The 55,747-nt window shown below is 70.9% G+C and carries 52 protein-coding genes and 1 pseudogene (1 of these 53 cut by a window edge); 24 read left to right on the top strand and 29 right to left on the bottom strand.

Annotated elements, in window-relative coordinates:
* From E1285_RS00930 to E1285_RS00880, 11 genes are all read right to left on the bottom strand, one after another.
* On the bottom strand, window positions 1–169 hold the beginning of the coding sequence (locus E1285_RS00930) for an acyl-CoA dehydrogenase family protein (protein WP_132146574.1). The gene continues 992 nt to the left of window position 1, outside the view; the window shows 169 of its 1,161 coding nt (coding positions 1–169); the start codon lies at window positions 167–169; the stop codon falls past the left edge of the window.
* Window positions 170–619 (bottom strand): OB-fold domain-containing protein, encoded by a 450-nt coding sequence (locus tag E1285_RS00925; RefSeq protein ID WP_132146571.1) that lies wholly within the window; start codon window positions 617–619, stop codon window positions 170–172.
* Window positions 616–1,764, bottom strand: coding sequence for an acetyl-CoA acetyltransferase (locus tag E1285_RS00920; RefSeq protein WP_132146568.1), 1,149 nt, complete (start codon window positions 1,762–1,764; stop codon window positions 616–618). Before E1285_RS00920 ends, E1285_RS00925 begins: the two co-directional genes overlap by 4 nt.
* The gene (locus E1285_RS00915; protein WP_132146565.1) at window positions 1,761–2,213 is read right to left on the bottom strand and encodes a MaoC/PaaZ C-terminal domain-containing protein; all 453 of its coding nucleotides are present in this window, start codon (window positions 2,211–2,213) and stop codon (window positions 1,761–1,763) included. The genes E1285_RS00920 and E1285_RS00915 overlap by 4 nt, the downstream gene beginning before the upstream one ends.
* Entirely contained in the window at window positions 2,210–2,710 is a 501-nt protein-coding gene (locus E1285_RS00910; protein WP_132146562.1) for a MaoC family dehydratase N-terminal domain-containing protein, read from the bottom strand. The genes E1285_RS00915 and E1285_RS00910 overlap by 4 nt, the downstream gene beginning before the upstream one ends.
* Window positions 2,707–3,969, bottom strand: coding sequence for a RidA family protein (locus E1285_RS00905; protein ID WP_132146559.1), 1,263 nt, complete (start codon window positions 3,967–3,969; stop codon window positions 2,707–2,709). The genes E1285_RS00910 and E1285_RS00905 overlap by 4 nt, the downstream gene beginning before the upstream one ends.
* On the bottom strand, window positions 3,966–5,357 hold the full coding sequence (locus E1285_RS00900; protein WP_132146556.1) for an MmgE/PrpD family protein: 1,392 nt from the start codon (window positions 5,355–5,357) through the stop codon (window positions 3,966–3,968). The genes E1285_RS00905 and E1285_RS00900 overlap by 4 nt, the downstream gene beginning before the upstream one ends.
* Window positions 5,354–6,625 carry a CoA transferase gene (locus tag E1285_RS00895; RefSeq protein WP_132146553.1) on the bottom strand — a complete coding sequence of 424 codons (1,272 nt, stop codon included), beginning with the start codon at window positions 6,623–6,625 and terminating at the stop codon, window positions 5,354–5,356. The genes E1285_RS00900 and E1285_RS00895 overlap by 4 nt, the downstream gene beginning before the upstream one ends.
* A complete protein-coding gene (locus tag E1285_RS00890; RefSeq protein WP_132146550.1) occupies window positions 6,622–7,656 on the bottom strand; it encodes an LLM class flavin-dependent oxidoreductase in 1,035 nt (344 codons plus the stop codon). The genes E1285_RS00895 and E1285_RS00890 overlap by 4 nt, the downstream gene beginning before the upstream one ends.
* Window positions 7,653–8,189, bottom strand: a complete 537-nt coding sequence (locus E1285_RS00885; protein ID WP_132146547.1) for a MaoC family dehydratase — start codon at window positions 8,187–8,189, stop codon at window positions 7,653–7,655. Before E1285_RS00885 ends, E1285_RS00890 begins: the two co-directional genes overlap by 4 nt.
* Before the next feature lie 191 nt (window positions 8,190–8,380).
* Window positions 8,381–10,753, bottom strand: coding sequence for a pyruvate dehydrogenase (locus E1285_RS00880; protein ID WP_243722453.1), 2,373 nt, complete (start codon window positions 10,751–10,753; stop codon window positions 8,381–8,383).
* A 136-nt stretch (window positions 10,754–10,889) separates the two neighbouring features.
* Here E1285_RS00880 and E1285_RS00875 point away from each other — a divergent pair, with 136 nt between their 5' ends.
* On the top strand, window positions 10,890–11,735 hold the full coding sequence (locus E1285_RS00875) for an enoyl-CoA hydratase/isomerase family protein (RefSeq protein WP_132146544.1): 846 nt from the start codon (window positions 10,890–10,892) through the stop codon (window positions 11,733–11,735).
* Between the two features lie 119 nt (window positions 11,736–11,854).
* On the opposite strand, the gene E1285_RS00870 is transcribed toward E1285_RS00875, so the two are convergent.
* The 3 genes from E1285_RS00870 to E1285_RS48060 all read right to left on the bottom strand — a co-directional run bounded on the left by E1285_RS00870 (window position 11,855) and on the right by E1285_RS48060 (window position 15,551).
* Window positions 11,855–12,610 (bottom strand): FadR/GntR family transcriptional regulator, encoded by a 756-nt coding sequence (locus tag E1285_RS00870; RefSeq protein WP_165966406.1) that lies wholly within the window; start codon window positions 12,608–12,610, stop codon window positions 11,855–11,857.
* A gap of 161 nt (window positions 12,611–12,771) precedes the next feature.
* On the bottom strand, window positions 12,772–13,386 hold the full coding sequence (locus E1285_RS00865) for a response regulator transcription factor (protein ID WP_132146722.1): 615 nt from the start codon (window positions 13,384–13,386) through the stop codon (window positions 12,772–12,774).
* Window positions 13,387–13,427: 41 nt separating this feature from the next.
* Window positions 13,428–15,551, bottom strand: coding sequence for a histidine kinase (locus E1285_RS48060; protein ID WP_207946326.1), 2,124 nt, complete (start codon window positions 15,549–15,551; stop codon window positions 13,428–13,430).
* Window positions 15,552–15,738: 187 nt separating this feature from the next.
* Between E1285_RS48060 and E1285_RS00855 the strand changes: the two genes are divergently transcribed.
* Together E1285_RS00855 and E1285_RS00850 are read left to right on the top strand one after the other, a co-directional pair.
* Entirely contained in the window at window positions 15,739–17,370 is a 1,632-nt protein-coding gene (locus tag E1285_RS00855; RefSeq protein ID WP_207946325.1) for a carboxylesterase/lipase family protein, read from the top strand.
* A 79-nt stretch (window positions 17,371–17,449) separates the two neighbouring features.
* Window positions 17,450–19,000, top strand: coding sequence for an AMP-binding protein (locus tag E1285_RS00850; protein WP_132146538.1), 1,551 nt, complete (start codon window positions 17,450–17,452; stop codon window positions 18,998–19,000).
* A gap of 12 nt (window positions 19,001–19,012) precedes the next feature.
* Here E1285_RS00850 and E1285_RS00845 read toward each other — a convergent pair whose 3' ends face one another.
* Window positions 19,013–20,323 carry a cytochrome P450 gene (locus E1285_RS00845; RefSeq protein ID WP_132146535.1) on the bottom strand — a complete coding sequence of 437 codons (1,311 nt, stop codon included), beginning with the start codon at window positions 20,321–20,323 and terminating at the stop codon, window positions 19,013–19,015.
* Window positions 20,324–20,598: 275 nt separating this feature from the next.
* On the opposite strand from E1285_RS00845, the gene E1285_RS00840 reads away from it, so the two are divergent.
* The 4 genes from E1285_RS00840 (at window position 20,599) to E1285_RS00825 (ending at window position 24,133) form a co-directional block, all read left to right on the top strand.
* Entirely contained in the window at window positions 20,599–21,951 is a 1,353-nt protein-coding gene (locus tag E1285_RS00840) for a hemolysin family protein (RefSeq protein ID WP_347814052.1), read from the top strand.
* Window positions 21,948–22,994, top strand: coding sequence for a hemolysin family protein (locus E1285_RS00835; RefSeq protein ID WP_132146529.1), 1,047 nt, complete (start codon window positions 21,948–21,950; stop codon window positions 22,992–22,994). The genes E1285_RS00840 and E1285_RS00835 overlap by 4 nt, the downstream gene beginning before the upstream one ends.
* Before the next feature lie 49 nt (window positions 22,995–23,043).
* Window positions 23,044–23,574 (top strand): PH domain-containing protein, encoded by a 531-nt coding sequence (locus E1285_RS00830; protein WP_132146526.1) that lies wholly within the window; start codon window positions 23,044–23,046, stop codon window positions 23,572–23,574.
* A 103-nt stretch (window positions 23,575–23,677) separates the two neighbouring features.
* On the top strand, window positions 23,678–24,133 hold the full coding sequence (locus tag E1285_RS00825; protein WP_132146523.1) for a TerB family tellurite resistance protein: 456 nt from the start codon (window positions 23,678–23,680) through the stop codon (window positions 24,131–24,133).
* Window positions 24,134–24,162: 29 nt separating this feature from the next.
* Here the strand turns inward: E1285_RS00825 and E1285_RS00820 are convergent, their stop codons facing one another.
* Both E1285_RS00820 and E1285_RS00815 read right to left on the bottom strand, forming a co-directional pair.
* Complete coding sequence (locus tag E1285_RS00820; protein ID WP_132146520.1) at window positions 24,163–25,143, bottom strand: NAD(P)-dependent alcohol dehydrogenase; 981 nt, start codon at window positions 25,141–25,143, stop codon at window positions 24,163–24,165.
* 134 nt (window positions 25,144–25,277) lie between these two features.
* A complete protein-coding gene (locus tag E1285_RS00815) occupies window positions 25,278–25,982 on the bottom strand; it encodes a TetR/AcrR family transcriptional regulator C-terminal domain-containing protein (protein ID WP_132146517.1) in 705 nt (234 codons plus the stop codon).
* 285 nt (window positions 25,983–26,267) lie between these two features.
* Between E1285_RS00815 and E1285_RS00810 the strand changes: the two genes are divergently transcribed.
* Window positions 26,268–27,344, top strand: coding sequence for a hypothetical protein (locus tag E1285_RS00810; protein ID WP_132146514.1), 1,077 nt, complete (start codon window positions 26,268–26,270; stop codon window positions 27,342–27,344).
* A gap of 36 nt (window positions 27,345–27,380) precedes the next feature.
* Here E1285_RS00810 and E1285_RS00805 read toward each other — a convergent pair whose 3' ends face one another.
* The 7 genes from E1285_RS00805 to E1285_RS48370 form a co-directional block, all read right to left on the bottom strand.
* Window positions 27,381–28,379, bottom strand: coding sequence for an ArsA family ATPase (locus E1285_RS00805; protein ID WP_132146512.1), 999 nt, complete (start codon window positions 28,377–28,379; stop codon window positions 27,381–27,383).
* Window positions 28,370–28,627, bottom strand: a complete 258-nt coding sequence (locus E1285_RS00800) for a cory-CC-star protein (RefSeq protein ID WP_132146509.1) — start codon at window positions 28,625–28,627, stop codon at window positions 28,370–28,372. The genes E1285_RS00805 and E1285_RS00800 overlap by 10 nt, the downstream gene beginning before the upstream one ends.
* Window positions 28,624–30,324 carry a carbon starvation protein A gene (locus E1285_RS00795; protein ID WP_132146507.1) on the bottom strand — a complete coding sequence of 567 codons (1,701 nt, stop codon included), beginning with the start codon at window positions 30,322–30,324 and terminating at the stop codon, window positions 28,624–28,626. The genes E1285_RS00800 and E1285_RS00795 overlap by 4 nt, the downstream gene beginning before the upstream one ends.
* Window positions 30,325–30,487: 163 nt before the next feature.
* A complete protein-coding gene (locus E1285_RS00790; protein WP_132146505.1) occupies window positions 30,488–30,997 on the bottom strand; it encodes an SRPBCC domain-containing protein in 510 nt (169 codons plus the stop codon).
* Window positions 30,994–31,296, bottom strand: coding sequence for a metalloregulator ArsR/SmtB family transcription factor (locus tag E1285_RS00785; protein ID WP_132146502.1), 303 nt, complete (start codon window positions 31,294–31,296; stop codon window positions 30,994–30,996). Before E1285_RS00785 ends, E1285_RS00790 begins: the two co-directional genes overlap by 4 nt.
* A gap of 167 nt (window positions 31,297–31,463) precedes the next feature.
* Window positions 31,464–32,027: an SRPBCC domain-containing protein gene (locus E1285_RS00780; protein ID WP_243722451.1), complete on the bottom strand. Its 564-nt coding sequence runs from the start codon at window positions 32,025–32,027 to the stop codon at window positions 31,464–31,466.
* 149 nt (window positions 32,028–32,176) lie between these two features.
* On the bottom strand, window positions 32,177–32,569 hold the full coding sequence (locus E1285_RS48370) for a MarR family transcriptional regulator (protein WP_347814051.1): 393 nt from the start codon (window positions 32,567–32,569) through the stop codon (window positions 32,177–32,179).
* A gap of 325 nt (window positions 32,570–32,894) precedes the next feature.
* Between E1285_RS48370 and E1285_RS00770 the strand changes: the two genes are divergently transcribed.
* On the top strand, window positions 32,895–33,779 hold the full coding sequence (locus E1285_RS00770; RefSeq protein ID WP_132146496.1) for a hypothetical protein: 885 nt from the start codon (window positions 32,895–32,897) through the stop codon (window positions 33,777–33,779).
* A gap of 107 nt (window positions 33,780–33,886) precedes the next feature.
* On the opposite strand, the gene E1285_RS00765 is transcribed toward E1285_RS00770, so the two are convergent.
* Window positions 33,887–34,363 (bottom strand): (2Fe-2S)-binding protein, encoded by a 477-nt coding sequence (locus E1285_RS00765; RefSeq protein ID WP_132146493.1) that lies wholly within the window; start codon window positions 34,361–34,363, stop codon window positions 33,887–33,889.
* Window positions 34,364–34,374: 11 nt separating this feature from the next.
* Complete coding sequence (locus E1285_RS00760) at window positions 34,375–36,675, bottom strand: molybdopterin cofactor-binding domain-containing protein (RefSeq protein ID WP_132146489.1); 2,301 nt, start codon at window positions 36,673–36,675, stop codon at window positions 34,375–34,377.
* A 337-nt stretch (window positions 36,676–37,012) separates the two neighbouring features.
* On the opposite strand from E1285_RS00760, the gene E1285_RS00755 reads away from it, so the two are divergent.
* The 15 genes from E1285_RS00755 to E1285_RS00685 all read left to right on the top strand — a co-directional run bounded on the left by E1285_RS00755 (window position 37,013) and on the right by E1285_RS00685 (window position 51,629).
* Window positions 37,013–37,798, top strand: coding sequence for an ABC transporter permease (locus tag E1285_RS00755; protein WP_243722450.1), 786 nt, complete (start codon window positions 37,013–37,015; stop codon window positions 37,796–37,798).
* Window positions 37,798–38,664 carry an ABC transporter permease gene (locus E1285_RS00750; RefSeq protein WP_243722449.1) on the top strand — a complete coding sequence of 289 codons (867 nt, stop codon included), beginning with the start codon at window positions 37,798–37,800 and terminating at the stop codon, window positions 38,662–38,664. Before E1285_RS00755 ends, E1285_RS00750 begins: the two co-directional genes overlap by 1 nt.
* Window positions 38,661–39,689 (top strand): MlaD family protein, encoded by a 1,029-nt coding sequence (locus E1285_RS00745; protein ID WP_132146483.1) that lies wholly within the window; start codon window positions 38,661–38,663, stop codon window positions 39,687–39,689. Before E1285_RS00750 ends, E1285_RS00745 begins: the two co-directional genes overlap by 4 nt.
* Before the next feature lies 1 nt (window position 39,690).
* Window positions 39,691–40,770 carry an MCE family protein gene (locus E1285_RS00740; protein WP_132146480.1) on the top strand — a complete coding sequence of 360 codons (1,080 nt, stop codon included), beginning with the start codon at window positions 39,691–39,693 and terminating at the stop codon, window positions 40,768–40,770.
* A gap of 76 nt (window positions 40,771–40,846) precedes the next feature.
* Entirely contained in the window at window positions 40,847–41,878 is a 1,032-nt protein-coding gene (locus tag E1285_RS00735; RefSeq protein ID WP_132146477.1) for an MlaD family protein, read from the top strand.
* Window positions 41,875–42,909, top strand: coding sequence for an MCE family protein (locus tag E1285_RS00730; protein WP_132146474.1), 1,035 nt, complete (start codon window positions 41,875–41,877; stop codon window positions 42,907–42,909). The genes E1285_RS00735 and E1285_RS00730 overlap by 4 nt, the downstream gene beginning before the upstream one ends.
* Window positions 42,909–43,919 carry an MCE family protein gene (locus E1285_RS00725; RefSeq protein ID WP_132146471.1) on the top strand — a complete coding sequence of 337 codons (1,011 nt, stop codon included), beginning with the start codon at window positions 42,909–42,911 and terminating at the stop codon, window positions 43,917–43,919. Before E1285_RS00730 ends, E1285_RS00725 begins: the two co-directional genes overlap by 1 nt.
* Before the next feature lie 55 nt (window positions 43,920–43,974).
* Window positions 43,975–45,270: an MCE family protein gene (locus E1285_RS00720; RefSeq protein WP_132146468.1), complete on the top strand. Its 1,296-nt coding sequence runs from the start codon at window positions 43,975–43,977 to the stop codon at window positions 45,268–45,270.
* Window positions 45,271–45,285: 15 nt separating this feature from the next.
* Window positions 45,286–46,128, top strand: a complete 843-nt coding sequence (locus E1285_RS00715; protein ID WP_132146465.1) for a hypothetical protein — start codon at window positions 45,286–45,288, stop codon at window positions 46,126–46,128.
* A gap of 425 nt (window positions 46,129–46,553) precedes the next feature.
* The gene (locus tag E1285_RS00710) at window positions 46,554–46,904 is read left to right on the top strand and encodes a hypothetical protein (RefSeq protein ID WP_132146462.1); all 351 of its coding nucleotides are present in this window, start codon (window positions 46,554–46,556) and stop codon (window positions 46,902–46,904) included.
* Window positions 46,905–47,046: 142 nt separating this feature from the next.
* Window positions 47,047–47,850, top strand: a complete 804-nt coding sequence (gene ppk2, locus E1285_RS00705) for a polyphosphate kinase 2 (protein ID WP_132146459.1) — start codon at window positions 47,047–47,049, stop codon at window positions 47,848–47,850.
* Window positions 47,851–48,353: 503 nt separating this feature from the next.
* Window positions 48,354–48,536 (top strand): hypothetical protein, encoded by a 183-nt coding sequence (locus E1285_RS00700; RefSeq protein WP_132146456.1) that lies wholly within the window; start codon window positions 48,354–48,356, stop codon window positions 48,534–48,536.
* 44 nt (window positions 48,537–48,580) lie between these two features.
* Window positions 48,581–49,948, top strand: a complete 1,368-nt coding sequence (locus E1285_RS00695; RefSeq protein WP_132146453.1) for an N-6 DNA methylase — start codon at window positions 48,581–48,583, stop codon at window positions 49,946–49,948.
* On the top strand, window positions 49,945–51,105 hold the full coding sequence (locus E1285_RS00690; protein WP_132146450.1) for a hypothetical protein: 1,161 nt from the start codon (window positions 49,945–49,947) through the stop codon (window positions 51,103–51,105). The genes E1285_RS00695 and E1285_RS00690 overlap by 4 nt, the downstream gene beginning before the upstream one ends.
* 224 nt (window positions 51,106–51,329) lie before the next feature.
* On the top strand, window positions 51,330–51,629 hold the full coding sequence (locus E1285_RS00685; protein WP_132146447.1) for an NIPSNAP family protein: 300 nt from the start codon (window positions 51,330–51,332) through the stop codon (window positions 51,627–51,629).
* On the opposite strand, the gene E1285_RS48365 is transcribed toward E1285_RS00685, so the two are convergent.
* From E1285_RS48365 to E1285_RS00675, 3 genes and pseudogenes are all read right to left on the bottom strand, one after another.
* The gene (locus E1285_RS48365) at window positions 51,623–53,329 is read right to left on the bottom strand and encodes a WD40 repeat domain-containing protein (RefSeq protein WP_347814053.1); all 1,707 of its coding nucleotides are present in this window, start codon (window positions 53,327–53,329) and stop codon (window positions 51,623–51,625) included. The two genes, E1285_RS00685 and E1285_RS48365, sit on opposite strands and share 7 nt — an antisense overlap.
* Before the next feature lie 45 nt (window positions 53,330–53,374).
* Window positions 53,375–55,160: pseudogene (locus E1285_RS48360) on the bottom strand (WD40 repeat domain-containing protein); the annotation flags it as partial.
* A gap of 175 nt (window positions 55,161–55,335) precedes the next feature.
* On the bottom strand, window positions 55,336–55,476 hold the full coding sequence (locus E1285_RS00675) for a DUF397 domain-containing protein (protein ID WP_347814050.1): 141 nt from the start codon (window positions 55,474–55,476) through the stop codon (window positions 55,336–55,338).
* Between the last annotated feature and the right edge of the window lie 271 nt (window positions 55,477–55,747).

Here is a 55,747-nt window from a genome sequence, read left to right as displayed (position 1 = left end):
CCGGGATCGTGATCCCGAACAGCCCCATGTCCGCCATGCCCTTGACGATCTCGGTGGGGTAGCGGCCGGTCTGCTCCCAGTCGCGCGCCACCGGGATGATCTCGTTGTCCACGAAGTCGCGCAGGACCGCGCGGAACTCGCGCTGGTCCTCGTTGAGCTGGAAATCCACTTAGCTGCCTTTCTCGGTCTCAGGGGACGGCGGTGTGAACACCGGGAGCGCCCGACCGTCGTCGAGGTCGACCCAGGCGACCCGAACCCTGTCGTCGATGCGCCAGTCGTCCGGTTCCCGGTCCTGGAGGCGGGTGAGGAGGACGACCCCCTCGTCCAGCCGGACGCGGGCGATGACGTACGGGACGGTGAGGTCCGGGCGCGGGGCGCGGTAGGCGATGCTGAAGGAGTCCACGACTCCCGCGCCGCCGGCGGTGACCCAGTCCAGTTCGTCCGACCCGCAGTGCACGCAGAGCGGGCGCGGCGGATGCTGGACGCCGGGCTGCCCCTCCCGGGCGCAGCGCGCACAGGTCTGGAGGACGAGCCGGTGCTCCCTGGTCGCCTCCCACCAGGGGCCGGTGACCTCGTCAGGTGCCGGGACGTCGGGCTTGAAGCCATCGGAGCCGGTCATCCGTCCACCCCCAGGACCACCGTCGCGTGCGTCGAAAGGATTCCGCCGGTGCCGTGGGCGACGGCGAGCCGCGCGTCCGGGATCTGCCGGTCCCCGGCGTCGCCGCGCAGCTGCTTCACCGCCTCGACGAGCAGGAGGATCCCGAACTGGCCCGGGTGGCAGTAGGACAGGCCGCCGCCCGAGGTGTTGAGCGGGAAGTCGCCGCCGGGCCTGATGCGCCCGCCGGCGATCCAGTCGAGGGCCTCGCCGCGCCCGCAGAAGCCGAGCCCTTCCAGCGTCAGCGCGACCGTGATCGTGAACGAGTCGTACACCTGCACGACGTCGATGTCGGAGGGGGAGACGCCGGCGCGGGCGAACGCGTCCGCGCCGGAGCCGACCGCGCCGGTGACGGTCAGGTCGGGTGCCGCGGTCATCGAGTTGTTGGTGGTCCGCTCGCCGTACCCGAGCACCTCGACGGGCGTGCGGCGCAGGTCCCGCGCCCGTTCGAGGGACGTCAGGACGATCGCGCCGCCGCCGTCGGTGACCAGGCAGCAGTCCAGCGCGGTGAGCGGGCTGGAGATCATCGCCGAGCCGGTCACGTCGCCGGCGGTGAGCGAGCCCTTGCCGTAGCGGAACGCGGCGGGGTTCAGCAGCGCCCATTCCCGCGCCGCCACGGCGATCTCGGCGAGCTGCTCGCGCGCCTTGCCGTAGGTGTGCAGGTACCGCTGCGCCGCCATCCCGTAGTACGACAGCGGGAACAGCGGCCCGTACGGCGTCTCGAACTGCGCCTCGGGCGTGTGGTCCTCGACCACCCCGCCGAGCGAGCGGGACCGCGCCGACCGCTGGTTGGACGCGAAGCTGATCACGATCGTCTCGGCCTGGCCCGCCTGGATGGCCTGCGCGGCGCGGGCCACGAACATCTCGAACGCGGAGCCGCCCGCGTACGTCGAGTCCGTCCAGCGCGGTTCGAGGCCGAGGTAGTCGGCGAGCTGGGTCGCCGAGAACCGCGACACCCCGGTGGTGGCGAGGCCGTCGACGTCGCGCAGGCCGAGGCCCGCGTCGTCCAGCGCCCGCGAGATCGCCTGCGCCTGGAGGCCGAGGATCGACCGGTTCGTCACGCCGAGGTCGCACTCGGCGGCGCCCGCGATGGCGACACCCGTGCTCATGGCTCCCCCGCCCCGCCGGGCCCGTCGGCGGTGCCGAGCAGGACGCGGGCGCGGGCCGGCGCGACGGCGACGCGGTCGGTCTCGCCGTCGTCGCCGACGACGACCACCCGCAGGTCGAGGTCGAGGTATCCGTCGCCGGCCTCGGTGACGGTCCCCTCGCAGCGGACGGTCTCCTCGGCGAACACCAGCGCCTTGAAGTTGAAGTCCAGCGTGCGGACGAAGCACTGCGGGCCGAGCCAGTCCTGGATCTGCTCGACCAGCAGCGCGCCGAACACCTGGCCGTCCACGACCAGGCCGGGCAGGTTGGACGCCTTGACGAACTCGGTGTCGTAGTGGAGCCGGTACCAGTCCCAGGTGGCGCCCGCGTAGGCGATCATGTCCGGGAGCCCGATCCGGCGTTCCAGCGGAGGCACGGCCTGGCCGACCTCATGCACGGCCTGAGCGGTCATGAGCCCGCCTCCAGCGATACGAAAATGATCGTCTCCTCGTTCTCCGCGAGCTTCTCGCCGTCCTGCTGGGTGTAGGTCGCCCGCGACGTGATGATCAGCATCTCCGCGCCCGCCCGGTTCGTCTTGCCTGCCACGTCGGTGATCTCCCACGTGGCGGTGACGATGTCGGACGGCAGGATCCGGCGGTGGAAGACGTAGCGGTTGCCGCCGCGCACCTTCCGCGTCCCGGGGATCTCGATGCCCCAGTTGTGGCCCGCGTCGCCGTCCGGCCCGATCGGCAGGTTGGCGTACTGGTTGGTCTCGCAGATCAGGGTCGGCGGCGCGGTCACGTCGGCCAGGCCCTGCGCCCGCGCGTACTCGGGGTCGGAGTACAGCGGGTTGTGGTCGCCGATCGCGATGCCGAAGTACCGTCCGGCGGCGGCGCCCATCGGCTCGGGCGCGGTGTAGACCTTGGTCCGCCCGGCCAGCGCCCGGATCTCGTCGGTGAGCAGCGTCATGACGCCGCCCCCGTGGTGGGGTTCGACGTGGTGGGGCTCGCCGTGGTCGGGGCGCCTTCCGGGTACAGCGCGGTCGGGAAGACCTCCAGGAGGAACTCCGGACGCAGCAGGCCCTTGCAGATCGCCCCGGTCGAGGCGGGCCACGGCGGTGACAGCAGCCGCTCCCGGACGGGCGCGACCGCGCGGTAGTCGCGCAGCGCCGACTCGACGCAGAACTCGATGGTCGACAGCAGGTCCGCCGGGCCGAGGCCCGCGTGCTTCAGCAGGTGCAGGATGGCCCCGTAGGTCGCCTCGGCCTGTGCCCCGATGTCGTCCGGGTGCAGTGCCTTCTGGGTCTCCATGTCGAGCGCCGCGAACCCCGACATGAACAGCGTCCGTCCGGCCCGGACGCCCGGCGCGTAGGTCAGCGTGTCGTACCGGGACCAGCCGGGGTTGACCAGTTCGAGGGGGTGCCGGGATGCGGTGACGTCGATCGCGACGAGCGCGCCGGGACGGTGCAGCCGGCTCACCAGGATGCCGCCCGCGCCCGGGTACACGCCCGCGCCGCCGAGCCGCTCCTTCCGGACGCGGTGGGTCTTGCGGTAGACCTCCCGGGTGTCCGGCGTGGAGTAGTCGTAGGTCGTCACCGCGTTGTCGAGCGACAGGCCCGCTTTCCGGAGCAGCACGTCCGCCTGGTCGAGGCAGTAGGCGTACTGGCCGGCGAAGTCGCCGGGGCTGACGACGTCGCCCGACGCGTCGACGGGCACCATGGTCGGCAGGTGGACGGTGCCGTCGTGGCCTTCGCGGACGGGTGAGGGCACCCAGGTCCCGGCCTCGCGCCGCTCGCTCGCCGCGAGCAGCTCGGAGCCGCCGCCCCGCACGGCGTGCATCTCGACCTCCAGCAGCGCGGCGGAGCGGACGAGCCGTTCCACGACCACGGTCGTCACCGTGGGCTCGTGCGCGCCGAAGACCTCCTTGCGGATCGCCGCCGCGGCCTCGTAGTCGACCATCCCGGCGACCGTGACGTTCTCGGTCACGTGCACGACGTCATCGGGGCCGTACCCGGCCGCCTCGATGATCGTCATGACCTTCTTGTAGGCGGTGCGGGCCTGCTCGGTCATCGTGCCCGAGACCGTCATCTTCCCGACCGCCGCGTCGTGCGCGGCGGCGGTGTGCCCGGACGACCACGCGCCGCCGTCCTCGGACAGTCCGAGGCAGAACGTGAACCCCTCGTAGGGGAACCACGGGAACTCGGCGGGCTTGATCGCTTGCAGTGTCATTCCTTCTCCTGCGCGCTGGGGGTGAGCTGGGCGAGCCGCGCGGCGGCCCGCATGACGGTGGCGGCGTCCTGCTGGTCGCCGAGCGTCTCGACGGTGCGGGCGAACGCCTCGGCGTCGGTGGCCGGGACGCCCGCGTTGCCCTCGAACTTGGCGATGAGCGCCGCGCGGCCGAGCGGGCGGTCGCCGCCGCCCTCGCTGCGCGGCACCGAGCCGGCCACCTCGCGGCCGTCGTCGAGCGTGATCGTGACCTGGCCGGGCGCGTCGGCGGCGACGACGCCGGGGGAGCCGGTGACGTCCCAGCTGACGCGGGCGGCGAGCCGGGTCACCTCGGGGCGGGCGATCGAGTCCGGCTCGAAGGTCTCCAGGCTCAGGCCCCGGTCGGTGATCAGCGCGGCGACCGTCCACGGCAGCGAGAACTTCGCCGCGTACGGGCTCGCGGGGCGGGTCAGGTCGCGCGAGGTGTCGCACACGACCGGCGCCGAATCCGGGTGGACCTTGGCGTGGACGCTGATGACCTCGTCGGCGCCGAATCCCTCGCGCGCCATCGCGTCCAGGACCGCGCCGATCGTGGCGTGCGAGAGCTGGCACGCCGCGTACGGCTTGATCCCGATCCGGGTGGTCTCCCAGCGCTCGCCCAGGCCGTCCACGATGGACGCGGGCTCGGCCGGGTTCGCGGAGAGGGTGTCGAACACGCCGTGCGGGCCGTCGAAGACGGTCTCCGGCCCGGTCGCCCCGGCCGCCGCCAGCCGCGCCGCGACGATCCCGGACTGCGACGCGAACCCGGGATGGAGCTGCTTGGTCGACGCCCCGGTGCCGAGGAAGGCGAGCAGGCCGCCCGCCTGGCTGCCCGCGATGCCGAGCGCGTTCGCGGCCCGCCTCGCGTCCAGCCCGAGCAGCCGGGCGCTGACCAGCGCGGACGAGAAGACCCCGGCGACCATGGTCGCGTGCAGGCCGCGCGCGTGGAAGCCGTGCGGCGCGGCGGCCGCGACCCGGCAGGCCGTCTCGTACCCGGCGACCGCCGCCGTCAGGATCTCCCGTCCCGAGGCGCCGGTCTGCTGCCCGACGGCGAACGCGGCGGGCAGCACGACCGCGGTCGCGTGCACCAGCCCGCCCGCGTGCGTGTCGTCGAAGTCGAGCGCGTGGACGAGCGTGCCGTTCGCGAGGGCGGCGGCGGGCGCCGACAGCCGCTCCCCGCCGCCGAGCACGCCGGCCTCGGGCGGGCCGCCGAGGCCGCGCGCCACCTCGATCGCGGGCGCCGCCGCCCCCGTCCGGAGGGCGCCGAGCGCGGTGCCGAAACCGTCCAGCAGGTGCCGGGTCGCGGCGGCGCTCACCGGCCCGGGAACCTCGGCGAGGCCGAGGGCCCAGGCGGCCAGCTCCCGTGCGATCATCGCGACGCCGCCTCCGGTTCGGTGTCGGCGGCCTTCCCGTCCGGTGCGGGCTTGGCCGCGGGCGGCTCGACGTCGCCGAACGCTCCCCCGTCCCGCAGCTCGGCCACCGTGGCGTCGTCATACCCGGCGATCTCGCGGACCACCAGGTCGAAGTCCTCGTTGCGGAGCGGCGCCCGGCGGTACTCCGGCTGCTCGGAACCCACCCGGACCGGCGAGGCGAGCTGCTCCACCGTCCCGAAACGCGGGTGCTCGGTCGTGACCCGGAGCCCGCGCGCCTTGGTGTGCTCCTCCTTCATGGCCTGCTCGACGTCGTTGATCGGGCCGCAGGGGATGGACGCGGCGTACAGCTGCTCCAGCCACTCGTCCACGGTCCGCTGCCGGAAGATGTCCTCGAGGAGGGGGATCAGCGTGTCCTTGTTGCGGGCCCGGTCGGCGAACGATCCGTACCCGGACCCGGCCTCGGCCCACTCGGGGTGGCCGACGACGGACGCCAGCCGCGTCCAGAACTTCTCCTTCGCGCAGCCGACGATGAACCAGCCGTCGCTCGCCCCGAACGCCTGGAACGGCACCAGCGACGGGTGCGCCGAGTGGCTCGTGCGCTCCGGGGTGAACCCGGCGTTCAGGTGCCAGGTCGCCGGGTAGGTCAGCAGCCCGATCGCGGTGTCGTACAGGCTGACGTCGCAGTCCATCCCGACGCCGTCGCGGCGCGCCGCGTGCAGCCCGGCCAGCAGGGAGATCGCCGCGACGAACCCGCCGGAGTAGTCGACCAGCGACAGCCCCGACTTGGTGGGCGGGCCGTCCGGCTCGCCGGTCAGGTCCATCCACCCGGCGAGGCCCTGCAGCACGTAGTCGTAGCCCGGCTCCTTGCTGCGCGGCCCGTTCATCCCGAACCCGGTGAGCGAGCAGCACACGATCGCCGGGTTCAGGTGCTTCAGGTCGTCGTAGGTGATGCCGATCTTCTTAGGGACGTCGCCGCGCAGGTTGGAGTACACGACGTCGGACACCTTCACCAGGTCCTCGAAGACCCGGCGGCCCCCCTCGGTCGACAGGTCGAGGGACAGGCTGCGCTTGTTGCGGTTGAACGTCTCGAAGAACAGCGAGTCCTCGTCCTCGCCGTACGGGGGGACGTAGCGGCCGACGTCGCCGCCCGACCGGGGCTCCTCGATCTTGATCACCTCGGCGCCGAGGTCGGCGAGGTGCACGCTGCCGAACGGGCCGGCGCCGTACTGCTCGACGGCGATGATGCGGACGTCTTCGAGAGGTTTCAAGCGGAGCTCCCTGTGAGGTCTGGCAGCAGCGACAGGAGCTCGTCCTGGGCCGCGCGGGTCTCGGTGGCGCTGAGACCGTGGGTCGGCGGGCTGAGCTTCACCGAGTCGGCGAGGCCCTCGTAGGCGGCGATGCGCTCGGCGACCTCGTCGCGCCCGCCCGCCATCGTCAGCGCGTCGATCATCTCGGGGGAGACCGTCTCGGCGAGGTGCTCGGCCCCCGTGCCGTTGCGGAACGCGGCGATGACGGCCTGCTGCTGCTCCGCCAGCCCGTGGAAGGCGAAGAAGTCGGCGTAGGTGCGCACGCTGGCGTAGAAGCCGACGAGCCCGGACACGCGGCGCAGCGCGGTTGCGCGGTCGTCGGAGACCGAGCAGCAGGCGGACACGACGACGTCGACGTCCTCGCGCCGCTTGCCCTCGGCGCGGGAGATGCCGGTCTCCAGCTCGGGCATGATCTGCTCGGCGAGGTAGCGGGGGGAGCACAGCTCGTGGCTGATCCAGCCGTCGCCGATCGTCCCGGCGAGGCGGGTCATGGCCGGGCCCATCGCGGCGATGTAGACGGGGATGTCGGCGCGGCGCACCGGGAAGGGACGCTGGTAGCCGCGGATCCTCATCGGCTCCTCGTCGCCCGGCAGGTCGATCGGGTCGCCGGTCGTGCACGTCGCCCAGAACTCGCGGACGTTGCGCACGGTCTCGCGCAAGTGCGTGACGGGCTTGCCGAACGGGACGTTGTGCCAGTCCTCGTTGAGCCGCTGGACGCCCGTCCCGAGGCCGAGGATGAACCGCCCCTCGGACATGTCGTCCAGGTCCAGCGCCTCCAGCGCGGTGATCATGGGGCTGCGGGTGAACGCGAGCGCGATCCCGGTGCCGATCCGTGCCCGCTCGGTGGCGGCGGCGAGCGCGGCGGCGGTGACCGTGGCGCTGCGGTGCAGCTCGGGCACCCAGATGACCTCGGCGCCGCCGGCCTCCGCGCGGCGGGCCGCGTCGGTCAGCTCCGCGAGCGTCTCCCCCCAGGGGGCGAACGTGATCCTCATGCGCGGCCTTCCTCGGCTTCGAGGCTGAGCGGCTTCTTCGCCTCGGGGAACAGGTCGTCCAGCGGCTCGGCGCCCTGCTTGTAGACCAGGAAGCTGCGGCGGAACGTGCAGACCTCGTCGCCGTCCTGGTTGAGGGTGCGGGTGCGGATGGTGACGATGCCGGCGTGCGGGCGGCTCGACGACTCGCGCTTGTCCAGCACGAGCGACTCGCTGAACAGGGTGTCGCCGGCGAAGACCGGGTGGGACATCCTGATGTCCTCCCAGCCGAGGTTGGCGAACGCATTTTGGGTGGTGTCGATGACGCTCTGCCCGACCGCGATCGCGACGGTCAGGGTGGACACGACCAGCGGCCTGCCGAACTCGGACTTCGCGGCGTACTCGCCGTTGAAGTGCATCTGGTTCGTGTTCATCGTCAGGAGCGTGAACCAGGTGTTGTCGCTCTCGGTGACCGTGCGCCCGAGGGGATGCCGGTAGACGTCGCCCACCTGGAAGTCCTCGTAGAACCGTCCCTTCCACCCGTCCTTGAGCGTCATGGCCGTCCTCTCGCATCGCATCGCATCGTTAAAGTCAGACATATCGATACTAGGGTAAGTCCAGGGCTGGTGTCCAAGACGGATGACCTTTTGGACAGACACCAACCCTGTGCTGTACCTGCACTTTTCCTGATGCCGGACGCCCCGGCTCGGGCCGGTCCGCCCCGGCGGAATCTCGAAACATCAGAGGTTTACGACCGATCGTCCGCGAGGTGGAGCGCGGCCAGCGCGGCGTTGACGATCGCCCCGGCGCGCAGATCATGCAGCTCGTACAGGTCCCGGATGCTTCCGGACTGCCCGAACTCGTCCACTCCAAGCGGGACGGCCGCTACACCGAGTGCGGACCCGAGCCACGCCAGCGCGTGCGACGCCGCGTCCTGGACGGTCACGACGGGCGCCCGATCGGGGAACGCGGCGCGCAACCCGTCCGGGGCCGGCCGTGCCGTCGCGGTCCGCACCCCCTGCCGCAGCCCGTCCTGCCACGAACGGTAGAGCCGGCCGGCGGACGTGACGTCCACGACATGCGCGGCGACCCCCTCGTCCGCCAGCTCCCCGGCCGCCTCCAGCACTTCGGGCATGACCGCGCCCGACGCCGCGAGATGCACGACCGGCGCGCGTTCGTCCCGCAGGTCCGGGCGGTCGTGGTGGGCGTCCTTGAGCCGGTACGCCCCGGCGAGCGCCTGCGCCCGGACCGCGCCGTCGCCGAGCCGCGCCCGCGCCGCCTCGAACGGGGACTGGTCGATCGGACGGGTCGTCAGCCGGAAGTAGTAGGCGACCTCGCGGTCGTCCGATCCGGCGGGGTCCGCGGCGATCCGGCCGAGCGCGTCGCACAGCAGCCAGTCCAGGGCCGCTCCGTAGGTGGGCTCGGCGAACGTGACGCCCGGCAGCTCGATCCCCACCGACGCCGTGATGGACGACTGGTGCGCGCCGCCCTCCGGGGCGAGCGAGATCCCCGACGGCGTGCCCGCCACGACGAACCGCGACCCCGAGTACGCCCCGTACAGGAAGGCGTCCAGCCCCCGCAGGACGAACGGGTCGTAGACGGTGCCCACGGGCAGCAGCGGCTGGTCCGACATGTCCCAGGCCAGGCCGAGCTGCCCGAGCAGCAGGAACAGGTTCATCTCCGAGATGCCCAGCTCGATGTGCTGGCCGGCCGGGTTCTCCGTCCAGCGCAGCGGGCCGTCCTGCGACCAGGCCCGCCGCTGCGCGGGCGAGAACACGCCCGTCTTGTTGATGAACCCCGCGAGGTTGGTGGACGTGGCGACGTCCGGGGCCGTCGTGACCAGGTACGGAGCCACCGCCTCGTCCCGGGCCAGGTCCGTCAGCACCCGGCCGAACACCTCCTGGGTGGAGGTGGGCTTCCCCGTCCGCACACCCGTGGCCGCCGGCACCGCGACCTCCGGTGACGCGGAGCGGGGACGCCTGGCCAGATGGTCGCGGCGCGCTCCGGCCCAGATTCCCGCGGGTGAAGCCGGATCCAGCGGGTCCCATTCGGTTTCGGAGGTCAGGCCCGTCCGGGTTCTCAGCTCGTCGATCTGCTCGCCGGTGAGCAGCGCGGCATGGTTGCGGGGACCGCCCGCGAGCGGCAGCCCCCAGCCCTTCACCGTGTAGGCGAACACCACGCTCGGCCTGTCGCGGACCGCGTCGCACTCCGCGAACGCGTCCAGCACCGCCTCCACGTCGTGCCCGCCGAGGTCGGTGACCAGCGGCCCCAGCTCCGCGTCGGGCAGGTCCGCGACGAACTCGCCGACCTGGGGCGGGGCGCCGTCCAGGAACCGTTCGCGCAGGGCGGGCCCCTCCAGGGCGAAGAGCGACTGGTACTGCTCGTTGGGCATCGCGTCGATCCACGTCCGCAGGTGCTCCCCGCCCGGACGCTCGAACGCGGCCTGGAGCCGCCGCCCGTACTTGATCTCCACCACGTGCCATCCGGCCGCCGCGAACTGCCCGCGCCACTGGTGGATGCGGACGCCCGGCACCACCCGGTCGAGGGACTGCCGGTTGAAGTCCACCACCCACATCACGTTGCCCAGCCCGGCCGCCGCCGGTTCGGCCACGGCCTCCCAGACGTTGCCCTCGTCCAGTTCCGCGTCCCCGACCAGCGCGACGAACCGGGACCCGGGCCGCGCACCGAAATGGGCGTCGACGTACCGGCGGGTGAGCGAGGCGAACAGCGGCGCCGCCGCGCCGAGACCGACCGAGCCCGTCGAGAAGTCGACGGCGTCGGGGTCCTTGGTGCGGCTCGGATACGACTGGAGGCCCCCGCGGGCCCGCAGTCGCGTCAGGTACGCGCGGTCGAGCCCGCCGAGCAGGTACTGGATCGCGTGGAAGGCGGGCGAGGCGTGCGGCTTGACCGCGACCCGGTCCTCCGCGTCCAGGTGGGCGAACCACAGCGCGGTCATCGCGGTCACGAGCGAGGCGCTGGACGCCTGGTGGCCCCCGACCTTGAGGCCGTCCCCGGTGTCGCGCTCCCGGTTCGCGGCGTCCACGATGCGTGTGCCGAGCCACAGCACGCGCCGCTGGATCTCGTCGAGCACGGTCGGTGTCGGGCCCGCCTGCACGGTCACTGTCACCTGCCAGTCGCGATCGGATACTGCGATAGATATGTCCGATTTTTAACCGATTACCGCCTCGCTGTCATCCCCCCGGCGGGGGCGAGTTGGCGGTTGACGGGCGAAGCGATCCTGCGGGTACCCTCCAATTTTGAAACATCAGATATATGGCGGGGACGGTGCCGGAACCGTCCGGGAGGGGACGACCGTGCCGACGCTGGAGACCATGACCCTTGAGGTGACCGACCGGGTCGCACGTATCACCTTCACCCGCCCGGACTCGATGAACAGCCTCACCGCGCAGGCGCTCGACGACCTGGAGGCCGCGATCGACGCGGCCGAGGCCGACCGCGACGCCCGCGTCCTGGTCATCGGCGGGACGGGCCGCGCCTTCACCGCAGGCCTCGACCTCGCCGTGCTGGACCGGGCTTTCGCCGACCCGGCCGTCTGGGAGCGGCTCGGCAAGCGGATCGCGGCGCTCACCCTGCGGCTGGAGCGGCTGCCGATGCCGGTCATCGCCGCCGTCAACGGCCTCGCCCGCGCCGGCGGGTTCGAGATCCTGCTGGCCTGCGACCTTGTGGTGATGGCCGAGTCGGCACGGGTCGCCGACGCGCACGCCGCCTTCGGCCTCGTCCCCGTGGGCGGCTCGACGGCGCGGCTCCCCCGCATCATCGGCCGCCAGCGGGCCAAGGAGATATTTCTCACCGGCCGCTGGATCCCCGCCGCCGAGGCGGTCGACCTCGGCATCGCACTGAAGGCCGTCCCCGACGATCGGCTCGCGGCCGCCGTGGACGAACTCGCCAAGGACCTCAGCGGGAAGTCGCGCGCCGGGATGGCCGCGATGAAGCGCCAGCTCGCCGCGATGGAAGGACTCCCCATGGCGGAGGCCCTCGACCGGGAGCTCGAGGGGTTCGTCTCCTACGTCACGCCGCCGGACTCCGAGGCGCAGGAGGGCTTCCGCGCCCACCGCGAGAACCGTCCGCCCAGCTGGGCCTGACTCTCCCCACGGTCTCGGCCGGGTGCGGTCTCGGGGGGCCGCGCCCGGCCGTCCGGCCGCCTGACTGCCTGACCGTCCGGCCGCCTGACCGTCCGGTATAGGCGGGCGTGCGGTCGGGGTCAGCCTTCGCGGTAGGCGTCGCGGATGTGGCGGAGGTGGTCGCGCATGGCGGCGCTGGCGGCCTCGCCGTCGCCCGCTTCGAGCAGGGTGATGATGTGCTCGTGCTGGTCGTCGACCTGCGCCCAGAACTCGGCGGGCTCGTCGGCGTTCAGGAACCGCGTGCGCAGGACGTGGAAGACCGGCTGCGTCATCATCTTGAGGAGCCCGTTCCCGGTCGCCTCCATGATGATCCCGTGGAAGTGCCGGTGCTCCTGGAACTTCATGCTCCGGCCGCGGGAGCGCTTCTCGCGCTCGGTGACCGCGTGCAGCGCGTCGAGGTGCCGCTGCTCGCGCCGCTCCGCCGCGATCGCGGTCGCGGGGACCTCCAGCAGCTCGCGGGCTTCGAGGATGGCCGGAAGCGGCAGGGCGGCCGAGCCCGACATCAGCCCGATCCCCGCCTCGAGGAAGTCGCTGATCTGGTCCGGTTCGATGTGCGAGACGAACGTGCCGCCGGTGGTGCCGCGGACCGTCTTGACCAGGCCCTGGGACGCCAGCACGCGCAGCGCCTCGCGGACCGTGCTGCGGCTCACCCCGAAGTTCCCGCCGATCTCGCCCTCCGGCGGGAGGCGGTCGCCCGGGGCGAGGGACCCGTCCAGGATCAGCTCACGCAGCTGGTCGGCGACCTGCTGGTAGGCCGGGCGCAGCCGGCTGACCGGCAGTGCCGGCGCAGGCCCCGTGCCGGAACGGCCGGAGGTGTTGCCTTTGGTGCTGGACACGGTGCCGTCCCCCTGGTGGTCCTTCGAGCACGGTCGAGCATACATCAGACATCAAGGCAACCCTCTCAATACATCGGACCTTAAACCCCAGCGCAGGAGCGCAGCGCGCGGCGGAACGGGGGGCGCCGGACGAGCCGGCGAGCCGTCCGGTGGCTAGGCGGCTACCCGACCAGGCCGGCGTTGTGCGCGGCCAGGCCCGCCTGGGTGCGGTTCTCGCAGCCGAGCTTGACCAGCATCCGCGAGACGTAGCTCTTCACCGTCGCCTCGGTCAGCGAAAGCCGCTTGCCGATCTGCGCGTTCGACAGTCCCTCGCCGAGGCAGGCCAGCACCTCGGTCTCGCGTTCGGTGAGCCCGGCGACCAGCCGCCGCGCGTGCTCCCTGTGCTGCTCCGTGGCCGACGAGGCGTTGATCAGCCGCCGCATGGCCTCGGGCGACAGCACGGTGTGCCCCCTGCGGGCGGCGCGGACCAGGTCGATCAGGTCCTCCGGCGGCGTCGACTTCACCAGGAACCCGGCGGCGCCGGCGCGCAGGGCCCGCAGCACGTACTCGTCGGCGTCGAAGGTGGTCAGGACCACGATCACCGGGGCGTCCGGGCGGGCCCGGAGGCGTTCGGTCGCGGTCAGCCCGTCCATCCCGGGCATCCGGAGGTCCATCAGGACGATGTCGGGACGTTCCCGCTCGACGGCGCGCAGCGCGGCCTCCCCGTCGTGGGCGGGTTCGACCACGTCGATGTCGGGGGCCGTGCCGAGGATGGTCCGCAGGTGAGCGCACACCATCGGCTCGTCGTCGACGATCAGGACACGGATCGGGCCAGGGCTCACGGGCTCGGCGCTCCCACGGTGTGTGACGAGGTGGGTACGTATGCGGGCAGTATCGCATCGATGACGAATCCGCCGTCTCGCGTGGGGCCCGCCACCAGCGTCCCGTCCACCAGCTCGACCCGCTGCCGTACGCCGAGGAGCCCGGTCCCGGAACCCCCGGCGGCCAGTTCCGGGTCCCCCGGCCGCGACCTCGCGGCGTCGCGCGGCGGGGCGGGCGGCCGGCCGTTGCTGACCCTGACGCGCACCTGTTCGGGGTCGTACCGCACCTCCACGCGCACGTGCGACCCGTGCGCGTGCTTGCGGACGTTCGTGAGCGCCTCCCCGACGATCCGGTGCGCCGTCCGCGCGATGGCCGGGGACGGCAGCGCCGGGTCGCCCTCCTCGACGAGGTCGACGGGGACGCCGACGGACGCGGAGTCGGCGGCGAGCCCGGCCAGGTCCGGCGGGCCGCCGCCGGGTCCGGGCTCACCGGCCGGGGCCTGGAGCGCCTCGACCAGCTCGTGCAGCTCGTCGAGGGTCTGCCGGCCCGCCAGGATCAGCTCCGCCGAGGCCCGCTCGGGCTCCGTCGACAGCGTCGCCTCCCCCGCCTCCCCCGCCGCTTGCGCCGCCGGTTCCGTGCCGCCCAGCCGGTTCGCCCAGTCCAGCATGTCGTGCACCCGGCCGACCACGATGCCGTGCATCTCGTGGGCGAGCCTGGCCCGTTCCGCGGCCCGTGCCCGGTCGGCCAGGAGCCGCCGCTCCCGTTTCGCCCGCTCGGCCCGTTCGGTGAGCGCGGCGACGAGACGGCGCCAGGCCCCGGCGTACAGCCCCAGCAGCGCGGGAAGCCCGATGAACGCCGCCGCCACCGAGACGACCGCCGTGTGCGGCTCCCACGGCCGGGCCGCCAGGGCCGTCAAGGCCAGCACCATGGCGGCGCCCAGGACCGGACGCCGGGAGTGCGCGGCCAGGGCGTAGGCCACCAGCGGAGCCACCGCCGGGACGAGCAGCCTGGTGGAGTCGCCCGCCGGAAGCAGATCCGCCGCGCCGTGCACGGTGAGCCCGATCATGACCGCCGCCCCGGCCAGCGTCGGCGCGGCCGCCAGGTGCGGATGGTGCCGGCGGAGGAGGAGCGCGGCGGCCAGGGGCAGTTGCAGCGCGATCTCGACCCAGGGGAACGTCGGCTCACCGCTGCCGACCTCCCGCGAGGAGGCCACGGTGACGCTGAGCAGCACCGTCCAGACGATCGCGGCCGCCACCACGGCCAGGTCGGACCGGCCGATGCGCGGCGGGGCCGGGGAGTGGCCGCCGGTGGCCGCCAGGAACCGGCCGCCACCGGGGCGGGCGTCCTTCGCCGTGGCGGGGGCGGGGTCCTGGGGTCCGCGGAGCACGCCGATCAGCTCCCGGAGCTCCACCAGCGCCTCGCACCCGATCGCCCGTACGTTCTCGGCCGCGTCCCGGACGGCGTCGCCGGTCGCGGTGACCCGCAGCGCCCCGGCGTGCAGGACCATCAGGCTGACCCGGTGCGTGACGACGTCGTGCAGCTCCATGGCCAGGCGGGTGCGCTCCTGGGTCCTGGCCTGTTCCTCGCACAGGTCCCGTTCGCGTTCCGCGTCGCGGGCGCGGTCGGTCAGCGTCCGCACGAGCATCGTCCGCGCCTCGCGGTAGAACCCGAACAGCATCGGCGTGCAGACGTACAGCAGCCCGTCGCCGGTGATCGTCACCGACGTCGACCACGGATGCGTGACGACCAGGACGAGCAGCGCCGCCATGGTCCACGCGCGCCGCCGGTCCTTCCTGTAGAGGTGACCGGCGTACGTCACGAAGACCGGGGCCAGCGCCATCAGCGGGTTGGTGAGCACGTCGGCGGTGGCGAACCAGCCGGGTGCCAGCAGCGCCCACGCCGTCACTCCGGCGACGGCCGCGCCGGCGGCCACCGGCGCCGCGCCGTGCCGCCGTGCCGCGGTCATCAGCGCGCCGACGACCACAAGGCCCGCCAGCCCGGCCAGGGGACTCGCCCCCGCAGGCCCGCCGGGGAGCGCGAGCGGCAGCAGCCAGGCGATGCCGACGGCGGCGAGCAGGACCGTCCCGTCGACGACCCGCTCCCGCGCGGGCCATGTCGCAGGTGACGGCAGGTACTCCATGCCGTCAACCGTAGGCCGGGCCCGGCCCCGGCGGCCGGGTCGCCGGGACGGAGACGACGAAGGAGGGCACGTCGCCGCGAAGCCGTCCACTTTCGTAGGCGGCGCCCACCCGCCTTCGCGGCTGGTGCGGCGCCCGCGGCGACCACTGGACTTGTGGCCGACGACGCGACGCACGGAAGGACACCGAATGAAGGCCTGGAACCGGCGCCTGCCACTGGCGCTGCTGGGACTGACCGGGGTGGTGGGCGCCATGACGGCGTGCGCCGACACCCGGACCGCGGAACTCAGCGCAGCAGGCGGGCACGTCGTGCGGACCGAGTACGGGGCGGTGCGCGGCAAGGCGGACGGGCCCGTCCGCGTCTTCCAGGGCATCCCGTACGCCGCGCCGCCGGTGGGCGGGCTGCGCTGGAAGGACCCGCGGCCGCCCGAGCCGTGGAAGGACGTGCGGGACGCGACGCGGCCCGGTCCGGCGTGCCCGCAGAACTCCGGCGAGATCCCCGGCGGGAGCAAGGACGAGGACTGCCTCAACCTCAACGTGACCACACCGTCAGGTGTCCCGGCCAAGCCCCGCCCGGTGATCGTGTGGGTGCACGGCGGCGGCTACTACATGGGGTCGGGTGCGAGCTACGGCGCCAAGCGCATGGCGGCCCAGGGCGATGCCGTCGTGGTGAGCGTCAACTACCGACTCGGCGTGTTCGGCTTCTTCGGACATCCCGGGCTGGAGGGCTCCGGGACGTACGGCCTCAAGGACCAGCAGGCCGCCTTGTCCTGGGTGCAGCGCAACATCGCGGGGTTCGGCGGCGACCCCCGCAACGTCACCCTGGCGGGCCAGTCCGCGGGCGGGATCAGCGGATGCGCGCAGCTCACCTCACCGGGCGCGAAGGGGCTGTTCCACAAGGTCGTCATGCAGAGCGGGTCGTGCTCGGTCGGCTGGCTCAGGAACTTCGACTACCGGGGCCAGGAGCCCGAGAAGATCTTCCAGCCGCTCGCGACCGTCCGGGAGCGCGGCCGCCGGACCGCGGCCGAGCTCGGCTGCACGGGCGGCGACGCTGCGGTGATCGCCTGCATGCGCGGGCTGCCCGTGGACGAGCTGCTTCCGGTCCTGGAGAGGGACATGCACCCGGCGTACGGGAACGAGGTGCTGCCGACCCGGCCCGCCGACGCGCTGCGCACGGGACGCTTCCACCAACTGCCGGTGCTGTCCGGGCACACCCGCGACGAGTCGACTCAGAGCACGGCCGTCTACGACGAGGCGGGCGCCGATCAGCGCAAGCCGATGACCGAGCGGACGTTCGACACGGTGATGGCCGAGACGTTCGGCGCGGACGAGGCGGCGGTCCGGGCCGAGTACCCGCGGTCGGCGTACGACTCGGCGGCGCTGAGGTGGTCGGCGATCGTCACCGACCGCAAGTGGGCGTCCTCGCAGTACCGGATGGCCGGCAAGCTGGCCCGGCGGGTGCCGGTGTACCAGTACTGGTTCGCCGACCCCGAGCCGCCTGCGCTCTCCCCGGAGCCGCCGAAGATGCCGATGGGCGCCCAGCACGCGTCCGAGCTGTGGTACCTGTTCGACCTGGGCGGCATGCCGCCCGAGCTCGACTCCGAGCAGCGGCGGCTGGCCGAGCGGATGATCGGCTACTGGACGAGCTTCGCGGCGTCGGGCGATCCGGGGAAGGCCGGCGGCCCCCGGTGGCCGCGCTTCAGGACCGCCGGGCATCGCGTCCCGTACGTCCAGGCGCTCGCCCCCGGCGACGGCGGCATCCGCCCGGTGGATGTGGCCACCGAGCACCACCTCCGCTTCTGGGCCCGCCTCGCCCGTTGAGCACAGCTTGCCCGTTGACAGGGAGGGGGCACCTCCTTAACCTGACGGTGATGTCACAATCACAGCCCCGGGGGTGCCGGTGAGTCACCGGATCAGCGTTGGCGAGTCGGTCACGATGACCGCCCGGAACAAGCCGGACACGCCCAGCTTCGTGTTCGCCGACGGGTCGCACCACACGTTCGTCCAGACCAACGCCCGGGTGAACCGGCTCGTGTCGGCCCTGCGCGCCGAAGGCGTCGGGCGCGGTGACCGCCTCGCGGTGTTCTCGCTGGACTCCCACCGCTACGTGGAGATCGTCCTCGCGGCGCTCAAGCTCGGTGCGGTCTACGTTCCGCTGAACTACCGGCTCAGGCGCGGCGAGATCGACACGCTGGTGTCGCGGGCGGGACCGGTGGCCGTCTTCTACGACGTCCGCTACGAGGAACTGCTGCGGGACCTGCCCGAAGCGCACCCGGCCGTCCGCCTGTTCGTCGCGCTCAACGACGGAGACGCGGCGGACGGCGGGGAGTCGCGGTACGAGGCGCTGCTGGCCACGGGCCACGAGGACGAGCCGCCGGTGGTGGCCACGGACGAGGACGTCATCGGCCTGGCGTTCACCTCGGGCACGACCGGGCTGCCGAAGGCGGTGCTCCAGTCCCAGCGGATGATGAAGGCGATCATCAACGAGCAGGTGATCGAGTACCGGATGCGGCCGGACGACGTGCGCTACTCGGCGGCGCCGACGTTCCACATCACCGGCATCTGCCAGCTGCTGATGTGCGTCGCCTACGGCACCCCGTCGCTGATCCTCCCGCAGTTCGACGCCCGGACGACGCTCGACTTCATGGCCGCCGACAGGCTCACGGCGGTGTTCATGGTGCCGACCATGATCAGCACCGTGCTCGGGCTGCCGGACGTCCACGACCACGAGTACGAGCGGCTCAGGCTGATGTACTACGGCGCCGCCGCGATGTCGCCGAACCTGCTGCGGCGCGCCATGGACGCCTTCGACTGCGACTTCCTCAACGCGTTCGGCGCCGGCACGGAGGCCGGGCTGCAGGCCGTCCTCACCCCCGAGGACCACCGGCAGGCGCTCGCCGGCCGCCCCGAACTGCTCGGATCGATCGGCAAGCCGGCGTACGGGGTCGCGCTGAAGATCGTGGACGAGGACCTGAACGAGCTGCCGCCCGGTGAGGTCGGCGAGATCGCCACGCGCAGCGACATGGTGATGGACGGCTACCTGGAGATGCCCGAGGAGACCGAGCGGGCACTGCGCGGCGGCTGGTTCCGGGCCGGCGATCTCGGCTACCTCGACGAGAACGGCTACCTCTACCTGAGCGGCCGGAAGAAGGACATGATCATCCGGGGTGGGGAGAACATCTACCCCATCGAGATCGAGTCGGTCCTCGCCGAGCATTCCGCGGTGGCGCAGGTGGCCGTCGTCGGGGTCGCCGACGAGCACTGGAGCGAGGTCGTCCGCGCGTGGGTGGCGCTTCGCCCGGGGGCCGCCGCGACGGGGGAGGAACTGGCGGCGCACTGTGCGGACCGGCTGGCCAAGTACAAGGTCCCGGCCGAGTTCCGCTTCGTGGACGCCCTGCCGACGAACGCCAGCGGCAAGATCCTCAAGCGGGAGCTCCGGACCTGGGAATGACCGGCCGCCCCGTCACCGGCGCACCGGCCCGGTCTCGCAGGGGAGGTGCTTGATGCCGTTGATGAGGGTCGAGAGCAGGCGGTCCGGTTCGGCCGTGGACCGCAGGCCGGGCAGGCGGGTGCAAAGCTCGCGGAGCATCACGCTGATCTCGCGGCGGGCCAGGTGCGCGCCCAGGCAGAAGTGCGGCCCCGGCCCGCCGAAGCCGAGGTGGGGGTTGGGCGAGCGCGTGATGTCGAAGGTGTCCGGGTCGGTGAAGACGTCCTCGTCGCGGTTGGCGGAGTTGTAGTAGAGGACGACCTTGTCGCCCTTGCGGAGATGGACGCCGTTCATCTCGTGGTCGCCGGTCAAGGTGCGGCGGAACGCGATGACGGGGGTGGCGTAGCGGACGATCTCCTCGACGGCGCCGTCGATGTGCCCGTCGAAGTCCTCCAGCAGGAGTGCGCGCTGCTCGGGGTGTGTGGTGAGAAGGTGCAGGCCGTGCGCGAGGGCGTTACGGGTGGTCTCGCTGCCGGCGACCAGAAGGAGGATGAAGAACGAGCCGAGTTCCTGGTCGGTGAGGTGCTCGCCGTCCACGTTGGCGTTGACCAGGCGGGTGGTCAGGTCGTCCTGGGGGCGCGCGCGGCGCTCCTTGGCGAGGTTCATCGCAAGGGAGTGCAGGGCCCGCCCGGTGCGCAGGTAGCGGACGGCGATGTTGCCGCCGTAGAGGAAGCGCCTGAGGAACGACTTGTGCTCCAGGCCGTCGATGTCGATGCCGAGGTACTCGGAGTCGAAGCCGCCGAGAATCAGGTTGGCGCGGCGCATCACGAACGAGCGCTGTTCCGGGGGGACGCCCATCATGTCGCAGATGATCTGGACGGGAAGCCGTGCGGCGACGTCGGTGACGAAGTCCCCGCCGCCGCGCGCGGCCAGCTCGTCCACGATCTGCTCGGCGTGGTTCTGGACGTCCCGCATGGTCCCGGAGAGCATCTTCGGGGTGAAGGCGCGGGACACGATGCGGCGGAGCCGTGCGTGGCGCGGATCGTCCATGTTGATGAGTGAGCCGAAGTAGCGCCCCATCCGTCCCGGCATGTCGGCGATCGAGGTGGTGTTCGGCTCGCTGCTGAAGATCTCCGGCCGGCGGCTGGCCTCGGCGACGTCGGCGTGCCGCACCAGCGCGTGGAAGCCGCGTCCCTTCGGGATGAACGCCATCGGCGGCTCGTCGAAGAACACCGGCCCACCGGACTGCCGGAGCCTCCGGAACGCCGCTTCTCGTTCGATCGGCGGCCGCTTCCAGAACTCCAGGTCCCCGAGCTGAGGGCCGGCGGGCGCGAGCGAGGGCGTCATGGGACGAGTTCCTGTGGTTGACGGCACCGACTGACTAGAACGGTATTCGGCCACGTCTCCACGCGCCAGCCCCGGCCGCCCGCGGGTGTAATTCGCGGTCGCGCGATCATAAGGGGAGTGAAACGGAACCTGAGCAGGTGGTTCGTCGTTGAGGCGGATGACCTGTCACGACCGAAGAGGCACATGGACCACCATCTCTCCACCGGCCCGGCCGTCGCCGACGATCCGCGGGCGGGCCGAAGTTGATCACTCTGCTGTCTCTTCTCCTGGGTGTCGTGGTGATCCTGCTGATCACCGCGCTGACCGGTTACTTCGTCGCCCAGGAGTTCGCCTACATGGCGGTGGACCGCTCCGGCCTGCAGGCACGGGCCGGTGCCGGTGACGGCGCCGCCGGCCGTGCGCTGCGCGTCACCCGCCGCACCTCGTTCATGCTGTCGGGCGCGCAGCTCGGCATCACGGTGACCGGGCTGCTGGTCGGCTACGTCGCCGAGCCGCTGGTCGGCCGGGCCTTCGGTGACATGCTCGGCGGAGTCGGCGTCTCCACCGGCGTCGGCGTGGCCGCGGGAACGGTGCTGGCGCTGGCGCTGTCCACCCTGGTGCAGATGGTGTTCGGCGAGCTGTTCCCCAAGAACCTCGCGATCACGCGGCCCGAGCCGGTGGCCCGGTGGCTGTCCCGGTCCACGCTGATCTACCTGAAGGTGTTCGGCTGGCTGATCTGGGTGTTCGACCAGTCGTCGAACCTGCTGCTGCGGATGCTGCGCATCGAGCCGGTGCACGACGTGGAGCACTCGGCGACGGAACGGGACCTGGCGCACATCGTCGCCGACTCGCGGCGCAGCGGCGACCTCCCGGCGGACCTGTCGATCCTGCTGGACCGCATCCTCGACTTCCCGCGCCGGGATGTCGAGCACGCCATGATCCCCAGGGCCCAGGTCGACACCATGGACGACACCACGCCCATCGGTGAGGTCAGGCACGCGATGAGCACGGGCCACTCGCGCTACCCCGTCCTCGACGAGGAAGAGCACGTGGTCGGCGTGGTGCACATGGACGACGTGCTGACCGCCGCCGACCGCGCGGCCCCCGTCGCGTCGATCATGCGTCCCGCCACGGTCGTGCCGACCCTGATGACGCTGCCCACCGCGCTGGACCGGCTGGCCGCCGCCCGCAGCGAACTCGCCTGCGTGATCGACGAGTTCGGCGGCTTCGCCGGCATCCTCACCCTGGAGGACCTGGCCGAGGAGCTCGTCGGCGAGATCACCGACGAGCACGACGCCGACGTCGCCGAACCCGCGGCGCTCGCCGCCGGCGAGGCCTGGATCATCCCGGGCGGCTTCCACGTCGACGAGGTCGAGCGCACCATCGACCACCGGCTGCCCGAGGGCGACTACGAGACCATCGCGGGCCTGGTGATCGCCGAGTACGGCGCGCTCCCCGAGACCGGCACCGAACTCGACATCGAACTCCCGCCCGACCCTGCGGACCTCGCGCACAGCGACGACCCGTCCATCCGGTTCGTCCACGCGAAGGTCCTGGAGGTCGACAACCACGTGCCGACGTCCATCCGGCTCCAGGTGACCACCCAGCCCGCCGGGCCCGCGCTTGACGGAGAGGGGACAGACCGATGAGCAACCCCTGGGTGGTGCTCGCCGTCACCGTCGCCATCATCGGGCTGAGCGCCTTCTTCGTCGCCGTGGAGTTCGCGCTCATCGCCGCCAAACGCCACCGGCTGGAGGACGCGGCGCCCAGCAGCCGATCGGCGCGGGCGGCGCTGCGCAGCGCCTCGGAACTGACGGTGCTGCTGGCCGGCGCCCAGCTCGGCATCACGATCTGCACCCTGGCCCTGGGCGCGATCACGAAGCCCGCCGTCCACCACTGGCTCACTCCCCTGCTCAGCTCGTGGCACGCGCCGCACTGGCTGGCCGACGCGGCCGGCTTCGGCCTGGCGCTGATCATCGTGACGTTCCTGCACCTGGTGGTCGGGGAGATGGCGCCCAAGTCCTGGGCCATCGCCCATCCGGAGCGCTCGGCGACCCTGCTGGCGCTGCCGATGCGCGGGTTCATGCGGGTGACCCGGCCGCTGCTGAACGGCCTGAACGAGTCGGCGAACTGGTGCCTGCGCAAGGTCGGCGTCGAGGCCGCCGACCAGGTGGAGGCGGGACAGGACCCGGACGCGCTGCGCCATCTGGTCGAGCACTCGGCCAACGTCGGCGCCCTGGACGCCGGTTACTCGGCCCAGCTGTCCAAGGCCCTGGACCTGCGGAACCTGCGCATCCGCGATCTGGTCAGCGGCGACACCGAACTGACCACCGTGGCACCGGACGCGACCGTCGCCGATGTGCAGGCCACCAGCCACGCCTCCGGCCACCTCCGCATCCTGGTGCCCGGCCCCGGCCCCGGCCCCGGCCCCGGCACGGCCTGGCAGGTCGTCCATGTGCGGGACACCCTCACCGAACCCGACGCGGCCGGGATCTCGCACGTGACCAGGTCGGCCTACGTGGTCGAAGCCGACACGCCCGTCTACGCCGCGATGACGCGGATGCGGGAGACCGGCAACCAGCTGGCCCTGGTCACCGAGGAGGGCGCGGTGCTCGGCGTCGTCACCATCACCGACATGCTGCGACGCCTGCTCTACCGTCCGCAGGACGGCGCCTCCGCCCCAGCCACGTGACCGGTCGCGGCCATATGCCGGAGCGGTCCGGTGTGCCAGGATTCGCGGCATGAGTTCCGTCGACCGCTACCTCGCCGAGGACGAGTCACTCGTGCACGCCACGCGCCAGCACTGGACGGAGCTGGTCGGCGAGTTCGTGATCCTCTGCCTCCTCTGGATCGTCGCCGGGGCCCTGGTGTGGGTCCTCCCGTCCGGCGACGACTGGGGACGCATCGCCGGCTACGCCGCCCTCGGCGTGGCCGCGGTCCTGTCGCTGTGGCTCTGGCTGATCCCGCTGCTGCGGTGGCGCGGCACGATCTACATCGTCACCACCAAGCGGATCTACAAGCGCAGCGGCTTCCTGACCAAGACCGGCCACAGCATCCCGCTGGTCCGCGTCAACGACGTGTCGTTCCGGGTGACGCTGTGGGAGCGGATCTGGCGGTACGGGACGCTCGACATCCAGTCCGCGTCCGAGCAGGGGATGCTCCGGCTCAAGCGCGTCCCCGACCCCGAGGGCCTCAAGTCGAAGATCTACCAGGCCGTGGACGCCGTGCAAGGCCACGACCAGAGGAGCCAGGGACCTTCCGGCGACCGGTGACGACCGCGATAGGGACGCACCTGCTCTCGTCCCGCAGGCCTGTTACTACATTTGTAGCAGCGGACGGTAGGGTCGGGGAGACGGACAACCGAGCGGAGGACCCATGGCTTTCTGGGACAAGCTGCGTGAGTCGACCCAGACGATGCAGACCCAGTTGCTCAGTAAGAAGAACGATCTGAAGAGCGGCGCGTTCCGGGACGCGAGCATGGCGATGTGCGCGCTGGTCGCGGCCGCCGACGGAAGCGTGGACCAGGCCGAGCGGCAGCGCACCGCGTCCCTGATCGCCTCCAACGAGGTCCTGCAGAACTTCCCGGCCGACGACCTGCAGCGCCGCTTCAACGACTACGTCTCGAAGCTGACCGCCGACTTCGACTTCGGCAAGGTCTCGGTTCTGCAGGACATCGGCAAGGCCAAGAAGAAGCCCGACGAGGCACGCGCCGTCATCCAGATCGGGATCGTGATCGGCGGAGCGGACGGCGACTTCGACGACAGCGAGAAGCGCGTCGTCCGCGAGGCCTGCCAGGCCCTGGGCCTGAACCCCAGCGAGTTCGAACTCTGACCACCCGCCGTCCCCGGCCGCCGGGGTGATCAGACAGTGATGGCGACCTTGCCTCGGGCGTGGCCGCGCTCGACGTAGCGCAGCGCCTCCGGAATCTCGGCGAACGGGTAGGTCCGGTCGAGGACGGGTGCGATCCGCTCCTTCTCCATGAGCTCTGCGAGGAACCGCAGATCCGCGGAGTTGGGCTTCCAGCCGACGGTGACGATGCGCTGCCTGACGAAGGGAGCGGCCAGCTTCCCGCGGAGCACCTGCGCCGCCGGGCCGAGCAGCCTCCCGCGTCCGGAGGCGATGCCGCCCACGATCACGAGCGTGCCCCGGGAGGTCAGGGGCCGCCGCAGCTTCGCCAGCGATCGGTCGCCCACGATGTCCATGAGCAGGTCGTACCGTCCGGCCCGCTCGGTGAAATCCTCCCGGCCGTAGTCCACGACGTCGTCCGCGCCCAGGGAACGGACCAGCTCGATGTTGCGGGTGCTGCACACGCCCGTGACCTCGGCCCCTAACGCCTTGGCGAGCTGGACCGCGAACGTGCCGATCCCGCCGGAGGCCCCGTTCACGAGGACCCGCTGCCCGGCGGTGAGCCTCCCCTCGTCCCGCAGCCCTTGCAGCGCGGTGTGCGCGGCCATCGACACCGACGCCGCCTGTTCGAAACCGAGACCGGCCGGCTTGACCGCCAGCCTGTCCTGCGGGACGGCGACGGCCTCGGCGAACGAGCCCAGCCGGACCTCCCCGAAGACCTCGTCGCCGGGACGGAACGCGGTCACCTCGTCCCCCACCCGCTCGACGACGCCGGCGAGGTCGGCGCCGAGGACCAGCCCCGGCTTCGGCCGCCGCAGGCCGATGCTGAGCCGCACCAGCTTCGGGTCGGCCCGCATGTGCCGCCAGTCGTAGGGGTTGACCGCCGCCGCCCGCACCCGCACGAGCACTTCGTCCCGGGCGATGCCGGGCTCGTCGACGTCCTTCAGGGCCAGCACGTCAGGCGGGCCGTAACGGTCCCAGCTCCAGGCTTTCATGACCTCTCTCCTTCGTGTCGTACGCTGTAAGGCGTCCGTACGCCGTAAGAATATCGTACGACGTAAGGCAGTCAAGGGCCCGCAGCGGGAACCGGCTCAGCCGGCGAAGAAGGACAGCCGCGAATGGCGAGTCGTCAACCGGCGGCGCGGCGCCGTTCCAGCCCTTCGAGGACCAGGTCGAGCGCGAACTCGAACTCGAACTGGTCGTCGCAGAAGCCCAGGGTGCCGTCCGGATCGTCGTGGACGGCGTCCGCCATCATCCCGGCGAGGTGCGGGAACCGGTCGGCCATCTGCTCCATCGTCCCGGCGTCCGGCGCCTGGGCACCGTCGGGCTGGAACAGCTCCTGGGCGAACCCGAGAGCACGGCTGCCCAGGACGTGCAGCGCGCGATGCGCCAGGTCGAAGGAGAACCCGCCCGCCCGAAGGATCGCGACGACGTGGTCGAAGTAGGCGATGACCAGCGGACTCGTGGTGGTACGGGTCCCGAGCAGCCCCGGAGCCCAGCGGTGGCGCAGGAGGACCTCCCGGGCGGCGAGGATCCGCGTACGCAACGCCGCCTGCCAGTCCTCCTCCGGGGACGGGGCCTCGACCGCCTCCACCGCCGCCATGATCTCCCCGAGGACCACCTCGACGACACCGTCGAAGACGGCCTCCTTGTTGGCGACGTGGTGGTACAGCGACATCGCCTCGGCCCCGACCTCCTGCGCGAGCCGGCGCATGGTCAGCGAGTCGAGGCCTTCACGGTCGGCCAGCCCCACGGCGGCACGCAGCACCCGCCTCCGGCTCAGCGGCACGCGAGGCTGCTCGATGAGCTCATCGGCGTCGGCCCGTCGGGTCATCCATCCACCTCCCGGCGCACCCTACCCGTACACGGTAAGTCTCCCGCCTCCGAGCCACTGCGGGCGGCCGGACCGTCCGGGTCCTCTGACGCCCGTCCCGCCCGTGCCGCCGAAGTGGCGGATCATGGCGAAGCCATGAAGGCCAGAAAAGGCGACATGCCTTTCCTTAATGATCTTACCTGAGTGGCGCCATGGCTGCGGAAATCTGGGAACTTCACCGCAAACCCGTGTTCCCATATATGCGATAGGGGGATCGCTCCGAGTTCGCAGGAAAGGGCCAACGATATGAGACGCGGTGTGATTCGCGCCGCCGCGGCGATCGGGGTCGTCGCGCTGGTCGCAACCGCCGGGAACGCCTCGGCGAGCCACCGCCGTCCGGGTTCGGTGCTGGTCGGGGAGTCGTTCACCGGCGCCGCCGCGGACTCGCGCTTCATCGGGTACGGGGCGGCCTGCCTCACGGGCGCGCCGCGCGGCGGGGAGGTCGCGGAGGCCGCGAACCACCCGCTCGGCGGCTGCCACCCCGATCCGGCCGGCCCCGTCCCTCCGGCGGGAGCGGCGCCGCGCGGGTATCTCCAGCTCACCGACGCCCACCTTGAGGAGACCGGAGCCGTGCTGTTCGACTCGCCGGTCCCGGCGGCCGACGGGCTGGAGATGACCTTCGAGCAGTGGCAGTACGGCAACACCACACGGGCACCGGCAGACGGGATCTCCTTCTTCCTCACCGACGGCGCCATCCCGCTCACCACACCGGGCGCCTTCGGCGGAAGCCTCGGCTACGCCCAGAAACTGCCGGACGGAAACCCCGCAGCCCATTTCGTTCCAGGTGTCGACGGCGGATACCTCGGCATCGGCCTCGACGTGCTGGGCGACTACTTCGGCGACGGAGAAAAGCGCGGGAACGGCTGCGAGCGACGCTCCCCGGCCGGCACGGACTTCCGCACTCCTCCTCCGGGCCCCAACATCGTGACCGCCCGCGGCCCAGGAAACGGCGTGGCCGGGTACTGCCTCCTCGCCGCCACGACGAACGGCGCCACCGCCCCCTGGCGGTCGACGCTGCCCGGACGACTCCACGGTGATCTGAAGAAGATGCCCGCCAACGTCACCCCAGCGCGGGCCGAAAGGCTGCTGGAACCAGCAAAGCGCACCGTCCGCGTCGTGCTGTCACCCGACCCGAACCCGGTGGCGACGGTCGACATCGACTTCCAGGACGGCGACGGCTTCCAGCGCGTGCTGAGATTTCACCTCCCCGAGCCGATCCCGAACACCGTCAAGTTCGGTTTCGCCGCCTCCACAGGCCCACTCACCGACATACACCTGATCCGCCACACCACCCTCCGCACCCGACCCGCGCCCGGCGCGTGACCACGCGGGATCCGACCCAGGATCGACTCGTAGAACTCAGGAAGGGGAGGGGGCGAGTTGGTCGGTGAGTGCGGTGAGCGCCTTCGTGCCGACCAGGTCTCCCGGTAGTAGCGGCACGTCGAGCAGCGGTACGTCCGGGATCTGCTGCCGCAGCCGGGCGAGGTGCTCGTCCTCCTGCCCCCGGCGCCGGGCGAGCAGCTCACCGGCGTCCGCCGGGGAACGGCGGTTGGCGACGAGTGCGGCCACGTCGACGCCGAGACCGGTGAGCTTCTCGTACATCTCCATGGTCTCGGCGATCGGGAGCAGCTCGGCGGTCAGCACGACCACGAACCCGGTCCGCGCCGGGTCCGTCACCACCTCGCGCAGCCGGGAGAAGCGATTGCGCCGGCGGACGAGGATCCGGCGCAGCTCGGCGTCGCGGTCGGTCTCCTCGCCGCCGCCGAGGCCGCGCACCGCCGCGCCGAACCGCTCGGACCGGTCACGGTTGGCGAGCAGGGTCTCGGTCCAGGTGGTGAGCTGCTCGGGCAGCGCGAGCAGCCGCAGCGTGTGGCCGGACGGGGCGGTGTCGAAGACGACCAGGTCGTACGCCTCCTCCCCGAGTTCCACCGCCTCGGCGATCCGCTCCAGCACCGCCGACTCGTGGGTGCCGGGCGCCTGCCGGGCCAAGTCCAGGTGCCGGGCGGCCGGTGCGTGCATCCGCTCGGGGAGCAGGCGCCGCATCGTCCCGGCGACCGCGGACAGGTGCTGCTCGACCGTGCGCTCAGGGTCGATCTCCAACCCGTCGACGTGACCCGCCGCCCCGGAGGCCGCCCCGGAAGCGAGGTCCCCGGGGTCGGCGAGGCGCACGGGCTCGTCCCCTACTGGGCGGTCCCAGAGGTGGCCGAGGCTGTGGGCGGGATCGGTGGAGACCAGCAGCACGCGGGCGCCCGCCCTGGCACGGCCGAGGGCGAGCGCCGCGGCGATGGACGTCTTGCCCCCCCCGCCCTTGCCGCCGACGAAGACGACCCTGCGCGAGGTGATGAGGTCTAGCAGCACCCGACATGCTCCAGTGGCGAGCGGTCCATGCCCATCCGGCGGTGCCAGGCGTGGAAGTCCTCGTAGAGGGCGGGCATCAGCTCGGCGGTGTAGTACGCCGCCGGGTCGGGCACGCCCAGAGCCTCCGCGAGGACGACCATCCGGAACAGGTCGTCCTCCTCGCGCCGGGCGCGGGCGAAGGTGCGCCGGTAGGGGCCGGCGTAGAACTCCTCCAGCCCCGCCCGGAGCGCGGCCCAGCGGGATGTCATCCCTTCAGCTCGGCCTTCTCCGTCACATCGGCGTCAGGTGCCTCCGGCGGCTCCTTGGACGCCCGGCGCATCGCGACGACCGCCTCGAAGGCGACCCACACGGCGGCGACGATGATGATGACGTCGATGGCCAGCAGCAGCCAGTCCCGCTCGTCGTACAGGTCGCCGAGCTGTGCGAGCGCTGCCCAGAACGACATCGCGAACACGAGCACGAGCGGCACCAGCGCGGGCGCCGGGTTGCGCCGCTTGCGGATCAGCATGACCACGATGATGGACAGGGTCAGGGCGGCCAGCAGCTGGTTGCTGGTGCCGAACAGCGGCCAGATGCGGAGGCCGCCGGCCCCCTCGGCGCCCTGGCTGAACGTGAGTCCCATTCCGGCGGCGAGCACGATGAGGGTGGCGACGGCATTGTTGATCTTCAACTTCGCGACGTCGCCGGCCTCCTGGACGACGAAGCGCAGCAGGCGCACGCCGGTGTCCATGGTGGTGGCGGCGAACAGGACCGCCATCGTGGCAAGGACCGTCGAACTCAGCGAGGTCGGCAGGCCCAGGCCGCTGTTGACGATCGCGCCGCCGCCCTCGACGAACGCCGCGACGCCGGCCTCGCCGAAGGCACTGTAGACGGCCTCCCAGTCGGCCAGGGTGCGGTAGCCCGCGACGGTGGCGATGACCGCGCCGAGCGCGAGCATGCCTTCGCCCACCGCGCCGAAGTAGCCGACGAAGCGGGCGTCGGTCTCCTTGTCCAGCTGCTTCGAGCTGGTGCCCGAGGAGACCATGCCGTGGAAGCCGGAGATCGCACCGCACGCGATGGTGACGAAGAGCAGAGGCATGAGGTCCGGGGTGCCCGCGGGCACCGCGTCGTTGATGGCCGGGGCGACGATCGCCGGGGCGCTGAGCAGCACCGCGACGAACAGGATGCCGAGTCCGACGAAGAGCTGGACGCCGTTGATGTAGTCACGCGGCTGGAGCAGCAGCCACACGGGCAGCAGGGAGGCGATGCCGGCGTAGACGAAGAGGGCCACGATCCAGAAGGTCGCCGGGGACATGCCCAGGAACGGGTCGGGCAGCTCCACCGGGACGGCGTCGCCGAGGAGGATCAGGCCGTAGAGCGCCGCGACGCCGACGACGGTGACCAGTCCGAGGTTCATCTTGTAGCGGTAGACCGCCTGGCCTACCAGCAGCGCCACCGCGACCGCGCCCCAGGCGGGGATCACCACCGAGGGGGTGGAGATCAGCAGCTCCTTGATGACCACCGCGAAGGCCGCGATCACCATCAGGAGCAGCAGGAAGATTACGACGAGGAAGAGGTTCGCGCCCCGGCGGCCGATGTAGCGTCCGGAGAGCGTGCCCACCGAGCGGCCCTTGTTGCGGACCGAGGCCCACAAGGCGCCCAGGTCGTGCATGCCCGCGAAGAAGACCGTGCCGAACGTGACCCACAGGAACGCGGGCAGCCAGCCCCAGATCACCGCGACCGCGGGACCGACGATCGGCGCTGCTCCCGCGACCGAGGTGAAGTGGTGGCCCCACAGCACGAACTTGTTGGTCGGGACGTAGTCCACGCCGTCCTGCAGCTCGTGCGCGGGCGTCTTGAAGGACGCGTCAAGCTTGTAGACCCGGTCGCCCAGGAACTTCGAGTAAAGGACGTATCCGCCCGCGAACATCGCAAGGCCGATCAACAGCAGCGGAAGCGCATTCATACGAGGTGCCCTCTGGGGGTGTGGGAGGCGGTCTGCTCAAGGGTCCCGATCAAGTCCAAGTGCCCCAGATCCAGTTCGATCAAACGCTCGCGACCCCGTGTTTGATCACTGCCGTCGGCAAACCCGGGCCCCACCCCAACCCCCTGGAGGAGAGGTGCACCCCTTACTGATCGGCGCGCAGCCGTGCTGCGAAGCGGCGGCCTGGGGCCGGGTCGACTCCGAAGTCTGCGGCGTAGCGTTCGTGGATCTTTTCCCACGCGCGGTTCGCGTCCTCTTCGGAGAGGTGCCTGCCGGCGAGGTGGGGTTCGAGTCGCAGCAGGTAGGTATGCCAGCCGGTCGCCACCTGCGCGGCGAGCGCGCGGTCGCCGAAGACGTGGGTGAAGATCAGCCGGCAGCCGTCTCCCCGGGCGATCAGCTCGAAGCTGTACCGCTCGCCACCGAAGGTCCACGCCAGGCGATGGGGCTCCTCGACCTCGGTCACCTCACCGGTCGCGCCGAAGGCTTCGAGGATCTCGCCTTCGGCGGGCGTCCAGTCGACGACCGCGGGGAACCAGTGCTGAAGCTCGGCCGGGATGCTGACCGCCCGCCACACGCGTTCCACCGAGTGGGCGAGCGTGCGCTCGAAGCGAAGTGCCGGTTGGCCGTCGACCGTCTCCAGGGTTCCGTCGTTCATGGGTGCTCCTCCAGGTAGCTTTCGAGGGTGTCGAGACTCCTGGACCAGAACGTGCGGTAGGGCTCCAGCCACTGGTCGACCTCCGCAAGGGGGCCTGGCCGTAGCGCGTACAAGCGCCGCTTGCCGTCCACACGCACCGTGACGAGCCCGGCCTCGCGCAACACCTTGAGATGTTTGGACACGCCGGGCTGGCTGAGGTCGAGCCGCTCCACCAGATCTCCGGCAGGCCGCTCGCCGTCACGCAGCAGGTCGAGAATCTGCCTGCGGTGGGGCTCAGCCAGGGCCGCAAAGGCACTCATTTCCTCAGATTACCAGGCGGCGATATGAGCGGCGATCGCCGATCCTCCCGGCTGACCGGCGACATCCCTCCGGCCGCGATGGCCCGGGACCGACCCGGCGCGCGAATGCCGCCGGCGCGCAACGCACCCTCCCGGTACGCCCGCCACAAGCCAGCCCCAGGGGTCGGTCATTCCTGCCCGGCGCGCAGGGTCTCTGCGAAGCGGCGGCCCGGCGCCGGGTCGATCCCGAAACGCTCGGCATAGCGTTCGTGCGTCTCCTCCCATCCCTGGTGCGCCTCTTCTTCGGAGAGGTATCCGCCGGCGAGGAGATGCTCGAGCCGCTTGAGGTAGGTGTGCCATCCGGTGGCCGTCTGCGCCGCGAGCGAGCGGTCGTCGGTGACGTGCGTGAACACCAGCCGGCAGCCGCCGTCCCGTGCAGCCAGATCGAAGCTGTGGGGCTGGCCTGCGTAGGTCCAGGCCAGGCGGTGCGGCGCGTCGACCTCCAGGACGTCGAGGGTCGCGCCGTAGGCCTCGAACGTCTCCCCCTCGGCCGGCGTCCAGTCGACGGCCGAGGGCATCCAGCGCTCCAGCTCCGCCGGCGCGCTGACCGCCTGCCAAACACGCTCGACCGGGTAGGCGAGCATGTGCTCGAAGCGCAGTGCCGGGCGTCCGTCGATCGTCTCCAGGGTTGCGTAGGTCATGGCTTCCTCCAGGTGTCGTCCGATCGAGAGCCTGCCCTCCCGGCTCTTCATATTTCCAGATAGTAATATGAATGGCAAACAGTGATCGCGCTCACTGGAGACCCATGAGGAGTCTGCGGCTGCCACCCACTGCGCTTCGTTCCGCGAAGTCGATCCCCGCACGGTTCGGTGGTCCGGCGGGTGGGTTCTTTCGGTGCCGCTCAGGGCGCCTGCAGGGGCGTCGCCGACGGGCTGGGGGGAGCGGCTGGTGCTGCTCCTCGGGTCGTGCAGAGAAGTGGCCCGAGTAGCTCTAGCAGGTGCCGGTGATCGTCGTATACGGCTCTCAGGAGATCGGGCTGCGCGGCTTCGATCACGGCGTCGGCCTCGCCGACACGCACGGAACCGGCAGGCGTGATCTCCACGAGGGTCACGCGCCTGTCGGTCGAATGCGGGAGCCGTACGACCAGACCGCGGTGCTCCAGCACGCCTACGGTGCCGGCGACCGTCGTCGGATGAGCGGCCACCCGCCGGCTCAGCACGTTCAGCGGGCAGGGCTTCCCGGGGTCCGCCGCGAGCGCCGCCAGGACGAGGTGGTCGAGGCGGGCGAGTCCCATCCCTCTCAACTCGGTTTCGAGCGATCTTGTCCGTTCGGAATGCAGGCGGTGGGCAAGCAGGAGGACTTGAGAAGGGGCGGTTCGCTTTGATCCGGTGGCGCTTCGGTGAGTCGTCATAGCATCTGTCTGGGCGATGTGGTGCAGCGGAGGCGACGAGGTAGCACGGACTACGCCGGGTTCCCGACCCGAAGTAGCTCGGAACCCTAGAAGCCGATCGGCGGGTTGGCAACAGGTTATTGGCGTTCCGCCAATAACGGTCTAGAATCCCACTCATGCGCATCGGTATCCATGGCGGCACGTCGCGGGCAGCCGTTCGAGGCCGTCGATGAGCGCATGGCAAGGCCACGTGCTGGCGTTCGTTGCCAGCGCGCTCTACTTCACGGGCTTCGGGTTCTTCAAGTCGGCCGCCGCCAGAATGGAGCCGCTCGTCGGCACACGGCCGGTCCACCTGGCCACGCGCGTCCTCGCCAGCGGCTCATGGTGGCGCGGCATGGCATTCATGCTCGTCGGTGTCGTCTTCCACCTCGCTGCGCTCCGAAACGTCCCGGGGACGATGTCCTTGGCGCTGCTGGCCGGCCTGGTCGTGCTCCTCGCCGTGGCGCAGGGCTTCTTCAACGAGCGTGTGACCTGGCTGGAGTGGCTGGCCTTCGCCCTCCTGCTCGCCGCCGGCGTGTGCTTCGCCCAAGCGGCGGACTCCACCTGGCGGCCGCCACCGTCCAGCCTGCTTCTGATTCTCGCGGTCTTCTCGTTCGTGCTCCCCGTGGGCCTGTTCGCCCTCGGGGACCGGCAGCCCGCAGGAACCCACGCCAGGCAGCTCAACGGCATCGCCTACGGCATCTGCGCGGGAGTGCTCATCGGCCTGGGCGAGCTGTCATTGACCCTGTCGGTACGCCACGGCATCGACCAGAGCCTCCTGACCTCGACCGTCTACCCGTACCTTTTCGCCGCTGCCGTCGGGGCCGGTGTCGTTCAGTTGCAGATCGCCCTGCAGCGCTGCCGGATGGTGGTGCTGATCTTCGTGACTACCGTCGTCGCCAAGACCTACGTACTGCTGGCCGGTACGCCGCTGCCCGATGCCGGAACGCTCAGGATCCAAATATTCGCTGGAACGGTCCTACTGGTCATCGCGTTCGCGCTCGTACCGCGTTTCGACACCGGTAGCGGAAGGCAGGACCCCTCCATGCCGACGGGACTGCGCTTCCCCTCGTAGCGCGAGTCACCGGTCTTGGCCAGAGCGGCGGCCCGCCCGGCGGCACGCGCCGGGCAGGTGAGCGGACGGACCAGGGAGGGCCTGGGCTGTGACGCTCCTGGGAGGTGTCACATCTTCTCAGTGGCGGATTTGATGGCGTCGCGAATCCGGGCGTAGGTGCCGCAGCGGCAGATGTTGCGGAGTTCGTCCAGGTCGGCGTCGGTGATGTCGCGGCCTTCGGCGCGCACTTGCCGGACCTTGGCCACGGCGGACATGATCTGGCCGGGCTGGCAGTAGCCGCACTGGGCGACGTCATGCTCCAGCCAGGCCTCCTGCATGGGGTGCAGTTCCCGGCCCACGGTGCCGGGAAGGCCCTCGATGGTGGTGACCTCGTCGTCCGGGCCGATGCGGGAGACCGGCACCGAGCAGATGTTGACGGCCTTGCCGTTGACGTGGGAGGTGCAGGCCTGGCAGACGCCGATGCCGCAGCCGTACTTGGGGCCGGTGACCCCCAGCAGGTCGCGCAGCACCCAGAGCAGGCGCACGTCGTCCTCGACCTCCACGGTGATCTGCTTGCCGTTGAGCCTGAAGGTATGGGTCGGCACGTCGGGCTCCTCTAGAAGGCGCGGTCGAGGCCGTCGACCGGGGACTGCGGGGTGGACGGCTGCAGCGGGAGGGGGTCGAACGAGAGCGTGGCGTGGTTGATGGGGAATCGGGTCGGCATCGTGCCGGTGGCGCGGGCGTACGCGCAGGCCACAGCGGCCAGGGCCGGGGCCACCGCGAGTTCGCCCGCGCCGCCGGGCTCGTCACCGCTGGGCGGCATGACGATCACGCGTGTCTCCAGCGGGGTGTTCCACTGGCGGGTGTAGAAGTCGTTGTCCCAGCTGCCTTCGAGCGGGATGCCGTCCTTGATGTGCAGGCTGGAGGTGAGCGCCATCGCGATGCCGTCGCTGAGGCCGCCGATCATCTGGGCGTCCAGGCCGCGCGGGTTGATCGGCAGTCCCACGTCCACCACGACCAGGGCGCGTGTCACGCGGGGTCCGGTGACGCCGTTCCTGATCGGGCGGTTGACGGTTTCGGGACGGCAGTCGAGCTCGACGAGGACCGCGCACGCGGACCGGTACTCGGCGGCCAGGGCGATGCCCTGGGCGACTTCGTCGGGCAGGGACCGCCCCCAGTCGCCCTCGGAGGCCGCCTTGTCCAGGATGGCGCGCGTCTTGGCGTGCTCCAGGAACTGGCGGCGGAATTCCACCGGGTCCTTGTCCAGTTCGGCGGCGAGCCGGTCCACGACCAGTTCCCGTGCGCACACCATGTTCGGCGAGTAGACGTTGCGCATGCTTCCGGTCTTGAACTTCAGCGGAACCTCGGTCAGCGTCTGCTTGTTCCTGCCGAACTTGTAGGGCGTCGACTGGCTCAGATGGAAGAAGACCTGGGCGATGGCGTCGTTGACGACGATCGGGATGTCGGCCGCGTTGGCGGTGACCATGTCGCCGAAGCCGTGGCTGAAGCTGGTCTGGGTGCTGACGTGCCGCTGCTCGTAGCCGACCACGTCCCTGCCGCGGTAGGCGGCGCGGACGCGGGAGACGCTCATCGGATGCGTGCGTCCCTGGCGGACGCTGTCCGTCCGGGACCAGGACAGCTTGACCGGTTTGCCTATCTTCTTGGAGATCTCCGCCGCCTCCACCACCGCGTCGGTGTGCAGCCGCCGCCCGAACGAGCCGCCGCCCTCGACCACGTGCACCTTCACGGCCGACACCCGAAGGCCCAGGTGCTTGGCGATCTCGCTCTGCGCGTCGCCCGGGACCTTCAGGCTGGCCCAGACCTCGGCGCCGCCGGCGCGCACGTCCGCGACCGCGACGTCCGGTTCCAGCGGGGAGTTGCTGGCGAACATGAAGGCGAACTCGGCGTCGACGGTCTTGCTGAACAGCGGCGGGCCCGACACCCTCGGCACCGCCCTGCGCAGCTTAGCCAGCACCGTGTCGTCGGACTCCCCGGCCACCGGACCGGGACGCCAGGCCACCTCGAGGGCCCGGACCGCGTCGATGCACTGGCCGAACGTCCGCCCGCGCACCGCCACCCCGTGCTCGAGTTCCGCGACGTCGGTGATCCCGGGCATGGCCCGCACGGCCGCGGCATTGCCAACGGACTCGACCGTCCCGTCGATGGTCGGCGGTCGCCGCACCATCGTCGGCAGGGCGTCCGGGACGTCCAGGTCCATGCCGAACTGCTTGCGTCCCGTCACGGCGGCCAGGGCGTCCACCCGGTTCGTCGGCTGGCCCACGACGGTGAACCGGGACATCTCCTTCGGCGTCGCCGAGACCTGCGTGGTGCGCGACACCGCGGCGGCCTTCGCCAGCGACCCGTAGGACGCCCGCTTGCCTCCGCCCAGCACCGCACCGTCCTTGGTGGTCAGCGTGGACGCGTCCACGTGCCAGGCTCGCGCGGCGGTAGCCACCAGCTGCCTCCGCGCGATCGCCGCGGCCGTACGTACCGGCGTGTAGAGCGAGCGGACCGACGTGGAGCCGCCGGTGAACTGGTTGAACAGCAACTCGGGCCGGGCGTCGGAAAGGGTCACGGTGACCTTGTCCAGCGGCAGGTCCATCTCCTCGGCGATCAGCATCGCCACGGTCGTGGTGATGCCCTGCCCCACCTCGGCGCGGGGCACCGCGAACGACGCCGTGCCGTTCTCGTGCACCTGGACGGCCACCAGCCCCGACGTCGGCGCCGACGCGAGCCGCACCAGGTCACCGACGTCGAAGATCTCCTCGGGCTGGGGAAGGGACGGTCCTCGCGCTTCGGCCGGCTCCGCGGTCCATTGCACGGCCACCGCCAGCGTCGGAGCCGTGACCAGGTAGCCGAGGAAGCGCCTGCGGCGCAGGCCCTCGCCCGTTTCGTTCGTGGGATGGCTGTCTTCCATGGTGCTCCTGCAGATGGGGTGGCGGCCTCAACGGTGGAGCAGGACGTTGATCTCGGCAGACCCTGCTCGTAGGGCGAGTGCGGTGTACTGGCTCGCGATGATACAGAGATACGAGACAAGTTTCACTATATCCGCGGACAGGATCAGGAAGCATGGGCCGCCTTTATTGGCGTGTCGCCAATAGGCTATTGTCGCCACGCCAGTAACGCTCTAGGGTCGGGGACCACCAAGCTCCCGGCCAGGCCACCGGTGGTCCCTCGTGATCTCCGTCTTCGCGCCAGGCGCATGCGGGGCCCGCCGGTTCCGCGCCCCGCCCGTTAAGGAAGTGGGAGGTCCCTTGTCCGCCATCGACATCCCGCGGCGTGTGCACGGCCTGCTGGACGAGGTCGGCGAGCTGTTCGTCATCGCCCTGGAGGCCCTCCGCCGGACGTGGGACGTGCGGAACTGGGCCTGGGAGTTCGCCGAGCAGGCGTGGTTCCTCGCCCGCGTGACGAGCCTCCCGGTGATCCTCGTGTCGCTGCCGCTCGGGGCGACGGTCGCGCTCCAGGTCGGGCAGCTCGCGGCGCAGCTCGGCGCCCAGTCCGCGACCGGCGGCGCGGTCGTGGTCGGGCTGGTGCGCGAGGTCGCGCCGATCGCCGCCGCGCTGATCATCGCCGGGGCCGGCGGGGCGGCGATGACCGCCGACATGGGCGCCCGCCGGATCCGCGACGAGCTGTCGGCGATGGAGGCGATGGCGGTCAACCCCGTCCACCGGCTCGTCACGCCCCGGCTCTGGGCGGGCAGCCTCATCTCGACGCTGCTGGCGTCCCTGGTCATCGTCTCGGGGGCGGCCGGGGGGTTCGTGTTCAACGTCCTGCTGCAGGACGTCACGCCGGGCGCCTACTTCGACGGCGCGGTGTCGCTGCTCCAGACGTCCGACCTGCTGGTGACGCTGCTGAAGTCGTGGCTGTTCGGGGTGGTCGCGGCCGTGGTGGCCTGCTACATGGGGATGAGCTGCGAGGCGAGCCCCGTCGGCGTCGGCCGCGCCGTCAACCGCGCGATCGTGGTCGCGTTCCTGCTGGTGTTCGCCCTCAACTACGTGATCACGACGGTGTACTTCGTCGCGTTCCCGCCGAAGATCTGATGGCCGGCCTGCCCGCGATGGGGAAAGCCGCCCCGCGCGCCGTCCATGCGGGGGCGGCGGCGCTTCAGCGCTCCGGGGATCTGGCCCAGTGGCCGGTGTTCGTCTACCGGATCCTGCTGTACACGGTGCGGGACCTCTTCCTCCGCCGCAAGTACACCAAGACCATCGCCCGCCATGTCAGCGACGTGGTGGTCGGCGTCGGCGCCAGCGTGGTCGGCGGCGGCATGATCTTCGTCATCTTCACGATGGCGTTCTTCGTCGGTACCGAGGTCGGCCTCCAGGGCTACACCGGCCTCCAGTCGATCGGCGCGCAGTCGTTCATGGGGCTGGTCGGGTCGTTCGCGAACGTCCGCGAGATCACCCCGGTGATCGCCGCGGTGGCGCTCGCCGCGCAGTGCGGGTCGGCGTTCACCGCCGAGCTGGGCGCGATGCGCATCGCCGAGGAGATCGACGCCCTGGAGGTCATGGGCATCGGGTCGTTCGCCTACCTGGTGTGCACCCGCGTCGTCGCGGCGATGATCGCGCTCGTCCCGCTGTACCTGATCGCGCTGTTCGCCAGCTTCTTCGCGACCCGGCTGATCAGCACCGGCTTCTTCGATCTGGCCCCCGGCGTCTACGACTACTACTTCCGGCTCTACCTGCCGACGATCGACCTGGTCTACAGCGCGATCAAGGTCGGGGTGTTCGCCTTCGCGGTGATCACGATCCACTGCTTCTACGGCTACTACGCGACCGGCGGCCCGGCGGGCGTGGGACGCGCGGCGGGCCGCGCGATCAGGTTGTCCATCATCGTGATCGTCGTGCTGAACCTGCTGCTGTCCTACGTGTTCTGGGGCAACGCCGCGACAGTGAGGCTGACCGGATGATCAACGAAGAGATCCCGCTGCGCCGCCGCCTGCTGATCAGCGCGCTCACGCTCGCGGTGGCGGCGGCCGCCCTGTACCTGCTGATCGCCCGCCCGGGCCGGGACCCCGGCACGCTGCTGACCGCGGATTTCGGCCACGCCGGACAGGGCCTCGGCACCGGTGCCCCGGTGAAGATCCGCGGCGTGACGGTCGGGTCGGTGGCGGAGGTCGGGCTGACCGGCGGCGGACGAGCGCGCCTCGCCCTGCGGCTGGACGAGGGGACACGGGTCCCCGACACCGTCACCGCGTCCATCGTGCCCGCGTCGGCGTTCGGCCCCAAGTACGTCGACCTCGTCCCCGGCGCCCATGCCGCGACCGGCCCCTACCTGGCGTCCGGGGCGCGGATCACCCGGACGTCCGACCCGCGCGACCTGTCGGACCTGCTCGCCCGCGCCGACACCGCCCTCGGCGCCGCCGACGCGCGGGAGGTCCAGACCATCGTGCGGACGGTCGCCGCCGGCCTCGACGGCCAGGGCACCCGGCTCGGGGAGACCATCGACCAGACGGGCGTCCTGCTGAACGTCGCGCACCGCAACCGCGGCAACGCCCGCCGGTTCATCGGCGACTCCGCCGACCTCACCGGCGCCCTGTCCGACAAGGGCGACGAGCTGACCGGCATCTCCGGTGACGCCAACGCCCTGATCGGCACGGCCGCGCAGGGCCGCGGCAGGCTGGCCGGGTTCGCCGACGGCCTGTCGGACGTGTCGCTGCTGGTGGCACACGGGTTCGACAAGCGCGGCGGGCAGCTGGGGCAGGCGTTCCGGTCCTCCGAGCGCACCGCCTGGATCATCTACGCGCAGCTCGGCCTGGTCGGTGACGCCGTACGCACCGGGAACCAGTTGCTGCCCCTCTACGGCGAGCTGACGTCGCTGAAGGGCCCCGGCGGCAAGAACTACCTGCGCTCCCAGGGCTACCTGCCGTCCGACCCGTGCGGGCTGATCCTCGGGTTGTGCGGCCCGTACGGCGGCGGCAGGGGAGGGGGCTGACATGGCGTTCCGGTTCCCCGGCGGCAAGCGGGCCCGCGCCCGCGCGGGCCTCCTGGTCCGGCTGGTGTCCTTCGTGACGGTCACCGGCCTCCTCACCGTGATCATCGGGATGCAGATCGCCCGCGTCGACACCGCCGGCGGCTGGCGGCTGACCGCCACGTTCGACGACGCCAGCGGGCTGCTGGAGGGCGACGAGGTGAAGATCGCCGGGGCGCCGGTCGGCCGGGTGGACGAGGTCAAGGTCGTGGACGGCAAGGCCCGCGTCGCCCTCACGGTCCGCGACTCGGTGCAGGTTCCCGCCGACAGCGAGGCCGCGATCCGGTGGCGCGACGCCATGGGCCGCCGCGTCGTGTACCTGCTGCCCGGCAAGAGCCCGCAGAAGATGCGGCCCGACGCGCACATCACCCGGACCCGCTCCGTCGTGGACGGCAGCGCGCTGATCGAGCAGCTCGGCCCCCTCGTCCGCAGCCTGGACGCCAAGCAGGTCAACACGGTGCTGGTGTCGCTGTCGCAGGCACTCGACGGGAACGCGGGCAACATCGACCGGCTGATCGCGGACATCGACGTGCTGTCGGCGACGATCGCGCGGCGCCGCGCCATGCTGAAGCAGATGCTGGGCGACTACGCGACCGTCACGGGCATCATCGCCCGCCGCGACAAGCAGATCAGCTCCGCCGTGGACGACCTGGTCAGCCTCAGCGACGCGTTCGCCGACAACCGCAAGCTCATCGACGGCACCCTCGTCCAGCTCGCCACCCTCGCGCGGACCTCGGACTCGGTGCTGACGCGCAACGAACGCGAACTCGGCCAGGTCGTCGAGAGGCTGTCCGCGTTCAGTGCCGGGGTGGGCCGCAACGAGGGCGCGCTGGTCGACGTCCTCCGGTCGGTGACGCCGAAGCTCCAGCGCATCTTCGCCGCCGCGGACAACGGCCAGTTCGTGGAGGCCGCCATCCCGTGCCTGACGCTCGCGGCGCCGCCCTGCCCGTACCCGACGCGGCTGCCCGGCGCACGCGAGGGCGCCGAGGGCATCGACACACCGAAGGAACTGGAGAACCTCATGGTCGGGGGCACGCGATGGTGACGAGGCCGTTCCGCGACGGTGACCGCGGCCGGAACGGGCCCGGTTTCCCGGCAGGCCCGCTGCTCGTGGGGAGGCGATGGGGTTGAAGTCGTTCCGCGACCGCAACCGGATCGCGGTCGGGATGGTGTCGGCGGGCACGCTCCTCGCGCTCGTCGCCTCCGTGTACCTGATCGGCACCCGCGGGATGTTCCAGGACCGCTACGCCATCACCGGCGTCTTCGCCGCCACCGGAAACCTGCGCTCCGGGGACGAGGTGCGTGTCGCGGGCGTCCGGGTCGGCGAGGTCACCTCCGTGGAGGCCGATCACCGGCGCGGCCATGTGGTGGTCGGCTGGAAGGTGGACGGCGAGGTCGACCTCGGTCCCGCCACCCGCGCGGAGATCAAGGTCGCCAACGTCCTCGGCGGACGGTACCTGCGCCTGTCCGGCCCGGTCGCGGAACCGCACCTGGCCGACCTGAGCGAGGACAAGCGGCGCATTCCTCTCGAACGCACCCAGGTGCCCACCACGATCAACGAGGTGCTGGACGAGTCCACCCGCACGGTCGCCAAGCTCGACACCAGGGCGATCAACAAGATCGTGGCCGAGCTGAACGGGATCGGCGACGACGACCGCGGCAGGCTCGGCGACGCGCTGACCAACCTCGCGAAGCTCGCCGAGACGGTGAACGAGTCCGACCCGCAGATCAAGAAGCTGCTCGACGACGGCGACCGCGTCCTCAAGCTCGCCCGCGCCAAGGACACCGAACTGTCCCGGCTGCTCACCAACGTCCGGACCATGCTGGACGAACTGCAGAAGCGCCGCACCGAGCTGGCCGCCTTCCTCGGCAGCGGCAACCGCACGGTCGAGACCCTCACCAGGACCATCGACCAGCAGCAGGCGAAACTGCTCTCGCTCATCACCGACCTGCGCGGCACGCTCGGCACGCTCCGGCCCGTGACCGGCGACTTCAACGCCCTGCTCGCCTGGGCCGGCCCGACCCTGTCCGGGCTGGCCGGGACCGGCGGACGGGGACCGTGGCTGGAGGTCCTCTCCACCGGCCTCGGGCCGCTGTCCCCGAAGGACCTCGCCGGACTCGCCGAACTCGCACCGAAGGAGGCCCGGCGATGAGGCACAGGCCGATCGCGGCGGCCGCCGCCCTCCTGCTGATCCCCGCGCTCGGCGGCTGCGGGGTCGTGTCCGAGCCCACCTACCCGATGACGGTGTACTTCGCCAAGGCACCCTCCCTCTACGAGGAGTCCCAGGTGAAGGTGATGGGCGCCGACGCCGGGACCATCACCGCCGTCAAGAGCGAGCACCGCCGCGTCCGCGTGGACATCGAGGTCAAACGTTCCGTGCCCGTACCGGCCGGGGCGCACGCCGCCGTCGAGTCCGCCGACGCGCTCGGCGAACGGTTCGTGACCCTGCACCCCGTCTGGAAGTCCGGCATGCCCAAGGCCGGGCCGGGGACGGTCATTCCGCAAGAACGCACCGAACTGCCCGTCGAGGTCGACGACGCACTCGCCGCGTTCGCCAAGCTCAACAGGTCGATCGACGCCGGAAACCTCGGCCCCGCCATGCACCGCGCCGCCGAGAACCTGCGCGGCCGGGGCGACGGCATCAACGACGCCCTGCACGACACGTCCGAACTGACCCGCGACCTCGCCGCCCAGGACAAGCGGATCGCCTCGCTCGCCGAGGGCCTGCACCACCTGGCCGCCGACCTCAACGGACGCGACAAGAAGCTGTCCGACCTGCTGCGGTCCTTCTCCAGCACCAGCCGCACCCTCGCCGAGGAACGCCAGAAGCTCCGCGCCTTCATCGCCGGCCTAGCCGCCGCCATCCGCAAGAGCGAGGTGCTCATCACCGCCTACCGGGAGAAGCTGCCGAGCACGGTCGCCGACCTCTCCAACATCGTGCTGAGCCTCAAGGGCAACGTCACCGGCCTCACCCAGGCCATCGACAGCCTTGGCCGGTTCGCCGACGTCGCCGTCCAGGCCTGGGACCGCCGCAACCACGTCGCCACTATCCGCCTCGTCGTGCACGGCACGGTCCGGGCGTGGCTTCAGCCCCTCTTCACGGCACTGGGGTGGGGCACCGTCCCCTGCGTCGAGGGCGACCCCGCCCTCGCCGACTGCGCTCCGCCTCCGGGAGGGCCGTGATGACACGCAGACTCTCGACCTGCCTGCTGGCCCTCGCCATGCTCATCGGCGCCGGGGGCTGCTCCGTGACGACGGTCGGGGCCCCAAAGGGCGACGTGACCCTGCACGCCACCTTCGACGACGTGCAGAGCCTCGTCACCGGGCACAGCGTCCAGGTCGCCGACATCCGCGTCGGCACCGTCACCGGAATCCGGCTGGACGGCTACCGCGCCCGCGTCACCATGTCGCTGCGCGACGACCGGCGCGTCCCCACCGGAACCACCGCCACGGTCGCCAAGTCGTCGCTGCTCGGCGAGAACTACGTGCGGCTCGACCTGGCGCCCGGACGCCGCCTCGACACCGGCCCGTACCTCGCGTCCGGCGCCACCATCGGCCGCACCTCCGTCCAGGCCGACCTGGAGCAGATCAGCGCGAAGGTCGGCCCGCTGCTCGCCGCCCTCAGCGGCCAGGACATCGCCACCATCACCGGCGAGTCCTCCACCGCGCTCGGCGGCAAGGGCCGCAAGCTGAACACCCTCGTCGCCCGCGCCGCCGACGTCGGCGACCAGTACGCCGCCGCCAGCGCCGACCTCGGCCGCGCCCTCGACTCGCTCGCGCGGCTCGGCACGTCGCTCCGCAAGGGCTCCAAGGAACTCGACCGGTTGCCGGGCAGCGTCGAACTCGCCGCCCAGCGTCTCCAGGACGACCGCGCCAACCTCAAGCGCACCATCCAGGCGCTGCTGGAACTCGCCACCTCCGTCAACGCCAAGGTGCAGAAGCGCCACGCGGCGCGCCTCGCCGTCCTCCTCGAACGCGCGGACGAGCTGCTCACCGCGGCCCTCCGCGGCAGCGACGAGCTGAAGACCCTCGCCGGGACGGTCCTGAACTTCCTGCGCGGCCCCTCCGTGTCGCACAGCGGTCAGGCCCTCCTCTTCCTGTGGATCAAGGGTTTCCTGCCGCACCCCGGCGCCGCCACCACCGCGTCCGGCGGGAGCCGGAACCTCAACGGGCTGCTGAGGCCGCGCTCATGAGGCGCCCCCCTGCCGCCGCCGACCATGTCCTCCTCGTCCCGTTGAGGTCGCGCCCATGAGAGTTCCCCGCGTCAGGTATCCCCGCGTCACCGTCAACCTCGTCTTCTTCGCACTGCTCGGCGTGGCCCTCGCGGTCTGGGCCGCGCGCAGCCTCATCCACATCGACGCGCTGGAACGGCCCTTCACCGTCACGGCCGACTTCGAGACCTCGCCCGGCCTGCACGGCGACCTGGAGGTCACGCACCTCGGCGTCGCCGTCGGCGAGGTCGGCGACATCCGGCTGAGCGGCGATCACGTCGCGGTCGCCCTCGATATCCGCCGGGACGCCCGGATCCCCTCCGGCGTCGGCGCACGTGTCCTGCGCAAGTCCGCGATCGGCGAGCCTTACATCGAGCTCACCCCGTCGGAGGCGACCGGGACCCGGATACTGAAGGAAGGCGACCACATCCCGGTCTCCCGGACCGCCGGGACCACCGACTACAAGCAGCTGTTCGAGGGCCTCAGCACCACCCTCGACGCCGTCGACCCCCGCGACACCCGCACACTCGTCCACGAGCTGGCCACCGGCCTCGAAGGACGCGGCACCGACCTGCACGACATGATCTCCGACACCCACCGCCTCACCGGAACCCTCGCGGCCGAGGCCGGCACGCTGGACGCCCTCTCCCGCGAACTCACCCGCCTCACCGCCACGCTCACGGCCCACCGCGGGGACATCGCCTCCGGCGTCAACGACCTGGCCCTGTTCAGCGCGTCCCTGCGCCAGTCCACCCGTGACCTCGACAGCGTCCTCGACAACGGTCCCGGCGCCATGAAGAACCTGCACGGCCTCCTCCAGGACGCCCGCCCCGGCCTCGACTGCCTCCTCACCGCCGCGGCGACGCCCACCGCCCCGCTGATGACCGACGCCAACCGGAAGAAGATCAATCACGTCCTGCGGCTCGTGCCGACGCTCCAAGCCCTAGTGGCGGACGTCACCGCCACCGACGCCAGTGGGAAATACCTCCGCGTCTCGCCCGTCATCACCCTCACCGGCCCGGCCAAGGCGGCGACCGAGTACACCACCCCGGTACCCAAGCCCGTCCCCCCGCGCCTCACCTACTGCGACGCGAACGTCGAGGACCCGGAGGCCGCGGAGGCCGCCGCCAAGGTCAGGCCCACGCCCGGAGCACGCAACGACAACCCACCGGCCGGCAGCGCGCCGAACGCCGACATGCGCCCGGTGGGGGACGGCGGGGACCGCTCGTCCTCACGCTGGCTGCCTCTGCTGCCGCCCGTGCTCGGGGGCCTCATCGTCCTCGCCGCCGCCTTCAACACCCTCAGCGCCTTTGTCCGGCGCCGTACCCGATAAGCCCCTGGAGGACCAGTGACCAGGACCGGCACCACCAAGCCCACCAAGCCGGAGACACCGGAGGCCCCCGACACCGACACCAGCGCCGACACCGACACCAGCGCCGACACCGACACCAGCGCTGAGGCCGACGCCGGCGCAGCGGAAACGTCCGAGACGAAGTCCGCGAAGGCGAAGCCGGACGAGCCCGAAGAGTCCGGAAAGACCGAGGAGTCGGGTGAGACCAAGGCGGACGAGGCCGAAGCGCAGAAGGTCGGCGAGCGCGGGACCGGCAGGCGCGCGTGGGCGCGGGCGCCGGCCAGGGCGGGGCTGGTCAAGGCCACGATCGCGGTGGCGCTCGTCGGTTCGGTGATCACGGCCGGGTTGCAGTGGTACCAGGCCGACCGCGCGGCGGAGCGGGACGCGGAGCGGCAGCGAGTCCGGACCAGCGCGGCCGAGTTCGGTGAGGCGCTCCTCAGCTATGACCACACCAAGCTGCAAGAGGCACGGAACCGGGTTCTCGGGCTGGCGTCGGACGACTTCGCCAAGACCTACGACGAGGCGTTCACCGGCGGGCTCGAAGGCGTCATCACCAAGCTGAAGGCGGACGCGACGGCGACCGTCCGCAGCGTGTATCTGGGGGAGATCGAGTCCGGTACCGCGAAGGCCGTCGTCGTCATGGACTCCGAGGTGAAGAGCACGTCGGGCACCCGCCGCGTCCTCGGGTCCTACCTCGACATGCGGCTGACTCGCCGGGGCGAGGAGTGGAAGGTCACCGAGGTCACCTCGGTCGGCTCGGCGAACGAGACCATGACCGACCCCAAGGGGGAGCAGAAGAAGCCGGACTCGGGAGCCCCCTCACCGGCCCCGAGCCCCTGATCGGCGCCAAGACTCGGTCCATCCCAGCGAGCGATTCGGCGGACCCCCGCCTTCCCCCTCACGGGTGAGGAGTCGGGCGGTGTCGGCGGGGCTGTGGACCATGGTGCTGCTCGCGCTGGCGGGCAGCGCGTTCGTGCTGCTCAACCTGATCGAGTTGGCCGTGGACGGCACCGTTCACGACCGGGACGGCCGCTCGGACTGGGAGGGGTTCGGCCAACGGCTCGGCTTCGCCGCCGTGGCGGCGTTGTTCCTCGCGACGGCGGTGTCGTGGCGGCATCGGACGCGGAACAGTTGCCCACGGTGCGGCGGACCGGCTCACCCGCCGGGCTCGGTGCCGTCCGTGGTGCGTCCCGCGCCGGCGGCACCCGGCGTCATCCGCCGCGTCGCTCACATCGGAAGCCTGGCGGTCGTCCCTTCAGGGACTGGTGCGCAAATGGGGGACGACCTTCCCGCGCTGGACGCTGTGGCTATCCGGCAAGCGGGTGCCGCGCTTCCTGCCCCTGGCCCCGGTCTGGCTGATCGCGCCCACCCTCGCGGCCTACGGCACGGGTGCCTGGTTCTATCTCATCCTCCAGTTCACAGGCGTGCTGAACATGAACGGCTCGCCTTCCGAATACCTCCTCGGCTGCGCCGCCGCCACCGCGTTCGCCGGCTACGGGTGGGCTCTGGGAATCGCGGCCGTGTCCTATCAGAGACGGACCCGACCCCACTGCGTGGTCGGCCCGCCATCTCAGCTGGAACTTGTCTCCGCTACATCGACGTCTGGTGGGTTGTAGTCGGCGTAGGCGCGCTCCCGATCGTCGCCTCCCGGCGAAGCCGGGAGGCGGCAGGGACGGGCAGCGGGGTCCGGGGGGCTACCACTGGTGCGCATCCGCCAGACTGGGGCGGAGGCGTGCATGTTCGACATATGGAGGCGGTATGGGCTCATCCCGGCGAGTGCCCCGGCGGATCTACGAGCGTGAACTTCTCCGGCTGCAGGAGCAGTTGATGGTCATGCAGGACTGGGCACGCGCCGAGGGGGTGCGCATCGCCGTGGTGTTCGAGGGACGGGACGCCTCCGGCAAGGGCGGCACCATCAAACGCGTCACCGAGTACCTCAATCCCCGCGTCGCCCGCATCGCCGCGCTCCCGACGCCGACCGAGCGGCAGCGAACCCAGTGGTACTTCCAGCGGTACGTCGAACACCTGCCCGCGGCCGGGGAGATCGTCCTGTTCGACCGGTCCTGGTACAACCGCGCGGGCGTCGAACGGGTCATGGGCTTCTGCACCGACCAGGAGTACAGGCGCTTCTTGCACCAGTGCCCGACCTTCGAGCGCATGCTCGTCGAGGACGGCGTCCTGCTGCGCAAATACTGGTTCTCCGTCAGCGACGCCGAGCAGGAACGCCGCTTCCGTAAACGGCTCGAAGATCCCATGCGGCGGTGGAAACTGTCCGCCATGGACTTGGAGTCGATATCGCGCTGGGAGGAGTACTCGCGCGCCAAGGACGAGATGCTCGTCCACACCAATATCCCCGAGGCGCCCTGGTTCGAGGTCGAAAGCGACGACAAGCGCCGGGCCCGCATCAACATGATTTCCCATTTGCTGTCGAGCATCCCCTACCAGGAAGTGAAGCATCCGCCGCTCCAGCTCCCCGAACGCCCGCCTTCCAAGGGCTACGAGCGCCCCCCGCGAGACGCGCAGACCCACGTCCCGGACCACGCGGCCACCCTCCAAGGCTGACGCGCTTCCCGGGGCCCACTCGCTGAACTCGGTCACGGACGTTGCTGTCCGCACACGGCGAAAAAGCTCCAGGAGTCGGGCGACCGCGCGTTCGCCGTGTTCATCAGGTTGGCCTTGCCTTGGCCGAGAACATGATCTTGTGGCCTGCAGCCTGCAGGGGGTGCTGCTCCCGACGCCTGACCGAGGGTGGGTTCGTCGGCGTGGTATAGCGATCGGCTCAAGCTCTGCAGTCCGATCCAATACTCACCCTGCCGTCTTGAGTAGCCACCCGAGCCCGGCTCCAGATCTGCCACCAACAGGACACCTTGCGACCACAAACCCGGCATATGCCTATAAATAGACACCAATCCTTCCCTGCCAAAAACCCAAACAGCGTGCTCCGGTGGGCGTCGCGGCGGTAGCGTCCTACCGTTCTGGTGTCGGGCGGGTAGGCCGCCCGGCGCCCCGGAACCCGCGTGCGACCGTCTGCCGGCCTCGCGCGCCCAGCAGAGACGGAGCCGTAGATGGAGCGAGTACTCATCGTGGTCGTGGTGATCCTGGTGGCGCTGATCGCGGCGCTGCTGGCCGGATTCCTGAAGTGGCTCGACAGCGGCAAGGTCGTCGGGGCCATCGCAGCCGCGGCCGCTGCTTTCGCCGCCGCGGTTCCGGTGGTCGTCCTGCTCATGAAAACGGGCGGCATCGCGTGAGCAAGGACGCGAGAACAGTGCTTCCGGTCGCCGGAGGAGTTGCGATGTCGCCTGAAGTGCGGATACCAGTGCGTGACCTGGGAAACCTTCTCGGCTTTCATGATGCCTGCCGCGTCATCGCCGGTCTTCTGACTCTGAGAGACCGGGCGCGAAACCGACCGCAGAGTGACCGGATTTCCCCATGGGACCGGCTCTTGGTCCACGCGGACAAGTCGCAGCAGCCGATGGGACCTTTGGTGCGGGAATGCATGCTCCTGTACCGCGACGAGGAGTACCGGGCGTTGGTGCCACGCTTTCCTCCAACGGCCGACGGCGCTCTGCGTCATCTGGTCAAGGCGGTCGATCGAGTCGACGATCTCAATGAGTGCCTGGACCAGTGCTTCCAGGATCTGTCCGAAGCGCACGCGAAAAGCGGGAATTACTTTACTCGCAACGATGTCGCGCGGTTGATGGTGGCGGCCGTGGATCCCCAGGAAGGCCATCGGGTGCTCGATCCGGTGTGCGGGTCAGCCGGGTTGCTCATAGGCGTCACCCGTCACGTGTCCGAACGCACGGGTCGGCCGACGAACCTCGAACTGACCGGCCAGGACGTTCACGCCTCCACGCTGCACGTGGCGCGAATGAACCTGACCGCCCGCAACCTGATGGCGCATCTTCCTGACCCGATGGACAGTCTCGCGCGACCCGCCGAGTCCTCCTACGACGTCATCCTGGCCAATCCGCCGTTCAACGACTCGTTGCCTGCCGAACCGCGTGCGGACGATCCGAGGTGGTCGGACGCGGCGGCGCCCCCACGGGACAATGCGAACTTGGCGTGGATGCTCCATATCGCCCATGCGCTTGCTCCTGCGGGCAGGGCGGCGATCCTCATGGCGGACGGGGCCGCCACCGGGGCGCGGCAGGCGGAGCAGCGGGTGCGCGAACGGCTCGTCCAAGACGACGTCGTCGAATGTGTGGTGGCTCTGCCGCCGGGCCTGTTCCCTCACAGCCGCGCTCCCTGTTGCCTGTGGCTGCTCAATACCGACAAAGGCCCCCGCGACGACTGGGGGAGTAGCGACCGTCAGGGCAAGGTTCTCTTCATCAACGCGCGGACGGCCTACGAACCGGTGCCGAGGACGCGCAAGCGTCGCCTCAGTCCGGAAGGGGTCGAGCAGGTGCTGTACACACTTGGGGCGTGGCGAGGCGCGGCCGGCCAATACCGTGACGAGGCTGGTTGGTGCCGTTCCGTCGACGCCACGGAGATCGCCGGTCAGCTATACGACCTGCAACCGCCGAGGTACACCGGTGAGCTCGCCGTCGATGGTGCTCCAGGGCAGCGGCAGATCGAGGAACTCGCCGCCGAACTCCGGGACAGGTTCGAAGAGGCGCGCATGCTGGAGGCCGACCTGCTCCGGGTTCTGGACGAGCTGTGATCCGTGAACTCGCCTCTACGGGCTGGCAGCGGACGACCGTGAAGGAGGCGGCGGATCTGAAGGTCACCTACGGGCTCCCCGAGCAGGAGCTTCCCCGCGGACGGGGAGTGATCAGAGCCGCTGACATCAGCGATGGCCGCCTCCGGACGTCCCCTCCGGCCCTTGCCGCGGTGCCGGGCGCCAAGGACAGTCGTGCCATCCTCGCCGAGGGCGACCTTGTCGTGGTGCTCGTCCGCCGGGTGGGTGACGCGGCACTGATCGACCATCGGCATTCCGGCTGGGTCTCTACACGCTCCGTCGGCATCCTCCGCTCACGGAACCGCGCCACCACCCGCTGGCTGAAGATCTGGTTCCAGACACCGATCGCCCGTGCGTGGTTCGACCGGCATGTGTCGGCGCACGTCGAGCCGACCTTGAGCATCGACCGGCTGAGGGCGATGGAGGTGGCAGTCCCTCCCCCAGAACAAATCGAGACCATCACTCGGTTGGTCGAGCTGGTGCAGGACAAAAGGGACCTGAACCAGCGTATCGCCGCAGACGCCGTCGCCTTGGCCGACGCTCATCACGCCATGCTGGCGCGGCGGCATGAACATTCGTGGACACCTTCCACGTTCGGTGCCGTCGCTTCGGTGATGACCGGCCGACCAGGTCGGCCGCAGCCCTCCTTGAGCGGTGTCGCGACGTCCCGGGTAGCGCCGGCCGACGTCCTGGCCGCAGATCCGCCCTACATCCAAGGAGGAGGAGAGGAAACGCTCGCGGAGCCGGGCGACGTCTGTGAACCGGGAACCGTGCTGGTCGCGTCAAGACCCGAGGGCGCCCGCGCCGCATTGACCTGGTTGCCGACCACCCCGAACCGGGGGGTCCTCGCGGTGCGTCCGTCCGAGCCCTCGGACCGCTGGTGGCTGCTGCATGAGATTCGGTCCCGAAGCGAGGACCTTCCCAAGATCGCGCAAGGTCGGCAGGCCAGAGAGATCAGCCGACGGGCATTCACGCGGCTGGAACTGTCCTGGCCCGGTCCCGAAGTTCGTCGGCGGTTCCAGGAAACGGTCGAACCTCTTCACGGCAGAGCTCGCTTGGCCCTTGAGGAGAATCGGTTGCTGGAGGAATTGCTTGATCGGGTGCTGCGGGACGTGTCCTCGATCGCAGCACGCATCTGACGGCATCACCCTGAGGCCGCAGGTTGGACCGTCCGTTCTCCGCATCGACCTGTTTCGCGCTACCGGTGATACCCCAGCTGAGAGTGGCGGTGCTGTGTGTAGGACGGCGCCCGCCAAGGCGGTAGGTCGAGCTGCCCGACGTGGTGGGTCCGTGGTTGTCTGAGCTTCTGTACCCGACAGGTGTGTTAGCCGACGCTGCGGATTCCAGGTGGAGTGGGGTCATCGTGCCGAAGACCGTCCAGTTGAGGACGTACACGATCAGGGAAGGCCTGCTCGAAGAGTGGGCGGCCAAATGGCGGGAGTCGGTGGTCCCGCTGCGGTTGAAGCTGGGGTTCGGGATCGGCGGTGCCTGGCTTGATCACGAGCGCAGCCGGTTCGTGTGGGTGATCTGGTACGAGGGGGAGGAGACGTTCGAGGAGGCGAACCAGCGGTACTGGGCCTCGCCGGAGCGGGAGGCGATGGGGCTGGATCCGTCCGAGTACCTGGTCGATCGGGACGTGCGGGTGGTCGAGCAGGTCTACTGATCGGGATCGGGGAGCAGGTGGGCGAGCCGTTCTTCTTGCGCCAGCGGGCGGAACACTCGGCTCCTGGCCTCGGCTTTCAGGACGTCCAGGTCGACCTGAAAGGGCCAGAGGCGGGCGGTGCCGTCGAAGGAGGCGGAGATGACGGTCTGGCTGTCCGGAGTCCAGGTGACGGAGACGACCGGGCCGCGATGGACACCGATCACGCCGATCTCGGCGTAGGTCCTGCCCGCCCAGAGACGGACGGTGCGGTCGTAAGAGGCAGTGGCGATCATGAAGCCGTCGGGTGACCATGCCACGCCGGCGACGCGGGCCTCGTGGGCGTCGAGGACGGCCAGTTGCTCGCCGGTGGCGGTGTCCCAGACGCGGGCGGTGCCGTCGGCGGAGCCGGTGACGACCCGGCGTGCGTCGGGGGACCAGGCGATGTCGTCGACCCAGTTGGCGTGGCCGTGCAGCGTCACGACTTCGCGGCTGCCATTGACCTTCCAGATACGGGCGGTGCGGTCATCGGAGGTGGAGCCGAGCCGCGTCCCGGTGGGCGACCAAGTGAGGCCGACGACCCAGTCGTGGTGACCGGCCAGGCTCTCGGTGGATTCGTGGTCGCCGCCGGGGTGAATGCTGATCGTGCGGTCGTGGCCTGCGGTTGCGAAGGTGTCCGAGCCGGGGCGCCAGGTCACGGCCTCATGAATGTCGCTGGTCGGAATTCGTTCGCCGGAGATGTCACTAGGAGCGGCTTCATCCAGTCTCCACAGGCCGATCGTGCGGTCGCTGGAGCAGGAGAGCAAGACCGTGCGGCCTTCCGTGCTGGTCCAGGCGAGATCGTGGACGGTGTCCTGGTGGTCGGTGACCGTGGCGTGGAGGGTGCCGTCGGCGGCGTCCCAGATCCGGATCGCCGCGTCGTCGCCACCGGTGGCGATCAACCGTCCGGACGGCGTGACCGCGGCGGCGCGGACGGGGCCGCGATGGCCGGCCAGTTGGAGACTCTCGGCGCCCTTGGGGGCGACGTCCCAGATGCGAGCGGTGGTGTCGGCCGAGCCGGTGGCCAGATGCGCGCCGTCGGGCGACCACACGACGCCCCACACGTCGTCGGTGTGACCGCGGAGGGCGAAGATCTCCTCGCTGGTCTGCGGGTTCCAGACGCGAGCGGTGTTGTCGCTGCCGCAACTGGCCAGGTAGGTGCCGTCCGGTGACCACGCCACGTTCCACACCCGGGTGCCGTGGCAGCGGATGAGACCGGTCTGTGCCGAGGAGCGGACGTCCCAGATGCGCATGGTGGCTTCGCCTCCGGCCGACGCGACGAAGGCTCCATCAGGGGACCAGGCGACACCTTCCACGAAGTCCTGGTGACCGCGGAGCACCGCGACCGAGCCGGCGGCGAGATCCCAGATACGGACGGTCCTGTCATGGGATCCGGTGGCCAGCAGGTTGCTGCTGGGCGAGAAGGCGATGCCGAGGATGTTGTCGGTGTGACCGTGCAGCTCGTCCAGGAGTTCGTAGGTGTCGGCCCGCCAGATTCGCACCACCCGGTCGCGGGCTCCTGAGGCGATCTTCGTCCCGTCCGGTGCCCAGGCGACGGTTCGCACGACATCGGTCGCGCCCGTCAGCGCGGCCAGCGTGCGGCCGGTGGTGGTGTCCCAGACGCGGACGGTGTGGTCGCGGGAGGCCGTGGCGATGCGGCGGGCGTCCGGTGCCCAGACGACCATCTCCACCATGCCGTGGTGGCCTTCCAGTACGGCGACGTTGGATCCGGTGGTCGCGTCCCACAACCGGCAGGTGCCATCGCGGGACGCGGTGGCGATCAGGGCCCCGTCGGGTGACCAGGCGAGGTTGCGGACCGCGTCGGTGTGCCCGTCCAGCACGTGGGTCAGGTGGCTGAAGGGCAACGCCGCCATGAGCGCTCGTGTGGCGGCCGGGGTCGGCGGGCACTCCGACAGCGCTGCCATGGCCAGCAGGATCGCCAGCTCGGGGTATTGCTCGGCATTGGCAAGAACGTACTGGCCGATCCCCTCCGACACGCGCCGCAGGAACGCCAGGTCGCGCCGTTTGGACGCCTCGGTGAACGCGCGGATCTCGCCACTGTCCTGCCCGGCCGACTCCAGGCCCTCCAGCCATTGCAACGCGAGCTGGAGCCGCTCGCCGGTGAGCAGGTAGTCGACTTTATGCCCGGCCTGGCGCCAGTCCGCGGCCCATCGCTCCAGTTCTGCGCGGCGCCGCAGCAGCTCCGCCCGCGCCTCTACCTCTTGGCGCAGCGGCGCCCACTGGCGGAACAGCGCCTCGTGCGCGACCTGCGCGATGGGCGTTCCCTCCCACACGTCGGTGACCAGCAGCCGGGCCTCCACGAATGCGGTGACGACGCGTCGCTCGTCCTCGCTCAGATCGTCCAGGACGACGCGGCGGCGGGTGGCCTCGGTCCCTTCCGTGGTGACGAACTTGAACAGCACCGCCAGGATCGGCTCAATGCCCTCGCCTCCGCGCAGCGCGGTGACGAGCTGGTCGGCCTGCCGCGACAGCGCGCCTGCAACCCCGCCGAGCCGACGATACTCATCGAACGTGGCGACCTTCCCGCGCCCGGACGCGAAATACAGCTCCTGCAGCAGATAGGCCAACAGCGGCAGTGCATCAGCCGTCCCGGTGTCCTCGACGATCCTGGTGACCAGGCCGGGCTCGAACCGCAGCCCGGTCAGTGTGCCCGGCGCCTCGATCACAGTCGCGAGTTCGGCCCGCGTCAACGCGCCGAGCGCTATGGGACGGACGAACAGCGCTGCATGGCCTGTCTCCAGGAAGGAGCGCAGAAACTCAATGCGGACCGTCGCCACCACCCACAACCTGGAATCGGCGCGCAACGCCGCCGACAGCGCCGACAGGAACAGGTCCCCCCTGGTCGGATCCGGCGAGCGTGAACACCTCTTCCAACTGGTCGACGGTGATGAGCACGCGGCCGTCGCGCCGCCCCGAACGCCGCCGCGCCTGGGCGACCAGTTCGGCCAGCGCGGACGGCGTGCCCCGCAACCGTTCGGCGTCCCGAGCGTTGCCGAACGTCGTCGCCAACGCAGCCATCGGATCAGACCCCGGCGTCAGCACCGGCTGCACCAGCCAGCGGCGCCCTCGCAACCTGGGAATCAACCCCGCCTGCACCATCGACGACTTGCCACTTCCCGACGCCCCGGCGACCACCACGAACCGCTCACCATCGCGCTGGTACAGCTGACGGAGCAGCGTGCTCACCGGTTCGTCCCGTCCGAAGAACACCGCCGCCTCGTCCTCGGCGAACGCCTCCAGCCCCGGATACGGAGTGCGACCCGGATCCCACTCGCGCTCCGGCGCTCGCGGCGGATTCTCCAGCCGCGCCGACACCGCCGTCAGCACGATCAACGCGACGATCAGTACCCCGAGCCCGGGAACGGCGATCTTGCGCAGCAGATCCAGCGGCAGCGGCGCGTCCTCGCCCCCGGTCGCGTAGTTCGTCAGGATGCCCAGAAGAGCGAGCACGACCACCAGCAAGACGTTCAACGCGATGTTCAGGCGGGGCCTCATTCGCCGCACCACCGGCACCCGCCGCCCATCTCGCTACCCACGCGACTCGCCGAGCACGGATGTCCTTCCAAGGGTCCAGAAGCTCAATTGTCCCCGGCGGACGGGAGAACGGAACCGGGCACGCGCACTGCGACCAGTTGAGGCCGCGCGCAGTGGGACGCCGTTCGACCTACGGTCACATCCGGCCTGATGGGACGGGCCGGATGGGTGCACGGACGGCCGTGCGGAGGGCGGCGCGGGTCAGCAGGAGGACGGGGCCGTTGGGGTCCTTGCTGTCGCGGACGATGATCATGCCGGAGACGGCGGCCAGTTCCACGCAGTCGCCGCCATTGGAGCCGCTGTGAGTGCTCTTGCGCCAGTGGCGTCGGGGACGCTCGCCAGCTCGACGCACTCGCCGCCGTTGGGGCCGCTGTGTGTGCTTCGGCGCCAGTTGAGGTTTCCCAGGGGCATGGAGCCAGTGTCGGACGTGCGGCTGGGCTTGTCAGCGGGCGTGTCCGCTTGGCCGGGGTTGCCTCTGGGATAGGTGGACGGGCTCAGCTCTTGCTTGTGGGGAGGGTGGATACGGCGGGTCGTCCGGGGTGGGGGAC

This window comes from Actinomadura sp. 7K507 (genome assembly GCF_004348425.1).
Classification (GTDB): domain Bacteria; phylum Actinomycetota; class Actinomycetes; order Streptosporangiales; family Streptosporangiaceae; genus Spirillospora.
Note: the sequence above shows the minus strand (reverse complement) of the source record. Positions and strands in the feature narration are given on the sequence as shown.

What these genes read in the sequence shown, in the direction of transcription:
- ppk2 (WP_132146459.1), top strand. Translation starts at nt 47,047, where the DNA reads ATGGGCTCATCCCGGCGAGTGCCCCGGCGGATCTACGAGCGTGAACTT.
- E1285_RS00890 (WP_132146550.1), bottom strand. Translation starts at nt 7,656, where the DNA reads ATGAGGATCACGTTCGCCCCCTGGGGGGAGACGCTCGCGGAGCTGACC.
- E1285_RS00835 (WP_132146529.1), top strand. Translation starts at nt 21,948, where the DNA reads ATGAGCAACCCCTGGGTGGTGCTCGCCGTCACCGTCGCCATCATCGGG.
- E1285_RS00925 (WP_132146571.1), bottom strand. Translation starts at nt 619, where the DNA reads ATGACCGGCTCCGATGGCTTCAAGCCCGACGTCCCGGCACCTGACGAG.
- E1285_RS00820 (WP_132146520.1), bottom strand. Translation starts at nt 25,143, where the DNA reads ATGAAAGCCTGGAGCTGGGACCGTTACGGCCCGCCTGACGTGCTGGCC.
- E1285_RS00740 (WP_132146480.1), top strand. Translation starts at nt 39,691, where the DNA reads ATGGCGTTCCGGTTCCCCGGCGGCAAGCGGGCCCGCGCCCGCGCGGGC.
- E1285_RS00910 (WP_132146562.1), bottom strand. Translation starts at nt 2,710, where the DNA reads ATGACGCTGCTCACCGACGAGATCCGGGCGCTGGCCGGGCGGACCAAG.
- E1285_RS00920 (WP_132146568.1), bottom strand. Translation starts at nt 1,764, where the DNA reads ATGAGCACGGGTGTCGCCATCGCGGGCGCCGCCGAGTGCGACCTCGGC.
- E1285_RS00720 (WP_132146468.1), top strand. Translation starts at nt 43,975, where the DNA reads ATGAGAGTTCCCCGCGTCAGGTATCCCCGCGTCACCGTCAACCTCGTC.
- E1285_RS48370 (WP_347814051.1), bottom strand. Translation starts at nt 32,569, where the DNA reads ATGGGACTCGCCCGCCTCGACCACCTCGTCCTGGCGGCGCTCGCGGCG.
- E1285_RS00915 (WP_132146565.1), bottom strand. Translation starts at nt 2,213, where the DNA reads ATGACCGCTCAGGCCGTGCATGAGGTCGGCCAGGCCGTGCCTCCGCTG.
- E1285_RS00865 (WP_132146722.1), bottom strand. Translation starts at nt 13,386, where the DNA reads ATGGTGTGCGCTCACCTGCGGACCATCCTCGGCACGGCCCCCGACATC.
- E1285_RS00700 (WP_132146456.1), top strand. Translation starts at nt 48,354, where the DNA reads ATGGAGCGAGTACTCATCGTGGTCGTGGTGATCCTGGTGGCGCTGATC.
- E1285_RS00695 (WP_132146453.1), top strand. Translation starts at nt 48,581, where the DNA reads ATGTCGCCTGAAGTGCGGATACCAGTGCGTGACCTGGGAAACCTTCTC.
- E1285_RS00800 (WP_132146509.1), bottom strand. Translation starts at nt 28,627, where the DNA reads ATGACATCCCGCTGGGCCGCGCTCCGGGCGGGGCTGGAGGAGTTCTAC.
- E1285_RS00885 (WP_132146547.1), bottom strand. Translation starts at nt 8,189, where the DNA reads ATGACGCTCAAGGACGGGTGGAAGGGACGGTTCTACGAGGACTTCCAG.
- E1285_RS00750 (WP_243722449.1), top strand. Translation starts at nt 37,798, where the DNA reads ATGGCCGGCCTGCCCGCGATGGGGAAAGCCGCCCCGCGCGCCGTCCAT.
- E1285_RS00785 (WP_132146502.1), bottom strand. Translation starts at nt 31,296, where the DNA reads ATGAGTGCCTTTGCGGCCCTGGCTGAGCCCCACCGCAGGCAGATTCTC.
- E1285_RS00745 (WP_132146483.1), top strand. Translation starts at nt 38,661, where the DNA reads ATGATCAACGAAGAGATCCCGCTGCGCCGCCGCCTGCTGATCAGCGCG.
- E1285_RS00830 (WP_132146526.1), top strand. Translation starts at nt 23,044, where the DNA reads ATGAGTTCCGTCGACCGCTACCTCGCCGAGGACGAGTCACTCGTGCAC.
- E1285_RS00770 (WP_132146496.1), top strand. Translation starts at nt 32,895, where the DNA reads ATGAGCGCATGGCAAGGCCACGTGCTGGCGTTCGTTGCCAGCGCGCTC.
- E1285_RS00810 (WP_132146514.1), top strand. Translation starts at nt 26,268, where the DNA reads ATGAGACGCGGTGTGATTCGCGCCGCCGCGGCGATCGGGGTCGTCGCG.
- E1285_RS00795 (WP_132146507.1), bottom strand. Translation starts at nt 30,324, where the DNA reads ATGAATGCGCTTCCGCTGCTGTTGATCGGCCTTGCGATGTTCGCGGGC.
- E1285_RS00780 (WP_243722451.1), bottom strand. Translation starts at nt 32,027, where the DNA reads ATGAAGAGCCGGGAGGGCAGGCTCTCGATCGGACGACACCTGGAGGAA.
- E1285_RS00730 (WP_132146474.1), top strand. Translation starts at nt 41,875, where the DNA reads ATGAGGCACAGGCCGATCGCGGCGGCCGCCGCCCTCCTGCTGATCCCC.
- E1285_RS00900 (WP_132146556.1), bottom strand. Translation starts at nt 5,357, where the DNA reads ATGATCGCACGGGAGCTGGCCGCCTGGGCCCTCGGCCTCGCCGAGGTT.
- E1285_RS00825 (WP_132146523.1), top strand. Translation starts at nt 23,678, where the DNA reads ATGGCTTTCTGGGACAAGCTGCGTGAGTCGACCCAGACGATGCAGACC.
- E1285_RS00725 (WP_132146471.1), top strand. Translation starts at nt 42,909, where the DNA reads ATGACACGCAGACTCTCGACCTGCCTGCTGGCCCTCGCCATGCTCATC.
- E1285_RS00815 (WP_132146517.1), bottom strand. Translation starts at nt 25,982, where the DNA reads ATGACCCGACGGGCCGACGCCGATGAGCTCATCGAGCAGCCTCGCGTG.
- E1285_RS48060 (WP_207946326.1), bottom strand. Translation starts at nt 15,551, where the DNA reads ATGGAGTACCTGCCGTCACCTGCGACATGGCCCGCGCGGGAGCGGGTC.
- E1285_RS00855 (WP_207946325.1), top strand. Translation starts at nt 15,739, where the DNA reads ATGAAGGCCTGGAACCGGCGCCTGCCACTGGCGCTGCTGGGACTGACC.
- E1285_RS00845 (WP_132146535.1), bottom strand. Translation starts at nt 20,323, where the DNA reads ATGACGCCCTCGCTCGCGCCCGCCGGCCCTCAGCTCGGGGACCTGGAG.
- E1285_RS00760 (WP_132146489.1), bottom strand. Translation starts at nt 36,675, where the DNA reads ATGGAAGACAGCCATCCCACGAACGAAACGGGCGAGGGCCTGCGCCGC.
- E1285_RS00905 (WP_132146559.1), bottom strand. Translation starts at nt 3,969, where the DNA reads ATGACACTGCAAGCGATCAAGCCCGCCGAGTTCCCGTGGTTCCCCTAC.
- E1285_RS48365 (WP_347814053.1), bottom strand. Translation starts at nt 53,329, where the DNA reads ATGGTCGTCTGGGCACCGGACGCCCGCCGCATCGCCACGGCCTCCCGC.
- E1285_RS00790 (WP_132146505.1), bottom strand. Translation starts at nt 30,997, where the DNA reads ATGAACGACGGAACCCTGGAGACGGTCGACGGCCAACCGGCACTTCGC.
- E1285_RS00735 (WP_132146477.1), top strand. Translation starts at nt 40,847, where the DNA reads ATGGGGTTGAAGTCGTTCCGCGACCGCAACCGGATCGCGGTCGGGATG.